This window comes from Undibacterium sp. FW305-107 (assembly GCF_058788535.1).
In genome coordinates this window covers 342,174-388,952 of record NZ_JBYTAV010000008.1, presented here as the reverse complement: position 1 = coordinate 388,952, position 46,779 = coordinate 342,174, and the positions used below count along the sequence as shown (strand labels likewise).

General features: G+C 48.1%; 47 protein-coding genes and 1 tRNA gene. 26 read left to right on the top strand and 22 right to left on the bottom strand.

Annotation, left to right across the window (positions count from 1 at the left end):
* Window positions 1-263, top strand: a 263-nt coding sequence (locus tag AC3WQT_RS19740; RefSeq protein WP_492706269.1) for a phage virion morphogenesis family protein, incomplete at its 5' end; no start/stop codon positions are given.
* A 42-nt stretch (window positions 264-305) separates the two neighbouring features.
* Here AC3WQT_RS19740 and AC3WQT_RS19735 read toward each other — a convergent pair.
* Both AC3WQT_RS19735 and AC3WQT_RS19730 read right to left on the bottom strand, forming a co-directional pair.
* A complete protein-coding gene (locus AC3WQT_RS19735; RefSeq protein ID WP_492706267.1) occupies window positions 306-863 on the bottom strand; it encodes a hypothetical protein in 558 nt (185 codons plus the stop codon).
* Between the two features lie 71 nt (window positions 864-934).
* Entirely contained in the window at window positions 935-2,017 is a 1,083-nt protein-coding gene (locus tag AC3WQT_RS19730; protein WP_492706266.1) for a hypothetical protein, read from the bottom strand.
* A gap of 198 nt (window positions 2,018-2,215) precedes the next feature.
* Here AC3WQT_RS19730 and AC3WQT_RS19725 point away from each other — a divergent pair, with 198 nt between their 5' ends.
* Both AC3WQT_RS19725 and AC3WQT_RS19720 read left to right on the top strand, forming a co-directional pair.
* On the top strand, window positions 2,216-2,365 hold the full coding sequence (locus AC3WQT_RS19725) for a hypothetical protein (RefSeq protein ID WP_492706264.1): 150 nt from the start codon (window positions 2,216-2,218) through the stop codon (window positions 2,363-2,365).
* 119 nt (window positions 2,366-2,484) lie between these two features.
* On the top strand, window positions 2,485-2,637 hold the full coding sequence (locus AC3WQT_RS19720; protein ID WP_492706263.1) for a hypothetical protein: 153 nt from the start codon (window positions 2,485-2,487) through the stop codon (window positions 2,635-2,637).
* Between the two features lies 1 nt (window position 2,638).
* On the opposite strand, the gene AC3WQT_RS19715 is transcribed toward AC3WQT_RS19720, so the two are convergent.
* Window positions 2,639-2,815 carry a hypothetical protein gene (locus AC3WQT_RS19715; protein WP_492706262.1) on the bottom strand — a complete coding sequence of 59 codons (177 nt, stop codon included), beginning with the start codon at window positions 2,813-2,815 and terminating at the stop codon, window positions 2,639-2,641.
* Window positions 2,816-3,173: 358 nt separating this feature from the next.
* On the opposite strand from AC3WQT_RS19715, the gene AC3WQT_RS19710 reads away from it, so the two are divergent.
* From AC3WQT_RS19710 to AC3WQT_RS19700, 3 genes are all read left to right on the top strand, one after another.
* Window positions 3,174-4,469: a hypothetical protein gene (locus tag AC3WQT_RS19710; protein WP_492706261.1), complete on the top strand. Its 1,296-nt coding sequence runs from the start codon at window positions 3,174-3,176 to the stop codon at window positions 4,467-4,469.
* An 87-nt stretch (window positions 4,470-4,556) separates the two neighbouring features.
* The gene (locus AC3WQT_RS19705; RefSeq protein ID WP_492706259.1) at window positions 4,557-5,372 is read left to right on the top strand and encodes a DUF6602 domain-containing protein; all 816 of its coding nucleotides are present in this window, start codon (window positions 4,557-4,559) and stop codon (window positions 5,370-5,372) included.
* 158 nt (window positions 5,373-5,530) lie between these two features.
* Window positions 5,531-5,977, top strand: a complete 447-nt coding sequence (locus AC3WQT_RS19700; RefSeq protein ID WP_492706258.1) for a phage baseplate assembly protein V — start codon at window positions 5,531-5,533, stop codon at window positions 5,975-5,977.
* A gap of 209 nt (window positions 5,978-6,186) precedes the next feature.
* Here the strand turns inward: AC3WQT_RS19700 and AC3WQT_RS19695 are convergent.
* The 8 genes from AC3WQT_RS19695 to AC3WQT_RS19660 form a co-directional block, all read right to left on the bottom strand.
* Window positions 6,187-6,276 (bottom strand) — tRNA-Ser (locus AC3WQT_RS19695).
* Window positions 6,277-6,317: 41 nt separating this feature from the next.
* Window positions 6,318-8,336 carry a putative bifunctional diguanylate cyclase/phosphodiesterase gene (locus tag AC3WQT_RS19690; protein ID WP_492706257.1) on the bottom strand — a complete coding sequence of 673 codons (2,019 nt, stop codon included), beginning with the start codon at window positions 8,334-8,336 and terminating at the stop codon, window positions 6,318-6,320.
* Window positions 8,337-9,527 (bottom strand): EAL and HDOD domain-containing protein, encoded by a 1,191-nt coding sequence (locus AC3WQT_RS19685; protein ID WP_492706256.1) that lies wholly within the window; start codon window positions 9,525-9,527, stop codon window positions 8,337-8,339.
* Window positions 9,528-9,807: 280 nt separating this feature from the next.
* Window positions 9,808-11,067 carry a radical SAM family heme chaperone HemW gene (hemW, locus tag AC3WQT_RS19680; RefSeq protein ID WP_492706254.1) on the bottom strand — a complete coding sequence of 420 codons (1,260 nt, stop codon included), beginning with the start codon at window positions 11,065-11,067 and terminating at the stop codon, window positions 9,808-9,810.
* Window positions 11,064-11,654 (bottom strand): RdgB/HAM1 family non-canonical purine NTP pyrophosphatase, encoded by a 591-nt coding sequence (gene rdgB, locus AC3WQT_RS19675; RefSeq protein ID WP_492706291.1) that lies wholly within the window; start codon window positions 11,652-11,654, stop codon window positions 11,064-11,066. Before rdgB ends, hemW begins: the two co-directional genes overlap by 4 nt.
* Window positions 11,655-11,676: 22 nt before the next feature.
* Window positions 11,677-12,414, bottom strand: a complete 738-nt coding sequence (gene rph / locus AC3WQT_RS19670; RefSeq protein ID WP_492706252.1) for a ribonuclease PH — start codon at window positions 12,412-12,414, stop codon at window positions 11,677-11,679.
* Between the two features lie 5 nt (window positions 12,415-12,419).
* Window positions 12,420-13,355, bottom strand: a complete 936-nt coding sequence (locus tag AC3WQT_RS19665) for a PP2C family protein-serine/threonine phosphatase (RefSeq protein WP_162041117.1) — start codon at window positions 13,353-13,355, stop codon at window positions 12,420-12,422.
* A 96-nt stretch (window positions 13,356-13,451) separates the two neighbouring features.
* A complete protein-coding gene (locus AC3WQT_RS19660; RefSeq protein WP_423010887.1) occupies window positions 13,452-14,465 on the bottom strand; it encodes a serine/threonine protein kinase in 1,014 nt (337 codons plus the stop codon).
* Between the two features lie 142 nt (window positions 14,466-14,607).
* On the opposite strand from AC3WQT_RS19660, the gene AC3WQT_RS19655 reads away from it, so the two are divergent.
* The 4 genes from AC3WQT_RS19655 to AC3WQT_RS19640 all read left to right on the top strand — a co-directional run bounded on the left by AC3WQT_RS19655 (window position 14,608) and on the right by AC3WQT_RS19640 (window position 18,898).
* The gene (locus AC3WQT_RS19655) at window positions 14,608-15,510 is read left to right on the top strand and encodes a YicC/YloC family endoribonuclease (RefSeq protein ID WP_492706290.1); all 903 of its coding nucleotides are present in this window, start codon (window positions 14,608-14,610) and stop codon (window positions 15,508-15,510) included.
* 128 nt (window positions 15,511-15,638) lie between these two features.
* Window positions 15,639-16,283, top strand: a complete 645-nt coding sequence (gene gmk / locus AC3WQT_RS19650; RefSeq protein WP_492706250.1) for a guanylate kinase — start codon at window positions 15,639-15,641, stop codon at window positions 16,281-16,283.
* Window positions 16,284-16,327: 44 nt separating this feature from the next.
* Window positions 16,328-16,531 carry a DNA-directed RNA polymerase subunit omega gene (gene rpoZ / locus AC3WQT_RS19645; RefSeq protein ID WP_186946559.1) on the top strand — a complete coding sequence of 68 codons (204 nt, stop codon included), beginning with the start codon at window positions 16,328-16,330 and terminating at the stop codon, window positions 16,529-16,531.
* Between the two features lie 63 nt (window positions 16,532-16,594).
* A complete protein-coding gene (locus AC3WQT_RS19640; protein WP_492706248.1) occupies window positions 16,595-18,898 on the top strand; it encodes a RelA/SpoT family protein in 2,304 nt (767 codons plus the stop codon).
* A 9-nt stretch (window positions 18,899-18,907) separates the two neighbouring features.
* Here AC3WQT_RS19640 and AC3WQT_RS19635 read toward each other — a convergent pair whose 3' ends face one another.
* Together AC3WQT_RS19635 and greB are read right to left on the bottom strand one after the other, a co-directional pair.
* Window positions 18,908-20,260: a DUF3422 family protein gene (locus tag AC3WQT_RS19635; protein ID WP_492706246.1), complete on the bottom strand. Its 1,353-nt coding sequence runs from the start codon at window positions 20,258-20,260 to the stop codon at window positions 18,908-18,910.
* Between the two features lie 26 nt (window positions 20,261-20,286).
* A complete protein-coding gene (greB, locus tag AC3WQT_RS19630) occupies window positions 20,287-20,835 on the bottom strand; it encodes a transcription elongation factor GreB (RefSeq protein ID WP_492706244.1) in 549 nt (182 codons plus the stop codon).
* A gap of 166 nt (window positions 20,836-21,001) precedes the next feature.
* On the opposite strand from greB, the gene AC3WQT_RS19625 reads away from it, so the two are divergent.
* Together AC3WQT_RS19625 and AC3WQT_RS19620 are read left to right on the top strand one after the other, a co-directional pair.
* Window positions 21,002-21,649 (top strand): response regulator, encoded by a 648-nt coding sequence (locus AC3WQT_RS19625; RefSeq protein ID WP_492706242.1) that lies wholly within the window; start codon window positions 21,002-21,004, stop codon window positions 21,647-21,649.
* Window positions 21,650-21,707: 58 nt separating this feature from the next.
* On the top strand, window positions 21,708-23,360 hold the full coding sequence (locus AC3WQT_RS19620; RefSeq protein WP_492706240.1) for a GGDEF domain-containing protein: 1,653 nt from the start codon (window positions 21,708-21,710) through the stop codon (window positions 23,358-23,360).
* 73 nt (window positions 23,361-23,433) lie between these two features.
* Here the strand turns inward: AC3WQT_RS19620 and AC3WQT_RS19615 are convergent, their stop codons facing one another.
* Genes AC3WQT_RS19615 through AC3WQT_RS19580 form a run of 8 tightly spaced genes read right to left on the bottom strand, consistent with a single transcriptional unit; the run spans window position 23,434 to window position 31,333 of the window.
* Window positions 23,434-24,183, bottom strand: a complete 750-nt coding sequence (locus AC3WQT_RS19615; RefSeq protein WP_492706238.1) for a cephalosporin hydroxylase family protein — start codon at window positions 24,181-24,183, stop codon at window positions 23,434-23,436.
* Window positions 24,180-24,995: an NAD-dependent epimerase/dehydratase family protein gene (locus AC3WQT_RS19610; RefSeq protein WP_492706237.1), complete on the bottom strand. Its 816-nt coding sequence runs from the start codon at window positions 24,993-24,995 to the stop codon at window positions 24,180-24,182. Before AC3WQT_RS19610 ends, AC3WQT_RS19615 begins: the two co-directional genes overlap by 4 nt.
* Entirely contained in the window at window positions 24,992-25,480 is a 489-nt protein-coding gene (locus AC3WQT_RS19605; RefSeq protein ID WP_492706235.1) for an acyltransferase, read from the bottom strand. The genes AC3WQT_RS19610 and AC3WQT_RS19605 overlap by 4 nt, the downstream gene beginning before the upstream one ends.
* Before the next feature lie 10 nt (window positions 25,481-25,490).
* The gene (locus AC3WQT_RS19600; RefSeq protein WP_492706233.1) at window positions 25,491-26,717 is read right to left on the bottom strand and encodes a methyltransferase domain-containing protein; all 1,227 of its coding nucleotides are present in this window, start codon (window positions 26,715-26,717) and stop codon (window positions 25,491-25,493) included.
* On the bottom strand, window positions 26,714-27,292 hold the full coding sequence (locus AC3WQT_RS19595; protein WP_492706231.1) for a dTDP-4-dehydrorhamnose 3,5-epimerase family protein: 579 nt from the start codon (window positions 27,290-27,292) through the stop codon (window positions 26,714-26,716). The genes AC3WQT_RS19600 and AC3WQT_RS19595 overlap by 4 nt, the downstream gene beginning before the upstream one ends.
* Window positions 27,289-28,398, bottom strand: a complete 1,110-nt coding sequence (gene rfbG / locus AC3WQT_RS19590) for a CDP-glucose 4,6-dehydratase (RefSeq protein ID WP_492706229.1) — start codon at window positions 28,396-28,398, stop codon at window positions 27,289-27,291. Before rfbG ends, AC3WQT_RS19595 begins: the two co-directional genes overlap by 4 nt.
* Complete coding sequence (rfbF, locus tag AC3WQT_RS19585; RefSeq protein WP_492706227.1) at window positions 28,362-29,132, bottom strand: glucose-1-phosphate cytidylyltransferase; 771 nt, start codon at window positions 29,130-29,132, stop codon at window positions 28,362-28,364. Before rfbF ends, rfbG begins: the two co-directional genes overlap by 37 nt.
* The gene (locus AC3WQT_RS19580; protein ID WP_492706225.1) at window positions 29,129-31,333 is read right to left on the bottom strand and encodes an O-linked N-acetylglucosamine transferase, SPINDLY family protein; all 2,205 of its coding nucleotides are present in this window, start codon (window positions 31,331-31,333) and stop codon (window positions 29,129-29,131) included. The genes rfbF and AC3WQT_RS19580 overlap by 4 nt, the downstream gene beginning before the upstream one ends.
* 406 nt (window positions 31,334-31,739) lie before the next feature.
* Here AC3WQT_RS19580 and AC3WQT_RS19575 point away from each other — a divergent pair, with 406 nt between their 5' ends.
* The 8 genes from AC3WQT_RS19575 to AC3WQT_RS19540 all read left to right on the top strand — a co-directional run bounded on the left by AC3WQT_RS19575 (window position 31,740) and on the right by AC3WQT_RS19540 (window position 39,128).
* On the top strand, window positions 31,740-33,227 hold the full coding sequence (locus tag AC3WQT_RS19575; protein ID WP_492706223.1) for a flagellin N-terminal helical domain-containing protein: 1,488 nt from the start codon (window positions 31,740-31,742) through the stop codon (window positions 33,225-33,227).
* Window positions 33,228-33,326: 99 nt separating this feature from the next.
* Complete coding sequence (locus AC3WQT_RS19570) at window positions 33,327-33,710, top strand: flagellar protein FlaG (protein ID WP_492706221.1); 384 nt, start codon at window positions 33,327-33,329, stop codon at window positions 33,708-33,710.
* 116 nt (window positions 33,711-33,826) lie between these two features.
* Window positions 33,827-35,839 (top strand): flagellar filament capping protein FliD, encoded by a 2,013-nt coding sequence (gene fliD, locus AC3WQT_RS19565; protein ID WP_492706219.1) that lies wholly within the window; start codon window positions 33,827-33,829, stop codon window positions 35,837-35,839.
* Between the two features lie 42 nt (window positions 35,840-35,881).
* A complete protein-coding gene (fliS, locus tag AC3WQT_RS19560) occupies window positions 35,882-36,352 on the top strand; it encodes a flagellar export chaperone FliS (protein WP_492706218.1) in 471 nt (156 codons plus the stop codon).
* Window positions 36,353-36,358: 6 nt separating this feature from the next.
* Window positions 36,359-36,694: a flagellar protein FliT gene (locus AC3WQT_RS19555; protein ID WP_492706216.1), complete on the top strand. Its 336-nt coding sequence runs from the start codon at window positions 36,359-36,361 to the stop codon at window positions 36,692-36,694.
* Window positions 36,695-36,699: 5 nt separating this feature from the next.
* A complete protein-coding gene (gene fliK / locus AC3WQT_RS19550; protein WP_492706214.1) occupies window positions 36,700-38,031 on the top strand; it encodes a flagellar hook-length control protein FliK in 1,332 nt (443 codons plus the stop codon).
* Entirely contained in the window at window positions 38,018-38,350 is a 333-nt protein-coding gene (locus AC3WQT_RS19545; protein WP_492706212.1) for an EscU/YscU/HrcU family type III secretion system export apparatus switch protein, read from the top strand. Before fliK ends, AC3WQT_RS19545 begins: the two co-directional genes overlap by 14 nt.
* A gap of 16 nt (window positions 38,351-38,366) precedes the next feature.
* The gene (locus AC3WQT_RS19540; protein WP_492706210.1) at window positions 38,367-39,128 is read left to right on the top strand and encodes a flagellar brake protein; all 762 of its coding nucleotides are present in this window, start codon (window positions 38,367-38,369) and stop codon (window positions 39,126-39,128) included.
* A gap of 94 nt (window positions 39,129-39,222) precedes the next feature.
* Here AC3WQT_RS19540 and fliE read toward each other — a convergent pair whose 3' ends face one another.
* On the bottom strand, window positions 39,223-39,576 hold the full coding sequence (gene fliE, locus AC3WQT_RS19535; RefSeq protein WP_492706208.1) for a flagellar hook-basal body complex protein FliE: 354 nt from the start codon (window positions 39,574-39,576) through the stop codon (window positions 39,223-39,225).
* A 201-nt stretch (window positions 39,577-39,777) separates the two neighbouring features.
* Between fliE and fliF the strand changes: the two genes are divergently transcribed.
* From fliF to AC3WQT_RS19505, 6 genes are read left to right on the top strand one after another with little or no spacing between them, the layout of a single operon-like run.
* Window positions 39,778-41,469, top strand: a complete 1,692-nt coding sequence (gene fliF, locus AC3WQT_RS19530) for a flagellar basal-body MS-ring/collar protein FliF (protein ID WP_492706206.1) — start codon at window positions 39,778-39,780, stop codon at window positions 41,467-41,469.
* Window positions 41,462-42,457, top strand: a complete 996-nt coding sequence (gene fliG / locus AC3WQT_RS19525; protein ID WP_492706204.1) for a flagellar motor switch protein FliG — start codon at window positions 41,462-41,464, stop codon at window positions 42,455-42,457. The genes fliF and fliG overlap by 8 nt, the downstream gene beginning before the upstream one ends.
* Window positions 42,450-43,133, top strand: coding sequence for a flagellar assembly protein FliH (locus AC3WQT_RS19520; protein ID WP_492706202.1), 684 nt, complete (start codon window positions 42,450-42,452; stop codon window positions 43,131-43,133). The genes fliG and AC3WQT_RS19520 overlap by 8 nt, the downstream gene beginning before the upstream one ends.
* A gap of 5 nt (window positions 43,134-43,138) precedes the next feature.
* A complete protein-coding gene (fliI, locus tag AC3WQT_RS19515) occupies window positions 43,139-44,527 on the top strand; it encodes a flagellar protein export ATPase FliI (protein ID WP_492706201.1) in 1,389 nt (462 codons plus the stop codon).
* A 32-nt stretch (window positions 44,528-44,559) separates the two neighbouring features.
* Window positions 44,560-45,000 (top strand): flagellar export protein FliJ, encoded by a 441-nt coding sequence (gene fliJ / locus AC3WQT_RS19510; protein ID WP_492706199.1) that lies wholly within the window; start codon window positions 44,560-44,562, stop codon window positions 44,998-45,000.
* 20 nt (window positions 45,001-45,020) lie between these two features.
* Window positions 45,021-46,595 (top strand): flagellar hook-length control protein FliK, encoded by a 1,575-nt coding sequence (locus AC3WQT_RS19505; RefSeq protein WP_492706197.1) that lies wholly within the window; start codon window positions 45,021-45,023, stop codon window positions 46,593-46,595.
* Window positions 46,596-46,779 lie beyond the last annotated feature (184 nt).

Below are 46,779 nucleotides of genomic sequence, written 5' to 3'. Positions count from 1 at the left end.
TTATCTCCCTCTGTCTTCGAACGTCATTACGCCGTAAAAACTCCTATTTCTTTGTCCTGATTTACTTGACCACTACAGGCAACGGGCTGGAAGTGGGTTTCTATGGCCGCGTAGCCCGTACTGCGCGGGTGCATCAATTCGGGCTGCGGGATAGGGTTGTGGCGGGCGGGGGTGATACTGAGTATGAGGAAAGGAGGGTTTTAGGATTGATTTTATCGGATCGAGATTTAATCAATCATTGGGTAAATTTGGTATTAATTTAACAAACTTGCATTTCTTTTTATTGCACCGACTAACTAACAGGTCTACTTTCTATAGGAATTGTTTTTAAATGTATCGCTCCAATATCCCTTGTCTTCGTCTGCATCCTTCTGCCAATTTAATGCCTCATGGAAAAACATTGATGTGCGTCCATTTAGTTCCTGAAGAATAAATTCTTTTTTAATGCCTGGTACCGTCTTTTTGTATTCCTTCAATGAAGCAATTACGGCGGCTATCTGACAAGCATCAGCAATTTCTGAAAATGAAATCTGGTCATCACTAAAATCGTCACTTGCAAGTATTAAATACGCCATCCTTTCAATTTTTGAGACGATCGGTTCTGTCAATGGGCGTTGAGCGCGAACACGGGTACAAAGCTCTATGAATTCAATTGGAACTGGCGCACGGCGAAACTCGTTAAAAATGTAGTCACTAGCTGCGTTGATTTCCAAAGCTGAGAAACGATTTAGCACTGGTCCCCAAGATTTTACAAACGCGGATTTATCCTGCCGCATATCCCACTTAAGGACAAATTTTTCATACGCAGCCGCCATTGCTAATTTCACTTCTTCATGCAGCGCTTCATCATCATATTCAAACATTTTTTCCCTGATTAATTATTTGATTTTCTATAAAGAGTCACGAACAACGCAACGGTCGTATCGTACCTAATTTAAACATCGCTTGCCGCACGGGCCAAGCGGTCATAAATTATTTTCTGGTATAACCCCTCAGCAAATGCAATTGTGTTGGAAGAATAAACCGTTGAATGAATATCTTCCAGATGTAAACGAGCGCTAACAGATTGCCCCCAATATGTGTTGATTAATTTGCGATCCTCTTCTGGCAATGTTGACATCTCTGAAGACTCAAAAATTGCAATCCTTGTTCCACTCGCCGAAATCTCAGACTTGTTTTCAAAATCCTTCAAGGTAAGCTTTAGATCAATGTAATTACCTTCCCCAACCGATACTCTTAGCAAAGCCGGAACTTTTACGGCTGTATTTGATCTGCCAGAATTTATGAGCGATGCAGAGACCGTAAAGAAAGAACGATTATCAACCAACTCCTTCCGAAGAATTTCCATTCGACGTTCCATTGCAGGAATATTTGTTTGAAGATCCGCATACCGTTTTTCCATATCTTCCAGACGCTTTTGATACCCAACTCTTAAATTTGAAAGAGTGATTTGTACATCAGTTGAATCAAAATCTACTTCCGGTGTGAGTGGCCTATTTAATCGATCACATTCATATTTACTAATTGTTGTAATCGACTTTACGTTATCAAGATCTTTTTTTCTCTCTTCAATTAGAGCTGGTAAATCTATCAGTCTTCGCTTCGCGTCTACCAATAGTTCCTCAGTTTGAGATAGCGTATAACCTCGCTTATTGATTCTTTGATTTGGACTTATCCAGTCGGGAAGCTCATCTGAAACTAAAAAACTTGGAGTTGAGGTCGGTTTTAAAGACCGCAATTCAGTTTCGTCGTCAATTGAAATCAGCGCCAAATCGCTAACAGTTCTTTTAATTGCAGTTAATTCGACAGACAATTTTGGAATATTTACCGCTCTTACTTGCCAAAAAGGGATGAATAGGGCGACCAACAACCCAACAATAGAGGATATAAGAGGTACGTAAGATGGTTGGATTGCAGAAAGTAACGCTATTAAATATCCTATCCCAGTTCCTATTACAAAACTAAATGGAATTAAAACCAAAAAATAACGCCCACGATAATATTTGGTATTCTGCATAAAAACCTCGATTACTTACTTGATAAACATACCTCGCAAAACAAGTGTTTTTTATTGCACTCTGATCTGAAGTACAAAATACTGTAGCTGTACGCGAGCAGGGTGTATATCATTAACGAATTTATATTTAAATTTGGCAAATGAATTATGTGTACTAATGGTTAATTGTTGTTAATTACTTACTACTACGAAACTTTAGTGTTCATAACCATACACATTGCCAAACCACCCATACCTGAGCTGTGCTTGCGCCAGGTGCTGAACACACCTAATACCGTCAGCGGCCAACCACCCGCGCCCGAAAGTCGTGGTTTTTTTACGTCCATAGGTTTCCCTATGGCCGGGTAGCGCGTAACGATACAAGACCCGCAAGGGGAAAGTTGCGGGCCGTCTGATGGCGGTGTTGAAGTACCTGGCCACCCTCTCAACAGGGGTGAAATTCAACGAAAAACCATCAGGAGGCCATCATGGCTGCTCATACCCCTATTGCGTCTGCAATAGCTGCATCATCACAACCCTCTTTTGCCTTTTCCAAACTCCAAGACCTGCGCGCCAGCTTTGAACGCCTGCGCGGCCTGCAAATCGACGCCCTCAAAGCCATGGGCTTTGCATCCTGCTAGATTACCCCAGCCTGGTCACCGTCGGCAGCACAGAGCCAGACGAACCCACCATCATCACAGAATTCTGGGACGCCATCGAAGAACTCAACAACCTCGGCATAAAAACCAACCATGCCCGCGACACCACCACCATCGCCATCAACATCAACGAAGTGGCACGCCTCGTCCAAGAAAACAAAATCCCCCTCCCCAACCACCAGGAGATCCGCCGCAACATCCCCTTAAGCAAATACAACCCCTACCAAAAAAAACACCGTCGTCAACAGCGCCATCGCTGGCAAGTCAATGAAGTGCTACATCTTCAAAGCCCGGGGAAATGGAATGATTGAGGCTACGGCAAGATGATATGCCAATGCGGTTCTAAAGTTGGCAGTGTTGATTTCTTAATCGGCACGGCCAATCTCATCAAAAGCACTTCTTATTGTTAGACAAAAATATTGCCGTCCTGTTATTGGATGGCTATATTAGGTAAAAGGGAACCTGAGCACATCTGACAGCAGCAAGCTAAATAGAAATTTAACGTTTAAGGAATCAATATGGCGCATGAGATGTTTATCCCAAAACTTGAAGATAAAGTATTGTTTCAGTGTTTAAAAGATGCTGCCAATCTCTTTGGAACCCAAAATGTGTCGGTAACTTATAAATGTATCGGCGACGTCAGCCCAACACTTGACCCTCGTGATTATGCCGAGAACGCAGAACTTAGTTACATTGAGACTCAGAACAGCCATTTAGTCCGGCTTTTCACTTTCACAGTCCAAAATTTTACAATTCATTTCGAACGTGGTGGCTTTCACGTGCCACGATCGCCATTTTTTGACATGTTACGATTTACAAGGGAACAAAACTCACCCCAATCTATTGAAATACTCAAATTAGTATCGTTAATAATTTCCAAACTCAAAGCATTTGAACCCGGAAGAGTTCCATCTGAAGGCAGTCCTTCGGCGCAATTTGAGCTTCAAGCAATACATGCGTCAACACTAGATAAACTAGAGAATGTCAACACGGAGCTCATCCAAACTACACACCAATATCGGGAAAAGATCGACAATCAATTTATTGAAAAAGAAAAGTTACTTAGAGATGAAGTGAATTCTGAACGACTTGCATTAGAACAATTACGTCAAAAACAAAACGATGATTTAGCAAAAAAAGAGCTTGAACTTGAACATCAAAAGACCATTCTTGATGACAAAAGCAATACCCACGCACGGAGACAAATCAGAAAAGACATCATCGCAGAAATTAAAAGTAGACAAGAAAAATTTCAATTAACAACGGGAACAAATGGCCTCCGAAAACCCGTTGCCGTATCGATGATACTACTGGCAGTATTCTTTATAGGTATGTTAAGTTTCGCTGTTATGGATTTCATGCGCGATCTAAACGTTGAGCAAAGCCCTTATGTATTTCTATTGCAGATTTCAAAACAGATTCTGTATTCCATTGGTTTCGTGGGCACTATTCTTTACTATATACGCTGGCAAAATCGATGGTTTGAGCAACACGCACAGACAGAATTTCAACTAAAACAGTTTGAACTTGACATGGAAAGAGGTAGTTGGATTGTTGAAACCAGTCTGGAATGGAAAGATGCAAAAGGCACTACGATGCCTAAAGAGTTGTTAGATAGCTTGAGCAGTAATTTGTTTCGTGACTCAAGAGAGAAAAGCGAACCATTGTCCCATCCACTCGATCAACTTGCATCCGCAATCCTTGGAACAGCATCTGCCGCGAAAATAAAAATTGGCGATTCTGAAATACAGATTGACCCCAAGAAATTGGCAAAAGCAAAACCGATTCCAGATGACTCAGAAAAATCCGTGTAAGAATCATTACGCTTCACAAGTCGCGAATGCAAACGGACTGTTTTCAGTTGCAGCCCATAAATCAGATACGTCACTCGGAAAATACAAATGACTGGATATGGCGGCTACATTGATCGACTATCAAGAAAAGTCGAAGCAAGACTTTCTTACATTGAAGCTATATATAACTTCGATTTAGGTACTGAATTTGAAATCGCAATGTGCCTGCTTTTAGAGGATATACTTCCAGAAAAATATGGCGTATGTAGAGGCTTCATCATAACGGAAGACGGAAGAAGTGCCGGGGACGACATTATCATCTACGACAAGATGAGCTGCCCAACATTGAGATCTTCGAAAAAATCACAATATTCTTTGAAAGAGCAAATTCCCGTTGAGGCTGTATACGCATATATAGAGTGCAAGCATTCGATAGACGATGAAGTTGTCTTAACCAAAGCAACCGAACAAATACAAACTATCAAAAACCATATTCTATCGCGTAAAAGCAAAATTAATTCAGAGTATGAAGAAAATGGTCCCTCCTACAATGGAAAAGTTAGAGATTGGCCCAGAACGTATCCGCCAAGAAAAAACCAACCATACTGCGCAATAATTGCGAAACACTCAAATGGATTGCAATCCAAAACGACGTTTTCCGGTGACTACACTCCTGACCTAATAATCCTTGGAAGCGATTACATCGCCACCCAATCAGCTAAACTTGGCCCAGACGGTATTAAAGGTGCGATTTTTTTCGATCCGAAGTTCTATTCAGGCCTCCAAGTTGAGCATGTGAAAGGACAAGCCTTTGGACTTGGGCTAGTTTTGCTTTTGCAAGCGTTGAATTGGATAGAGTTGATTCCAATAGATTGGCAGAACACGCTAAATATTTCGTTTTCTGATATTGTTTTTGGCAAATAGTTTTTAATGCTTGCTCTTTCTGAATTAGCTTACTCAACGGGTGGCTTCCACAGTAAGAAAGACTTCCTCGCGCACGCGTAAACGCGACTGAGTTACTAAGCCCCATAGCAACCCCTCCCCGCGTGACTGGCTAGCCCGGTCACATCACCATAGTCGGCATGGAATTCACCCTTGCCGACCTCTCCCGCCGCCTGCAAAATCTCGTCCGCTTTGGCACCATTGCCGAAGTAAAACACGGCCGCGTACCACAAGTGCGCCTGCAAATTGGCGATATCAAAACCGGCTTTTTGCCCATGGCAACGGCACGCGCTGGCAAAACAAAGACATGGAACCCGCCAACGGTGGGCGAGCAATGCGTTTTACTTTCACCCTCTGGTGAATTCGCGGGCGGTGTGGTCTTGCCAGGCATTGGCAGCAACCATAACCCCGCACCTGACACCAACCCAGACAACACCCGCACCGAATACCCAGACGGCGTGACGGCTGATTACAATCACGCCGAGCATCACTACATCATCGCTTTACCTGCAGAGGACAAATTTAGCTTTGTAGTTGGCAATACCACGCTGGAACTGCGTAACGACTGCGGCGGCAGGTGTAGATGAAAGTAGCCCGGTGTACTCACACACTAAAATAGAAAATGCAAATTTGCGTGCAAACTTGTGCAAAGTTTTGTGCCGCTTTTCAAGTTGCAGACGGCAGTCTCCGTAACCATGCCCGCTTTTTGCTATTTTCATTGATTTCTTATAATGAAATTAATAAAAATGCACAAAAAAAGCCCTTGATTATTCATCAAGGGCTTTTTCGTATTCGTTGGCGGAAGCTGTGAGATTCGAACTCACGAAGGCTATAACACCTCGCCAGTTTTCAAGACTGGTGCATTCAACCGCTCTGCCAAGCTTCCGAGCCGCATAGTATAACCTTTGTGCGATGCTTGGGCAAGGGTCAAATCTCGAAATGGAAATTTTTATCCAGCAAAGTGAGCAATTGCTGGGGGCTGACGGGTCTGGAGTAGAGGTAGCCCTGCACTTCGTCGCAACCGGCGTTGATGAGGAAGGCCAGTTGTTCGCGGGTTTCTACGCCTTCTGCGATGACTTTGTGCTTGAGTTGCTTGGCCATCATGATAATGGCGCTGGCAATGGCGCAGTCGTTCTGGTCTGTGGGGATGTTGAGGATGAATGAGCGGTCTATCTTAAGCGTGTCTATCGGGAAACGTTTGAGGTATGAGAGGCTGGAGTAGCCGGTACCAAAATCATCAAGAGCCAGCACGACGTCCTGGGCGGTGATTTGCTCCATGATGGCGATCACGCTTTCTGTGCTGTGCATGAGCATGCTTTCGGTGATTTCCAGTTCCAGCCATTGCGGGGAAATCTGATAGCGATGCAGGGCCTCTTTAACGCGCAGTGGCAGGCTGTTGGTGAATTCTCTCGCCGTGACATTGACTGCGATGCGAAACGGCGCTATGCCGCTGTCTTGCCACTCTCTGGCTTGGGCGCAGGCGGTTTCCAGTACCCAGGCGTCGATTTGCAGGATCAAGCCGGTTTCTTCGGCGATGGGGATGAATTCTGCCGGTGAGATCAGGCCTTTTACTGGATGCTGCCAACGCAGCAAGGCTTCTGCACCGATGATCTTGCCGCTTTGTATGTCGACCTTGGGTTGGTACTGTAAATAGAATTCCTGGTTTTCCAGGGCCTTGCGCATGCTGGATTCTAAATACAGCCTTCCAGCGATGCTCTGATTCATGCTGTCGCTGTAAAAAACAAAGCTGCCGGACACATTGCCAGCGCTGCGTTTGGCCTTGTACATGGCGATGTCGGCTTTTTGCAGCAAGGCATTGGCGTCATTGCCGTCTTGCGGGAAAACGCTGATGCCTATGCTGGCACCAACACGCAATTCATGGCCGGAGACAATGAAAGCATCGTTCAATGCCTGCAAGAGTTTTTGCACCACCAGGCTGGCATGAAAATGCTGGTTGATGTCGAGTACTGCTATAGCGAATTCGTCACTACCCAGGCGGGCAACGATGTCGTTTTCGCGCAGGGTCAGCAAGAACCGGGCTGCCACCTGGCGTAGCAGTTCATTGCCTACTTCGTGCCCCAAGGTGTCATTGATGAGCTTGAAACGGTTCAGGTCAAGAAAGATGATGGCGGCGCTGGTGTTATTTCTTTGCGAATGCAGCAGTGCATTATCAACGAGTTGGCGGAACAGGCTGCGGTTGGGCAGATTGGTCAGGCCATCGTAATAAGCAAGGTGATTGATTTTTTGTTCTGCTTCCTTACGGTCAGTAATGTCACTGAGGTAGCCGATGATGCCTATGGGCAGGCCATGGGCATCACACAGAGGTGACAGGCTGAGGCTGGCCCAGAAGACGTCGCCGGATTTTTTTTTGCGGCGGACTTCCATCTCACGGCCGCCGTGTTCCAAAAAACTGTCATACAGATGTACGCCCGACTCATCTTCATCGTCATACAGAAACAGGATATTGGTGCCGATGACTTCTTGCGCTGTATAGCCAAAGAGTTTCTCTGCACCACGGTTCCAGCTAAGGATGAAACCAGCCAAGTCCATGGTAACAACTGATTCATGTATCTGGTCTATGATCTGGGTTTGTTGCCACTGCGCCTGGGCAGAGGCCTGCAATTCCTGATCAAGTTTTGCGCGTTTGGAAAACAGTTTGGCCGTGAGGCTGGCGAGGGTATTTAATTTGCTCAGATCGGCTTCGTTGATCTGCCCTTTTTTGCCGGATAAGATGTAATAAGTTTCAGGTGAAGCCATGCACAGCACATCGGTTTGCGTCTTTTGTTCATCCAGCTTGCCGCGTTTGAATGCTGCATTGGCATCATGAAAAACTTCTTTGACGATGCGATTTAAAGCGGCATCCAGCTCCTCACCTTGCAGGCATAGCACTGCTTCACCAAGACTGGCACCGACTTCAAGTTCATCTATCGCATGCAAAGAAGTCATCTACATGTCCTGGCAAACCTGATTCACCCAGGCATAAGCAGTGATCATGCAGTCATAATAATCATCCGCGGTCAGACCAAGTTCTTCTATCAAGCCTGGATCGAAGTCCTTGAGAGGCCGGTCTGCTCTTTCGACCAGATCCAGGCTTTTACCCAGTGCGCCGGACTTGTGTAGCAAGGCATCCAGCACCTCTGTATTCAGATTGAGGGGCTGCAAGACTTCAACCAGAGGATTACCGAACAGTTTATCGAGTAATGAAAACATGCCGACCATGAAGGCGCAGTCAAGCTCATCCTTGTTGCCACCACGCTTGAGGTAAATTGCCTCCATCAGGCTGGCGCGGAAAGCGGCACGTGGCATCAGTGGATTCAAGCCACCATGATGATCTTGTTGACGTGCATACAGCAATAATTGCAACCATCTCTGCAACTGCCGGCGGCCCAGCAAATTGATGGCCTGGCCAAAGCTGGAGACACGCACGGTTTGTGCAAAGGCAGCAGAACTGACAAGCTTGAACAGCATGAAAGACAGTGTCGCATCCTGTTTAAATAATTCTTCCAGCTCACGCGATTCGGCATCACGTGCAACCAGGCCCAGCAGCTTCAATAGCCGCGTTCTGGCTGTCGCATCGGCGGCCTTGTTACTGACGGGTGGGTGAAATGCATAATCGCCAGAGAACCATTTAAAACCGGCTTCATTGGCCTGCTCTTGCAAGGCTGCATGTGGCAGGTGTTGCGCCAGATGGTTGCCGCCATGCAGGCGCAGCAGCAAGGGTTTGACGTGTGCGGGAATATCCTTGCTGCAGTCAACGCTGATTTTTTTTGCGCCTTCCCAGATGGCATGGTCGTGCGTTTGCAAATCATCGACAACAATCCGGGCACCATGCGAACTGAAATATTTAAGCCTGGTTTGCACTTCTTTATCTTCGGCAGCTTTTACTGGCACACACAAAAGTATGCGTGCTAGTGGCAGGCGAGTATCGATGTCTGCCGGGATCAAGAGTGGGTCTGTGATTTTAACCAGAACAGAAATACCAGAAAGCCTGGAAAAGATTTCTTTTTCATGCAAAAACTGTAGCAAAGCAATGACATCACTGACTGGCAAAGCACCAAAATCAGTTTGCAAGGCAAGCAACTGCTGCTTGCTATTCATCACGGGCAAAAAAGTGCCAATTCCACGAGCAAGAGTCATAAAGAAAGACTTCAAATGTTACAAAAATTGGTAGAGATATTAGTTTGGGACTTAACCAATTGCAACACAATTTAAAGCGACAGGTGAGGTATTTTGATACTTGGTGAGCCTAATCTGACACAATTGCCAGAAAACAAGCGCAAAATCGCCGAATTGTTGATTTTGCAGCAGCTGTTGTGAATACTGCCATGCAGCTATCAGGATAGGAGATATTTTAGATTTCACCAATAAAGCATGTGGTAAAAATACCATGCTTTATTGCGTGAACTATGCAGGTGAATTAGTCGCCGCCCAGAAAAATCTGCTGCAGATCATTCAAAAATTGTTTGCCCAGCGGCGTTGGGCAAATGATTTCATGGTCGCGGTAGAGCAGGCCCTTATTCTCAGCAATCAGCAATTCTTTTTCTATGGTGTTGAGCAACATGCCTGTGCGCTCCTGGAACAGGTTGACCTTGAAGCCCTGCTGCAAGCGCAATGCATTCAACATGAATTCAAAACCCATTTCATCCACAGGAATTTCATGCGACTCTTGTACGCAGTTGCCAGCAGCCATGGCATCCATATAAGCCTTTGGTTGCTTGTAGCGTGCCTGACGTATTACGCGGTGCGGGAAGGATATTTTTGAATGCGCACCGGCACCTATGCCGAGGTAATCACCAAAATTCCAATAGTTCAAATTGTGTTTGGATGCCCTGCCCGCTTGCGCATAGGCAGAGACTTCATAATTGCCATAGCCTGCTGCAGCCATGCGACCATGGATGATGTCTTGCATTTCTGCGCTGAGGTCATCATCAGGTATGGCCGGCGGGAACTTGGCGAAGTAAGTATTTGGCTCCAGCGTCAGGTGATACAAGGACAGGTGCGGTGGCGCAAAAGAGATAGCAGTCTCCACATCCTCCCTTACTTCATCCAGCGTCTGGCCTGGCAAGGCAAACATCAGATCGAGATTGAAGTTATCAAAATTCGCCTGCGCGATTTCTATTGCGCGACGGGCCTCGTCGCCATCATGGATACGGCCCAAAGCAGCCAGGTGTTTGGAGTTAAAGCTTTGTATGCCTATCGATAAACGGTTGATGCCGCTCTGGCGATAAGAGCGAAATTTTTCTGCTTCAAAGGTGCCGGGATTAGCTTCCATGGTGATTTCTGCATTGCCATCCAGTGGCAATAGCGTACGCACGTCAGAAAGCAATCTGTCCAGACCTGCTGCCGACATCAGGCTGGGCGTACCCCCGCCGATGAAGATGGTGTAGATCTTGCGACCCCAGATCAGTGGTAAAGCGGCTTCGAGGTCGGCGCGCATGGCATCCAGGTAGGCTGACTCGTCGAAACTGCCTTTGACTTCATGCGAATTGAAATCGCAATAAGGACATTTGCGCACACACCAGGGGAAATGGATGTACAGCGATAGCGGCGGCAATTGCGTGAGGTTCAAACTACCTGGCGCAAGATACTGGCTGGCCACGTCACCGGGTATATTCGACAGGTCCGGTGATTTTTTTTGTACAGGCTGGCTTACCGCTATGGGCTTGATGGGTATCATTTCAGTTTTTCAACAAGGGCGCGCAAGGCTTGCCCACGATGCGACAATTGATTCTTTTCTGCTGCTGCGAGTTCGGCGACAGACTTGTTCAAACTAGGGATGAAAAAGTGTGGATCATAACCAAAGCCATTTTCACCACGGGCATCTGCAATAATTTCACCTGCCCAGACACCGTCAGCAATCACAGGCTGGGGATCAAATTCTGAACGGACGAAAACCAGTACACAGTAATAATAGGCTGACTTGTCTGCTATGCCAGCCAAATCTATAATGAGTTTTTGGTTGTTACGAAAATCAGACTTGGGCTCACCGGCAAAACGGGCAGACAAAACACCAGGCGCGCCTTGCAAGGCATTGACGCAGATACCGGAATCATCGGCCAGTGCTGGCAAGCCTGTCAGGCGGGATGCATGCCTGGCCTTGGTCAGGGCATTTTCTACAAAGCTGGGATATGGTTCCTCAGCCTCAGGCACCTCAAACTCAGATTGCGCCCTGAGGTCTATGCCCAGCGGTGACAGTATCTGGTAAAACTCTTTGAGTTTGCCCTGATTATTCGAGGCCAGGACTATTTTCTGGTTTTTGCTCATACTCATATACTTGTGATTCCAATCAGCTTACCTGCAAACCCAATACTTCTTTTTGCAAGGCGATCAAATCGGCGATGCCGTCATGCGCCAGGTTCAGCAGGGTGTTCATGGTCATACGGTCAAACGCTTCGCCCTCTGCAGTGCCCTGCACTTCAACGAAGTGACCATGTTCTGTCATGACGACATTCATGTCTGTGTCACATTGAGAATCTTCAGGATAATCAAGATCCAGCACAGGATGTGATTGGTAGACACCCACCGAGATCGCCGCAACAAAATGCCTGAGTGGTACGCGAGGAATGACTTCACGCTCTACCAGTTTGGAAAACGCATCATAGGCAGCAACCATGGCACCAGTGATGGATGCAGTACGGGTTCCGCCATCAGCCTGGATCACATCGCAATCGATATGCAGGGTACGTTCACCAAAGGCTTCCAGATCAAAGGCAGAACGCAAGGAGCGGCCTATCAGGCGCTGGATTTCTTGCGTGCGGCCAGATTGCTTGCCCTTGGCTGCTTCCCTGTCCATACGGGTATGGGTGGAGCGTGGCAGCATGCCATATTCTGCGGTCATCCAGCCCTGCCCTTTGCCTTTTAAAAAGCCAGGGACCTTGTCTTCTATGCTGGCAGTGCAGATAACGCGGGTATCACCAAATTCGATGAGAACAGAACCTTCTGCATGCTTGGTGAAATGGCGGCTGATAACCACCGGGCGCAGTGCGTCCGGTGCGCGCCCGCTAGGGCGAAATGAATTTGACATGATGTTTAGTTCTTGGAGGTGATGCGTGATGATTTGTGGATCGCGTTGCGAATTTCTGCTATGGCTTTTTCAATTTCAGCGTCGTTGAATACATCACCATCGGTGGTTTCAATTTCTGCGTCGACTGGTGCCTGTATGGTAGTAGTGACCGAGCCTATCGGCAAGGTGTTGGTCGAGATGATGGTTGAATTATCCATACGGTCATCGCCTTCCCACATCATGGCCAGGGCTGTGACATTGTCACTTTGCTTGCCAGCGATATCGACCGCTGAGCGTATCAACTCAGGTACGGCACGTACGATCGTGTGGTCGTGCAGGCGCTGCGCCAGCATATGATCTGGCAAGACTGACCATAAACCGTCCGAACACAGCAACAGCAAATCGCCGGGCTGCAACACCGCACGGCGTGATAATTCAACGATAGGTGCATTGGGTGCACCCAGGCAGTTAAACAGTTTGTTGCGGTCGGGATGGGTATGTCTTTCTGCCGGATCAACCTTACCCTGAGCGATCAGGGTTTCCAGACGGGAGTGATCTTTGGTACGCAATAAAATCTGCCCCTGACGCATCCAGTACAGACGTGAATCACCACAGTGTGCCCAGTAGGCATAGCCATTTTGTATCAGGCAGGCAACGATGGTAGTGCGTGGTGTTTCTGGCAAATTATTAATGGCACGATAGCGATGTATCTCCTGATGCGCAGCCAGAAAGCTGTCTTCCATGAAACGTTCAGGCCGCCCTATCATGGGGTGGGCTTGCTGCTGGAACAAATTACCTATGGTTTGCATGGCGATGGCAGCAGCCATTTCGCCCATGATGTGACCACCCATGCCATCCGCCAGCAAAAGCAAAATCGAATCGCGGGTAAAGCTGTAGCCCATTCGATCCTGGTTAACCTTGCGGCCACCAATATGACTTTCTTGATAAACGGAAAAACGCATGAGATTTTTAAAACTTTATATTGATTATTTATAAAAACAGACCTGAGAATAAACTACTTTAGCTCCAGGCTGACCAGCGGCGAATACGCAACATATTCAATTCAGGGTACTTTCCTGTATGGTTGTATGATCGCTTTCGACTTTTTTTCTTTTTGCACTGCCTATCAGGGTCTTGAACTTCAGTGTCACTTTTTCCATAAAGGTCAATTCACGCTGCGGCTGTGCCTGGATAGCCAGGGCTTTTTGCAGGGCAAACACGCTTTGCGGACGCTCCAGCGGGTCTAGTTGCAGACACCAGCGGACCACCTCTATCAATTCTGTAGAGTATAAACCCTCCAGCTTACGGTAGTGCCCTTCCATCTTGTCGCTGGTCTTGCGTTGGTCTGACGGTTGTGGTGGCGCGCCTACCATGCAGGCAAAAATCGAAGCACCGATACTGTAAATATCAGTCCATGGCCCCAGATTGCCATTCTTTAAATACAACTCTGGCGCAGCAAAACCCGGAGTATACATTGGGTAGAGCTTGGGTATGTCAGTTTTAAGGGTTTGGCGGGCAGCGCCAAAGTCCAGCAAAATGGGCGTACCATCCAGGCGCAGGTAAATGTTGGCCGGTTTTAAATCCAGATGCAACAACTTATTGGTATGCACTTCACGCAAGCCATTCATGACCTGATTGAACATGCGGCGGATAAAACGCTCTGACACCAGCGGTTTTTCACCTTTGTCGCGACGACGCAGGATGTGCTCTTGCAATGAGCGGCCTGATTCATAGGCCATGACCATGTACACAGTCTCATTGGCGCGGAAGAAATTGATAACGCTGACCACATTCGGATGTGAGATACGTGCCAGGGCACGACCCTCTTCAAAAAAGCACTTTAATCCTATGCGGTAAATTGGCAAGTTCTCATTCGAGATTGCCGGCACCAGTTCGCCTTGCTGGCGTAAAGCCAGAGAGCTGGGCAAATACTCTTTAATTGCAACTGCGTTGCCATCTTCGTCAGAAGCCAGATATACAATACTAAAGCCACCGGACGCAATTTTCTTTACAATGCGGTATCCGGCAATTTCCAGTCCATCTGGCAGAGGTGCGTTATTTTGTGCGGCCATCAATCGTCCAATTCACTATACAAAACGGATTGTGTTGATTATTGCGGTATTTGTAAAGAATATCCTAGTGTCTAATGCGCAATTTTGCCAATCCAGTACACAGTTCACGCTTTTTTAAGGAATTACCTTGAGCATTTTCAGCATGACAGGTTATGCCACCAGCACCAATGAAACCGATGCTGGCACCATTACCATAGAGATCAAAAGCGTTAATTCTCGCTTTTTGGACCTGCAATTTCGTATTAATGATGAGTTTCGCTCGGTTGAATCGCAGTTTCGCGAAGCACTGACGCGCAAGCTGGCGCGCGGCAAAGTGGAATGCCGTTTCAGTTTTGGTAAAAAACTGACAGAAACGCATAATAAAAGCCTCAATACCAACTTACTTGAGCAGCTTGCGAGTTTCCAGGTCAATCTGAAGCAGCAGTTCCCTGATGCGACGCCTTTGAGCACCAATGAAATCCTGCGCTGGCCCGGCGTCATAGAAGAAAGCGAAATCAATGCTGAATTCTTGCAGACTGCCATCAATGACACCATCAACAAGACGCTGGAAGCATTCGTCGTCAGCCGTGAACGCGAAGGCGCAGCGCTGGAACAGGTATTACTGAGCCGCATCGCGGCCATGGAAGAAATCGTTACCCGCATCACGCCCCTGATGCCGCAAATAGTCCAGCAATTCCAGCAAAAAGCCACTACCCGACTGGAAGAGGCTTTAGGACTGGCTTTACAGTCCAGCGGCAACAATGCTGGCCAGACCATCACCCGAGAAGAAGCACTGGACCGCATCCGTCAGGAAGTGACCATGTACGGCATACGTGTAGATGTGGCAGAAGAACTGGCGCGCCTGTCGGCCCACCTGACAGAAACCAGACATATACTGAAAAAAGGCGGCCAGGTTGGCAAGCGACTGGATTTCATGATGCAGGAATTGAACCGCGAAGCGAATACTTTGGGCTCCAAAGCAGCCTCCAAGGAATTGTCAGATGCATCCATGGAATTGAAGTTATTCATAGAACAAATGCGCGAACAAGTGCAAAACCTTGAATAAACAGGCGCATTTGCTTATACTCCCGCACTCTTTTTCTCTGGGCATATGTCGAGATAAAGGACTGGCTGGAGTATGCAGCCCAATTTTGTCTTGTTGATGACCTGAATTAACCCTACCGGAGGAACGCCATGAAAACCAATAATACGACTGCTGGCAGTCTTTTTGTGGTCGCCGCCCCCTCTGGTGCGGGTAAGTCTTCGTTGGTAAATGCTTTGCTGGCACAGGAACCGGCCATCAAACTGTCGATTTCTTACACTACCCGCACGCCGCGCCCGGGAGAGCAAGATGGCCGGGAATATCATTTCACCACACCGGAAGATTTTCTGGCGCGCAAGGCGCAAGGTGAATTTCTGGAGTCAGCAGAAGTATTTGGCAATTACTATGGCACTTCACGCATTATCATAGAAGACCAGATGCGCTCAGGCACCGATGTTTTGCTGGAAATAGACTGGCAAGGCGCGCAGCAAGTCAGAAAGCAGTTCCCTGGTGCTGTTGGCATTTTCATCTTGCCGCCATCCATTCCCGCACTTGAAGAGCGCCTGAAAAAACGCGGCCAGGATGAACCGCATGTCATTACCAAGCGGATTTTGGCTGCTGGCGGTGAAATGGCGCACTCCCCAGAGTTCGAATATGTTATTATTAATCAAGACTTTGCAACAGCCTTGTCAGAATTGAATGCAATCGTGAAAGCCACGCGCTGCCGATTTGCACAACAGGCAACACGCCACTACGAGCTGTTTACCCAACTTGGCATTCACGCCAACGCGAATTAATTCGCAAACCCAATTTAGTGAATTTTTAGTATTGAGGAAAAAATATGGCACGTATTACCATTGAAGATGCATTGAAACAAATCCCTAATCGCTTCCAGTTGACACTGTGCGCTACTTACCGCGCGCGCCAATTGCTGCAAGGTCACACACCTAAGGTTGACTCTAAAGACAAACCTACGGTCATCGCCCTGCGTGAAATCGCTGAAGGTAAAATCGGTATAGAAATGTTGAAAAAAGTGCCGGTGTAAACCGCCGCACCTGCATTCTTAGCCGCCCCTTCTTTAAGCCTTTATCCGGCCGGGAATCACAGAATGAACCTCAATGACAGTCATTCATCTCTGGAAAGCAAACCGGCCGATTCAGCTTCAGTCGCGCTGGCTGCCATGCGCAGCCCCGCCAGTAGCATCAATAAGCACAGCTCCCCTTTGGATGAGATAGATAGTATCCGTGCATCATCGACGAATACCGGTGTCGCTTCCATTACTGCATTAACCAACCGCATCAGTGAATACATGTCGGCCAGCGAATTGAAGCTGGTCAAGGAAGCCTATCGCTTCTCTGATGAAATGCATCTGGGCCAGGTACGCAAGTCTGGCGAACCCTATATCTCTCACCCCATTGCTGTGGCAGAAATTTGTGCCGAGTGGAAGCTGGATGTGCAAGCCATCATGGCTGCTCTGCTGCATGACGTCATGGAAGACCAGGACGTCAAGAAAGACGAGCTGATTGAGCGCTTTGGCGCGCCAGTCGCTACCCTGGTTGACGGCCTTTCCAAACTGGAAAAAATAGAATTCCAGAGCCAGATAGAGGCCCAGGCAGAAAACTTCCGCAAGATGCTGCTCGCCATGGCGAGAGACGTGCGCGTGATTCTGGTAAAACTGGCAGACCGTTTGCACAATATGCGCACCCTGGACTTCATGTCTGCGGAAAAGAAGCGCCGCATCTCACGCGAGACCATGGATGTGTATGTGCCTATTGCGCACAGACTGGGCCTGAATAATATTTACCGTGAGTTACAGGATCTGGCGTTTTCGCATCTCTACCCCATGCGCTATCGCACCCTGTCAAAAGCGGTCAAAGCTGCCCGTGGCAACCGTCGCGAAGTCGTCAACAAGATCATGGATGCGGTTAAAACAGCCCTTTTCGAAGCTGGCCTCAAGGCAGAAGTTTATGGTCGCGAAAAAACCCTGTATGGCATTTATCGCAAGATGCATGACAAGCACCTGAGTTTCTCCCAGGTTCTGGATGTGTATGGTTTCCGTATTGTCGTCAGCGATTTCCGTGACAGTTATTATGCGCTTGGCAGCTTGCACGCCTTGTACAAGCCCATGCCGGGCAAGTTCAAGGACTATATTGCCATCCCCAAGACCAATGGCTATCAATCCCTGCACACCACCTTGATTGGCCCTTACGGTACGCCAGTCGAATTCCAGATACGCACACGTGATATGCATCATGTGGCTGAATCTGGCGTGGCTGCGCACTGGTTGTACAAGAATGAAGAAGGCAGCCTGACTGACTTGCAGCAACGCACCCACGCGTGGCTACAATCTTTGCTGGACATACAAAAACAGACTGGCGATTCTGCCGAGTTTTTGGAACACGTCAAAATCGACTTGTTCCCTGACTCTGTCTATGTCTTCACACCAAAATCCAAAATTATTGCCCTGCCACGCGGAGCAACAGCTTTGGACTTTGCTTACACCATCCACACCGATATTGGTGACCAGGCGATAGCCACCCGCATCAATCACGAGCCGGTGCCGCTGCGTTCTGAATTGAAGAATGGCGATATCGTCGAGATCATCACTTCGCCCAATTCGCGCCCTACACCAAACTGGCTGACTTATGTACGCACAGGCAAGGCCAGGTCGGCGATACGCCACTATCTGCGCACGATCAACCTGAATGAGTCGACAGAACTAGGCAAGCAATTGCTGGCGCAGGCCCTGGTGTCAGTGAATTTGAATCCAGACTTGCCAACGTCCTTGGTAGATAAACTGCTCAATGAATCCAGTGCAAAATCGCTGGATGAAATTCATACCGACATAGGTATAGGCAAACGCATGGCAGCGCTGGTAGCGAGACACATACTGGATCTGGTGGAAGATGATTCACCGTCCATTCCCTTCCAGCAATTTGGTGACAAGATCAATAATAAACGTGACCCTGTCATTATTTATGGCAGCGAAGGTTTGTCGGTACAACTGGCAGCATGCTGCCTGCCGATACCTGGCGATGGCATCGTCGGCCAGCTCAAGCGCGACCAGGGTCTGGTGGTGCATACAGATGATTGCGAACACGCCAAGCGCCTGCATATCAAAGAGCCAGACCGCTGGATAGACGTGAACTGGGGTGAGGACCTGAACCGCCGCTTTGATTGTCGCATTGCGGTCACTGTGACGAATGAACGCGGTGCCCTTGCCCGCATCGCTGCAGAAATTGGTGAGTCAGATGCGAATATCAGCCATGTCAACATGGAAGATGGCGACGCCAATGACATGACCAATATTCACTTCACGATACAGATAGAAGACCGCACCCATCTCGCAAAGATCATGCGTAACATCAAACATCTGACTGGTGTAACGCGCATCATCAGGGAACACGGCTAACACTGATTGTCAGTGTATGGTCTTGTGCATTTTGCGCAACCCCCACCAGACCACACCAGCAATCACAGGTAGTGATAAGCCAGCCAGAATATCTGGATTGATGGGCAGACCCATTGCCTTGAGACCCTTGCCCGCATAATAGACCAGGCCAGTCATGTAATAGCTGATCGCCACAACAGACAAGCCCTCGACAGCCTGCTGCAAACGTAATTGCTGACCGGCGCGGGCGTTCATACTTTGTAGTATCTTGCGGTTTTGCTGTTCCTGGACGATACCTACCCTGGTGCGCAGCAAATCATTGGTATTCGCAATACGCTCTGCCAGCGTTTCCTGGCGGCGAACAATTGCTTCACAGGTATTCATGGCAGGTGCCAGGCGCCTGTCCATAAACTCACCGATAGTAGGCACACCCTCTATCCTGAACTCACGCAGCTCGGCTATGCGCGATTGCACAAGTTTGAAATAAGCCTTGGAAGCAGCAAAACGATAACTGTTTTCCAGGGCCAGTTTTTCTGTGCGGGCGGCCAGGTCTATGATTTGACGCAGCAAGCTTTGCTCTGCATCAGTAGAACTTGCTTCACCGTGACCATTGCCCGCCATGGTCATGGCTGCTGTCAGGGTAACCAGTTCACTTTCTATGTCATTCAACACAAAAGAAGCATTTTGCGCATGTGGCAAACCCAGCAAAGCCATCATTCTGTATGTTTCTATCTCCAGCAATCGCTGCACGGTACGACCTGCCTGCTGGTCCAGAAAGCCATTGTCCTTGACGACAAAGCGGCTGAAACCGTCAGCCTGGATCAGAAAATCTGTCCACACTTCGCCACGGCTCAAGACTTCACTACCAACCACCACTCCGCCCTCAAATATCTGCTTTACCGGTAAAGGGGGATGAAATTCCTGTGCGGCAGGAATAAGTGCCACATGGGTCGCCACCATGACTTTTTCTTGCAATTCAAACAACCACTGTTGTGGCAAATGGCGAATCGGTGCATTCGCAAATACCTGCGCCAACTCCGCCTCTGGCGGGGTTTCGTCTTGCTGCTCGGCCTGGTTTTCTACAAAGGTATAGGTGGCAAATTCTGTATGGCATTCCCATTTAAGGCGGAAACGACCAAAATCATGGAAGAAATACTTGGCGTCGCCTGATGGACTGGCGACTGCAAAGTGCCGGCAAAAATCACCCAGTATGACTTGCTGGGTCAGCAAGTTATCGCCACCGAGATGAGCGTCGCTCCTGGCAAAAATGGCCAGGTGTGTCAACGTCTCAGGTGCATGCAGACGCAACGAGGGGCGGGAATGAACTTCGGCGGCCAGTGGCACGCGCAAGGGATGGTTGAGTTTGGAATAAGCAATAGACATGTGGATTAATCAGGAAATTAGAAATCTTATGCCGGGTAATTGACCTCAAGTATGGTCAACTCCTCTATTCCTCCTGGCGTACGCAATGTCACTGTATCGTCAACCCTGGCCTTGATAAGTGCTCTGGCCACTGGGGAAATCCAGCTGATCTTGCCTTGCAGGGGGTCAAATTCATCAACACCGACAATGGTGACAGTATGCGCTTCACCATGCTGGTTTTCATAGGTGACCGTGGCCCCAAAATAAATTTGATCAGAACCATGATGAATTCGGGGATCAAATACTTCCGCAATATCGAGGCGCTTGGTCAAAAAGCGTATGCGCCTGTCGATTTCGCGCAAGCGCTTCTTGCCGTAGATATAATCGCCATTTTCTGAACGGTCGCCATTCGAGGCGGCCCAGTGCACGATATTGACAATCTCGGGGCGTTCCACGTCCATGAGATGTAAAAACTCATCCTTCATGCGCTGATGCCCTTGCGGCGTCATGTAATTTTTCACACCCGCAGGAATGGCTGGCGCGCCGAATTCTTCTTCGTCGTCCGGATCAGATTCTTTGATAAATGCTTTGCTCATCTGTACATTGTAATTGAGTTGATCAAAATAATTTTCTTTGTGGCACCGAAAGCCCACACTTAGCTTATAAAATAGACGAATACTCTGCTTGCCATTAGCATTCAATATCACTACCGATAGCTTGCCAGCTAATGTCAGGTCGCCTGAACAAGAAAATGGATTTTGCATGACAGAAAAAGCAGCAATTAATGTACTCATCGTCGATGATCATGCCGTGGTCAGGGAAGGGATAAAAAGCATTATCTCGACCACAACAGATATCGCGGTTATTGCAGAGGCAGAAGCCGGGCTGGAGGCGATACGTCTGAGCCGCCAGCTGGATTTTGAAGTCATGCTGCTCGACATTGCCCTGCCGGACAAGAATGGTATTGAGGTTTTGAAGCAAATCAAGTCAGAAAAGCCCTCTATTGCCGTGCTGATGTTCTCCATACATAGGGAGGACCAGTATGCCGTGCGTGCGCTGAAGGCTGGCGCTTCAGGCTTCCTGAACAAGCAATGCAGTAGTACTCAGATTCTGGAGGCTATACGCCAGGTGGCCCGTGGTTTGAAATACATCAGCACGCAACTGGCGCAGGAACTGGCCAATAATCTGAATCAGGAGCATGAAGATGCGCTGCACAAAACCTTGTCGGATCGTGAGTTTCAAACCATGACTTTGATCGCCTCCGGAAAGTCGGTCAGTGATATCGCGAAAGAATTGTCACTTTCTGTAAAAACCATTAGCGAATACCGGTCCAGAATTCTATTGAAGATGAAATTGCGGCACAATGCTGAATTAACGCACTATGCCATTAAAAATCAGCTTGTAGATTAAACGGCAATGTTGATGTCGTCAGCAATACTCCTGTTAGCAAGGTCATTGGCAAAGCAAAATGTCAAAAACTCCAAATAATTCGCAATTCAAAAGCCCTACTGATATTGCGCGCGAGACATTCAGGCAATTGGCGATACAGCGAATTGCGCCAACACCAGAAGCCTATCGCAAACTTTATAATGACATCGCAGGTATCCCCGATGTTCCGGTAGAGGTTACGCCTCCACCAGAAACAACACCCCAAATTTCAGAAGCGGAAATTTTACTGGCCAATTTTGCCAACAACCTGCAGCTTTCGACTGGTGACATGTCCAGCTTTGGTCAGCGCTTCAGCCGTGCGATCAAGACTGGCAACTGGCAAGACTATGGCCGCGGCCTGACGCAACTGGCAGAGCGCATTACTGCGCCGCCTGCACCAGCTAACAATATCAGCCTGGTTGATGATCCGGTACCCGCGCCTGCTGTCAGCAAAAATATCTCTCTGGTCGATGATGGTCCGGTTGAAGACCCACGCCTGCGCATACTCAAGGATTTGCTATACCGGACCTTGACACTCGCCCTCACCTCACTGCTGAAACCCACGCCGCAACTGGCTGGCGAATCAGAAAGTCTGGGCATGTCGGTCAAAACAGCTGTCAATGAAGGGGAACTGAATCAAATTGCTGGCCGCTTGAAGCAGTTGTGCTTTCAAATTGAATTGCAAAGTGGGGATAGCGCAGAACAACAGGAATTGTTATTGCGCCTGTTTGATTTATTGCTGACCAATATCCATGATCTGCTGGATAACGACAACTGGTTGCGTGGTCAAATCGAAGTTGTACAAAATCTCATTGCCGGCCCTATCGATCACCGTGCATTGCAAGAAGCTACGCGCAGTCTCAAGGATGTCATCTACAAGCAAGGCGTACTGAAAAACAGTATTGCCGAGTCGAAAACCTCAGTCAAAAACATGATGACGGCGTTTATCGACAGATTGAATGCCATGGCTGACAGCACAGGTGCATATCAGCATAAGATGGGTGCATATTCGCAGCAACTGAGTTCAGCCAAGGATGTCGCCGAAGTCAGTGATCTGATACGCAATATCCTCAATGAAACCAAGGAAGTACAATCCGAAACCTTGCGCTCACGTGACATGATCGTCGCTGCACAAAAAGAAGTCAGCGAAGCTGAAGCACGTATCAAGGAACTGGAAAACAAGCTTGCTCACATGAGTGAACTGGTCAGGGAAGATCAGCTCACCGGCAGCTTGAACCGCCGTGGCATGGATGACGTATTTGAACGCGAGGCCGACAGAGCCGACCGCCGCAATACTCCCCTATGTGTAGCTTTGCTGGATCTCGATAATTTCAAGAAACTCAATGACACCCATGGCCACGCTGCAGGTGATGAAGCGCTGGTTCATCTGGTACGCATTGTCAAGCAAACCCTGCGATCAATTGACGTCGTGGCACGCTACGGTGGCGAGGAATTTGTCATCATTATGCCAGAGACGCAACTGGAAGAAGCGGCGCAGGCGATGATGCGAGTACAGAGGGAGTTAACCAAGCACTTCTTCACCGCCAACGATCAGCGCCTATTTATCACCTTTAGTGCCGGCGTTGCCTTGCGCAATTCACGCGAACCACAGGAAGAAACCATCAAGCGTGCTGACAAGGCGATGTATGAAGCAAAACAATCTGGAAAAAACCGGGTAATAAAAGCAGCCTGATACAGATAAGATCAAAGTTCATTTCCAGCCAGCATGCCTGGCAGACCAGGCATGTTTTACCAGATATCCCCTTCTAGCTAACCCGCTTCAGAAAACCGTCAGGTGCTACGGTAATCTGCAATTTATAGTCCATGCTCTTATCGATCACGAATTCTGGATGGGTTTTCAGGTATTCAAAAACTGCAGTCTTGGGACTATTTCCTGGTTCCCATGGGCGATTGTCAAAAACGTCCGCAGGCACATCTTCTACAAAAGTATCAAAAACCACGCAATAGCTGTCTTTCGCTACCAAAGGTGCATAGGCCTGCAATTCTGCCAGCACGTGTTCATGGGTATGATTGGAGTCAAGGAAAACCAGGACTTTCTGCTTGCCTTGCGCAATCGCCTTCACTTGATCCACGATTTCCGGAGCGACACTGGAGCCTTGCAACATCTGGATGCGGCGGGACATGGGGTGCTGCAAAATCGCTTCCTTGTTATGCTCACGAATATCAATATCGATACCAATGACTTTAGCATCAGGATTGCCACCGCAAGCAGCATTTAACTCCAGCAGTGAAGCAGAGTAAATAATAGAGCCGCCATGAGCGATACCTGTTTCTATGATCAGATCTGGCTGTACCGTCCAGATCAGTTCTTGCATCGCCATCATGTCGATAGGATTTTGTATGATGGGGCGCCCTAACCATGAAAAATTATAAACATACTGACGACGCATGCTTTGCTCCAGCCAATTGCGAGATTGCGCCTGGAATTCAAGGTCTTTGCCCAATTCTTCTATGCGGGCATCGCGTTCTGCTTCAAATTGTTTAATGGGATTCATGGTTTTTTAGTGTAATAATTAAAAAGTGCTGGTAATTCATTCTCTATATCCAAACCCGGCTGCCCGAACGAAGACTCCAGCTTTATTGTACAAATAGGCGGAAAACTGATACATGGCGCGTGACTTTCAAACTCACAGCTGACACCTGATTGTTCCAGCAATGCGGCCAGACTGGCATGCGTAGTATTTCGGCCCCTGGCTAAATTGTATATGCCAATTTCACCTTGTGTGGCAATAATGGGTAAAAAACGAACGACATCTGCTATGGAAATATAATCTTTTTCTGAGTCAGGGCTACTGCGAAATATTACTTTTTTTGTTTTTGCTGCAGTATTCAAGATATCCGCCAAAAAATTCTGTTCCGGCATACCTAGTCCATATACGTTCGACAAACGGACAACACGCACATTGCGGCCGCCATGCAAACACAAGCTTTCGCCCATGAGTTTGGAAATATTATATAAATCGCCAGACAAATGGGCGCGGACGGTTAAAGCTGCATTTTCGCTCGTATTCAATGCGTCTGCATACACACGGGTGCTGGACAGATAAGTCAGGCTAGCAAATTGGCTGTGCTGCAAAATTGTCGATAATAAGTGTACATGTGCATCTACCGTGGCGTATGGGCGTTGACGAAAATCAGCAGTCAGACCTGCACAATAAAAAACATGGCCCAGATCATCTGTCATCAGGCGCGGATCATCTCTTTCTGCAACATAGCTATTCCACCCACCTAGCTGCAAAGCCTGATGCAGGTGATGCCCGACAAAACCTTTGCCGCCGATCAGCGTTGCGCGCAAAGCCTGACTCATTTACGCATCCCGATTTGTTGCAAAGGATTCCCGACATTGATGGAATACGCAGCAACTTCAGAACGGACAATAGAACCAGCACCTATGACGCAACCTTGTCTTAAGATAGCGCCATCAAGTATCACGCAATTTGCCCCTATCCAGACATCATCCTCAATCACAATGCCACCCTTGCCTGGCAAAAAACCTTGCTGATTGATACGTCGGTTTTTGTCGTGGTAGGCATGATTGACTGGGGCAAACGTACAATTGGCAGCAATCGCGACATCATTTCCTATCACGATACCGTTTCCCGTATAGAGTACGCAGCCAGAGTTGACAACGCTGCGCTCACCAATGACAACATCGGCCACACCTCCGGCAGGTTTGAATTTTACAAAACTGTCTATGCTGGAAAAAGCACCGATGATGATGCGCGTACCCCGGACTGAATCTTCAATATCGGCCAGTTTCGAAACACGCGCATCCGGATGAATTTCTATCATACTGCGTCTCTTACAACACGGTTAATTGAGGGATGGCGACAACGAATTGCCCACCCCAGGTTGTTACCTGCGCCAGATCCCGCATGATTTCAGCCTGTAAATTCCATGGCAAAATAAGGACAAAATCGGGCTTATCTGCCAGTAAATGATGGATGTCGACAATAGGTATATGGCTGCCTGGCATGAATTTACCCTGCTTATGAGTGTTGATATCCACCACATAAGGCAAGAGGTCAGGCCGGACGCCAGAAAAGTTCAGCAAAGTATTGCCTTTGGCAGCTGCACCATAAGCGGCGACACGTTTCCCGCCACGCTTTGCATTGAGCAAAAATTCCAGTAGTGCAAATTTGGCTGACTCTGCCTTTCCTTGCGCCATCTCATAAAAATCCACGCTCAGAATACCGGCAGCTTGTTCGGCTAGCAGTATCTGCTCAACGCTTGCTTTTTCTTCGCGATATCTGATGTCCATTCTCTGTGCAAGAACACGCAAGCTACCACCATGCGTTGGCCACTCTTGCACATCAAAAACATGCAAACCATTTTTTGCAAAAACAGTCTTTACAGCATGCAACGACAGATAAGAATAATGTTCATGGTATGCCGTATCAAACTGGTTTTGCTTTACCATATTCAGCAAATGCGGAAATTCAAAACTGGCAACACCTTGTTCACTTAAGACCAGGCTAAAGCCCGCAACAAAATCATTGATGTCAGGCACATGCGCCAATACATTATTTGCTACCGACAAATCGACACGTTGGCCACGCCCCACTATTTCCTGGGCCAACTCTACACCGAAGAAGCGCTCTATAATGTGGATGCCTTTTGCTCTGGCAGCTGCAGCAGTGCTGGCAGTTGGTTCCACACCGAAACAGGGAATACCTGCGTCCTGAACATACTGCAATAAATATCCATCATTCGCTGCAACTTCCATCACCAGGCTTTGCGAACCTAAGGCGAAATCCTGGCGCATCGCATCAACAAATTTCTGCGCATGGGCCAACCAGCTTGAAGAGCAGGAACTGAAATAGGCATAGTCAGCGTCAAATAGATTTTCACGTCCTGTAAAATCCAGTGTTTGCGCCAGCCAACAAGCGTCACAAACCATCAATTTCAAAGGCAACCAAGTTTCAGCCTGGCTTAGCGCTTCGGGTTTTAAATAGGCATTCGATGGCGGGGCTGAGCCCAGATCGAGAAAGGTTTGCGTCAATTCATGAGCGCAATGCCGGCACTTCATACAATAACTCCTTGAAATTCTTTGCTTAACATGGGCCAGTTGCGATCCTTATCCGATATCCCGGTCAAGCCCAAAGGCCACTCTATTGCCAACCGGGCATCAAAGGGATTTAATCCCATTTCACTCACAGGTGCATAGGATTTACTATGACAATATAGCATCTCAACGTCATCCGACATGGTTTGAAACCCATGGGCAAAACCGGCAGGTATTAAAAACGAACGCTGATTCGCTTGCGATAGCAATACGGCGTGCCACTTTAAAAAAGTGGCCGATGCAGCGCGCAAATCAATTGCAACATCCCATACCTCGCCTTTCATACAGGTGATTAACTTCATTTCTGCACTGGGAGGTAATTGCAAGTGCATGCCGCGAATTGATCCTTTTAATGATGTATACGTATGATTAATTTGCGCGATTGGCTCATGCCAACCCAATTCAGCCAAATCCTCTGCACAAAACATGCGCTGAAAATAACCTCGCTGATCACCCAAGACTTTTCTTTGCAACAAATACAAGCCATCGACAGGCGTGGGTAAAAAATCAAATCGACCAGAAGCGGAACTTTGTATCATGCATTACCTGTCATGAAAGATGCAATATCGTGATCGCACAATATCTCAGCTTGCTGTCCCAGCGCAAAATCACGGTACCAGTGCATGCTGCGACTGACCGCCTGTTCCAGATTCCAGCGTGGTGCTATTCCTAAGGTCTGCTTCAATTTGCTGGCATCCAAAGCCAATAACCCTGCTTCATGTGGACCTGTAATATCAGTGGCAAACTCAGTCAGCCCGCGACCGTAGGCCGCCTGTGCAAGTTCAACAACGGTTCTGACACTGGCAGCATCATCGGGGCCGATATTCCACGCGTGGCTGGCCTGAGGATTGACATATGCATATTGTGCAAGGCAAAGATATGCTGAAAGCGGTTCCAGCACGTGTTGCCATGGTCTGACAGAATCAGGACGGCGAATCTGCAAAGTTTGCCCACTATGCCATGCCCTTACTGCGTCGGGCAATAAGCGATCCTCTGACCAGTCACCGCCACCAATCACATTACCGGCTCTGGCAGCCAGTACTGCAGTACCCTGCCCGGCTAAAAATGAAGCACGATAGCTTGCCAATACCAATTCTGCTGCAGCTTTGCTGGCACTGTAGGGATCATGTCCGCCCAATTCAGCCGTTTCTGGATAGGGTGCCATCTGTTCGAGATTGCGATAGACTTTATCTGTCGTCACAATCAGTGCAATCTTTACGTCACTACGACCGCGAATTGCCTCCAGCACATTTGCTGTGCCCATGATATTGCTGGCAAACGTCGTCAGGGGTTCACGATAACTTGCGCGTACCAATGCCTGTGCTGCCAAATGGAATACAAACTCTGGCTGACATGCATCCACCGCTGCCGCGACGGCATGAAAGTCACGTATGTCCCCAATGTGGCTGTGAATCTTGTCTTTAATATTCAACAAATCAAACAGGCTGGGTTGGGTTGTCGGCGCTAAAGCCAAGCCGTGTACAGTGGCGCCTATACCGGCCAGCCAATGTGCCAACCAGGCCCCCTTGAAACCGGTATGCCCTGTCAGCAAGACACGCCTCCCGCGCCAGAACGCGGTGTCGACCATGCCTATTTTTGGAGTGTGATTCACCATACTCGCCACGGTGCATTCCCGGATTGCCACAAATCTTCCAGCAGATTTTTCTCGCGCAAAGTATCCATGGGTTGCCAGAATCCTCCATGCTCAAAGGCCATTAACTCCTGACGTTGTGCCAATTCAGCAAGAGGAGCAGCTTCCCAACTAATACTATCATTCTCGATGAAATCCAGTACTTTGGGAGAGAGCACAAAATATCCGCCATTGATCCAACCACCATCACCACGAGGTTTTTCGATAAACCCCGCCACCTGGTTACCATCACGCTCAAGTGCACCATAACGCCCAGGCGGGAGGACCGCTGTAACTGTAGCCAGCTTTCCATGCTGCTTATGAAAAGCGATAGAGGCAGCAATATCCAGATCCGCAACCCCGTCGCCATAGGTAAAACAAAATGCCTCCTCCCCCTGCAAGTAACGGGCGACGCGCTTCAGGCGCCCCCCTGTCATGGTGTCTTCTCCGGTGTCTACCAGAGTAACTTTCCAGGGTTCGGCATGGTGTTCGTGTACTTCCATACTATTATTTTGCATATCGAAGGTTACATCCGACATGTGCAAGAAATAATTGGCAAAATACTCTTTGATCAAATAGCCCTTGTAGCCACAACAAATAACGAATTCATTCACGCCATGCGCCGAATACGACTTCATGATGTGCCAGAGTATGGGATGCCCTCCAATCTCTATCATTGGTTTAGGCTTGAGGTGGGTTTCCTCAGAAATACGGGTACCCAGGCCACCAGCTAAAATAACTGCCTTCACTCTTGATGTCCTTCACAATAAATTTGCCACATCTGGCGGTAAGCTTTTTCTACTGAACGGGCAAAAGCGGGTTCGTTCATGAGTAATGACTGTTCCATTTCCTGACGCAAACCAGCCCTTAAACTACGCAAGCCATCCAGATCATGCGCAAGAATGATCGCTTTTTGCGCATATTCATCTTCAGTATAAGCCTGCCACTCTTCATGCCCGATTGCAGTCAGAATACTCGCACCTATACGGCCAACTGAGGGCCTGTCCGCCAGCGAGATAAAGGGAATGCCCATATACAAAGACTCCAGCAGGGTCGTTCCCGAATTATGCGGGAAGCAATCCAGGCTAATATCCACATGTTTCAGCACCTCCCAGGATGGCGTACTGAACCCTATATGCAAACGCGACCTGTCTATGCCATAGCGCATGAACCGTGATGCCATTTCTTCTTGTACTTGCGGATCTTTAAAGTCACCACTATTAATCATTAATTGCGAATTTGGCATTGCGTCCAGTATCGTCGCCCAGACACGTACAACACGATGATTTATCCTGGTAGAACGTGACAAACTGCCAAAGGTGATCAAACCGGTTGTTTCGAAAGGTGACGGTGTCAGCTCTGCCCTTCGTGTATCTGGTCTGTAAACATAGGCAGGGCCATCCAGGCACCAGACTTTCTCAGAAAATAAATGTGCGCAATTGTCCGTAATTGTAGGCTTGTCAGTCAAGTAATAATCAATAGCACTCAAGCCGGTTGTGTAGCCGTATTCCAGCCAGTGTAAAGAAACCGGCGCAGGTTTGCGTGCGAATACCGGCAAGCGATTACCGTTGGTATGCCCTGCCACATCCACCAGAACATCGATGCCATCGGCACGAATGCGCTCTGCAAGCACGTCATCGGTCATATCCCGGGTCGGAACCCAATGGTCTACCTGCTTTTTATAATAGCTAGTAACCTCGTCCTCGAAAGGTGGATTTGCATAGGCATATATTTCAACCTGCTCTTTGTCATGCCCCTCTATCAATGGCAGAAGGAAATACTTGCAAACATGATTATAAAAAGCTTGTGTCACATACCCCACTTTGAGTCGCTTGCCTGGCAAACGGGCATTTTCAAATTTCCTCCATGTCGTTTTGAGTGGTGCCGTAAAACGCAAATCAAACTCATGGTAGGCGTTATAAATCACTTCCGGTGTCAAATCAGGGTGGTAATTCAGGCAAAATAACAGGTTAGTGTAAATTTTCCGGTTGAACGATGATTGCGCATCCTGCTTGAAGGAAAGAGCCTTGATATAGGCTTCAATGGCTGCATCCAAATGATTCGCTTCGCGCAAGGTATCGCCATAGGCACCCCATATTTCAGGTATATCCTGAGTAATCGTCAGGGCATGCTGGCCACATTCTATGGATTCCTGCACCTGTCCGTTCTGACGCAGTGCATCAATCAGGTTAGGATAGACCTGTGCCAAGTCAGGCTGTAGCTGCAATGCATGTCTGTATTGTTCAATGGCGACGCTGTACATGCCATGCTCGCGATAAGCCAGACCAAGATTATTAAACAGGTAAGGCAAGCCCGGATTCAATTGAACTGCTTTCGATATACTCGCTATCGCCTCTTCTGTTTTACCAATAAAGCGCAGTGCATTACCCAGATTATTAAGCCCCACCACCATATCTGGCTGTATTAACAATGCTTTTTCAAGATAAACAATAGCGTCAGCGCAGCGTTCAAGAGAAATCAACGCATTCCCCATATTCACAAGAATATGGGGGTTATTTGGTAACAGGGTAACTGCCTTGCTTAAGGCTTCAAAAGCCAGGGGGAATTTAGTTTGTTCTATTCTGGCGACACCAAGATAATCCCAAACAATGCCATCGCGTGGCAAATAAGACGACAACCACAAACTAGCTTCTTCCAATTGAGCATACTGCTTCGCCAATAAGTACTTATTAAATATGCCGAAAGCAATCTTCCTGTTGTCGGGGAAATGTGGCATGACGTCGAAGGCCAGTTTTAGATAGCCCATTGCTTCGTCACACTCATTTGTGTCACCAGCAATTCTGGCCAACGCATACAAAGCTTCAGCATGTCGTGGAAAATGCCTGACGATATTCAGGCAAACCTGTTTTGCATCAAGCAGGGCGCCGGAATCAAAAAGTTTATGAACTTCGCGCATTGCTTTTCGCACATCAAAACCTGTTTTTGCCATGACCAGTCCCTGGGTAAGATTTTTTTATCATTAATTATTTTTACAATTACTTCATTTGGCTTACAAATTAACCAAGCAAAATGAATAAAACTGCATGCTTAAATCGGAAAATACCAGAAACCATCATGCTCAGGCTTATTTTATAACTAATGATTTTGTTTCCATGTGTTAAATAAAGCCTGAAAACTAAATCAAATTAGACCCTAAAGTATTTAAAAAAAGCGCCGACAAGCGGAAAGAGTAAAAAAACTTGAGCAGAAAAAATAAGATTTATTTTCAGAAACACGCTAAAACTTTTTTAGTCTCTACCGATACCCTTTACAACGGCGGTCCAATAGTCAGCACGAAAGACCAAAGTTTCAGGCTACTACGCCAAAATTGTATAACTTAGGTAAGGAGAATCACCATGGCTGTCATTAATACCAATATTGCTTCGCTGAATGCGCAACGCAATTTGAGCACATCTCAATCCGCTCTGAATACGTCCCTCCAACGTTTGTCTTCTGGCTTGCGTATCAATAGCGCAAAAGACGATGCTGCTGGCCTGGCGATTTCCGAACGTCTTTCCTCACAAATCGGCGGCTTGAATCAAGCTGCTCGTAATGCAAACGACGGTATCTCTCTGGCGCAAACCGCTGAGGGCGCACTGCAACAAATCGGTGCCAACTTGCAACGTATCCGTGATCTGGCCGTACAATCTGCCAACGGCTCCAACAGCGTTTCTGATCGTGCAGCTCTGAACAACGAAGCAAGTCAGTTGATCTCTGAAATTAACCGCGTTGCCAGCAACACTAACTTCAACGGCGTGAACCTGCTTGACGGTAGCTTCACAGCACAAACTTTCCAAGTTGGTGCTAACGGTACAGCAAACGACCAAATCAGTATCGCTTCCATCTCCAGCGCAAAATCTAGCGCCTTGGGTGTTGGTGCATCTTCCAGCTACGCTACTACAGTAGCCGGTGCCGGTGCAGTTACTACAACAGCTCTGGCTGCTGGTGACCTGTCCATCAACGGCTTCCAGGTTGGCGCATCTGCTGCTGACGGCGTATCTTTCTCCAACTCCACAGGCAGCGGTATCGCAAAAGCAGCAGCAATCAATGCGATCAGCGGTAGCACAGGCGTTACAGCGACTGTAGGTTCCACAACAGTTGCAGGTACAGCCAGCACATCTGCAACAGCGATTGCTTCCGGCGACATCACTATTAACGGCGTGAATCTGGGTGCCTTGAGCGCTTCGACTTCCGGTGCTCAACGTGGTGCTCAAGTTGCTGCAGCGGTTAATGCAATCAGTACACAAACAGGTGTTACAGCTACATTCAATACAACAACTGGTGCAGTTGCACTGGCTGCTGCTGATGGCCGCAACGTTACTGTAACAGCCAGCACAAATGCTGCTGCTGCCGCCGCCAACACAGGTATTACTGTATCGGCAACTGGCGCAACTGATGTCAGCACATCGACACTGTCCCTGACTTCTACCAGCTCTGCAGGTATCACTCTGGCTAACGGTACTGGCACTGGTTTGACAGCAGCCAATCTGACAGGTGGCTTCACTTCTGCCACAGTAACAGTCGGTGCTGGTGTATCCTCACTGAATCTGGGTACTGCTGCCGGGGCCACCGCCGCGCTGACGACCATTGATGCGGCCTTGCAATCGATCAATAGCTCCCGCGCTTCTCTGGGTGCTTATCAGAATCGTTTCTCTTCTGCGATCGAAAGCCTGAACACTAACTCTGAAAACTTGACAGCATCCCGCAGCCGTATCCGTGATGCAGACTTCGCTCAGGAAACTGCTACACTGACACGTGGTCAGGTTCTGCAACAAGCCGGTACTGCGATTCTGGCTCAAGCAAATGCCTTGCCTAACGGTGTTCTGGCCCTGTTGCGTGGTTAATAACAGTAGGCTTATGTAAATTAGGTCTATACTTAAGCTTAAAGCATGTCCCCCTGACCAAATTTTTGGTCAGGGGTATTTTTCTTGAAGGAAAAGATCATGGACATCCGATCGATAGGGAGTGCTTCTCAATCAGGACAACTGATCAATGACCGCATACCTGCTTCAGATGCTGGCGCTACGGTACACAAGTCATCTGCTGCTGTAACCCAAACCATTGATGCTGTCAAAGCGACTTCGTCCGCTACTTCCCCACCCGAAGTAGAGAAAGTGACGAAAGCAGTCAACGATATCAACAAAACGATCCAAGCACTGTCCCAGAACCTGGAATTTAGTGTTGAAGAGCACAGCAATCGTGTCGTGGTCAAAGTTGTTGACCAGCAAACCAAAGAAGTATTGCGTCAGATTCCCTCAGAAGAAGCTCTTGAAATTTCTCGCTCACTCGATAAATTGCAGGGACTATTAATTAAACAGCAAGCATAATTCACAAATATGGCCTTTTTGGGCTAAATTTTAAATTGGCAGGTAAATTCCCCTCTAAAGTCTAGTTTGCCTTAGCCGATAATTTAGTACAGTACGGTCTGACAAGGGGGAATAACGTGGGCATACAATCAACAGGCATAGGCGCAAATCTTGACGTTAATGGCCTGATTACAAAGTTAATGCAGGTTGAAAGCCAACCCCTGACTACATTAGCCAAAAAAGAAGCCAGCTTTCAAGCAAAGCTGTCCGCTTACGGCTCACTCAATAGTGCGCTTGGCATTTTTCAATCGAATGTGACCGGCCTGAGCAATCTCGGGACTTTCCAGACACTGACTGCCAGTTCTGGAGATAGTTCGATAGTCTCGGCAACTACGACCAGTGTTAGCACACAGGGCAGCTACAATATCAACGTCAGCAAGCTTGCCCAGGCGCAAACTATTTCAAGTGCAGGTCAACTCAGTACCACAGCCAGCATCGGTAGCGGAACCAGCACGACCATCAGCTTCCAGTTTGGCACCATTACCGGCGGTAGCGCCACCAATGGCGTCTATAGTGGCTCTACATTTACCCAGGACGCTGGTCAGGCAACCGGCACGGTAACTATTGATGGCGCCAATAATTCACTGCAAGGTATACGTGATGCGATCAATGCCGCCAATGTGGGTGTCAATGCGACTATCGTTGGCGATGGCAGCGCAACACCTTACCATCTGGTGCTTAATTCCAGTAAAACAGGGGCTGCATCCAGCCTGAAAATCAGTGCTACCGGTGATGCAGCGATTCAAAACCTGCTAAATTACGACCCTGCCGGTACACAAAACCTGACGGAAACAACGACTGCGCAAAATGCCGCACTGACCGTCAATGGCATTTCCATTTCCAGTGCCTCCAATGCAGTCACTGGTGCGATTCAGGGCACCACCCTCAATGTTGGCAAGGTTGGCACAACCTCACTGACACTTACCACCAATACCAGTGGCATCCAGTCCGCGATCAATGGCTTTGTCAAAGGCTATAACGATCTGCAGTCCACATTAAAGAACCTGACTGGCTATGATGCAAATACCAAAAAAGGCGGCATCCTGATTGGTGATTCGACTGCCCGCAATGTACAAAGCCAGATTCGCTCTACCCTGACCGCAGGTGTGAATGGCCTGGGTGGTAATATCACGACGCTTGCCAGCATAGGTATCAATTTTCAAAAAGACGGCACCCTGGCGATAGATTCAAGTAAATTACAGAGTGCGTTAAACACTAATTACAGTGAAATCAGCGGTTTGTTTGCCTCTGTTGGTAAAGCCACAGACAGCCTGATCAGCTACAGCAGCTCAACCAGCGCTTCGCAACAAGGTTCTTATGCTGTTGAAGTCTCCGCGATTGCCACACAAGGTGGTCTGCTGGGAAATCTTGACCTGACTACCGGCAATACAACGATTGCAGCCAGCACAACAGTCAATGTCACACTGGATGGTAAAACCGCATCGGTATCCCTGGCTGCCGGCTCATATACCTCATCCGCACTCGCCACTTTGATACAGACGTCGATCAATGGCAATTCAATATTCAAAGATAATGGTTCGACCGTAGTTGCAACCATCAATGGCAGTGGTTTTCTGCAATTGCAATCCACTCGCTACGGCAGTGCATCCAACGTCACGCTGGCCGATGGCACAGGAACAGGCGCAGCTTCATTGACTGGCACCTCGCTGGCCGGAACGGCTGGCGTTGATGTTGCAGGTAAAATTAATGGCGTCACTGCATCTGGAGTTGGTCAATATCTGACAGGTGCGGCCAGTACGCCAACTGAAGGGCTGAAGATATTGGTTAGCGGCGGTGCCATTGGTGCTCGCGGGACATTGAATTTCTCCAAAGGCTATGCAACACAGATATCTTCCCTGCTCTCTACCGTTGTCGGTACTTCAGGCTCGATATCCAGCGCTAGTGATGGCATTAACAGAAGTATCAAAGATATCGGCAAACAACGCGATACTTTGAATAGTCGTTTATTCGATGTAGAAGCGCGTTATCGTGCGCAATTTACTGCTTTGGATAGAATTGTAAGCAACCTCAATAATACGAGTTCGTTTCTTACTCAGCAATTAGCAGCATTAACTGCAAGTACGAAATAAATTCAGTAAGCAATCAGAAAATACCAGAGAGGATAAATCGCTATGTTTGGCTCATCTCAAGTGCGCGGCGCAAATGCCTATGCAAAAGTTGGCATTGAGACTGGCGTTGTTGCTGCCAGTCCCCACAAATTAATAGTCATGCTGTTTGATGGAGCCATAGTTGCCATTTCAAATGCCGTGCATCATTTGAGTACAGGAGATGTCGCCTCCAAAGGTCAGGCTATTTCAAAAGCAATAGCGATTATTGAAAACGGCTTGCGTGCCAGCCTGGATAAAAAAGCCGGTGGTGAAATTGCTGTCAGTCTGGACTCATTGTACGAGTACATGACGGCCAGGCTATTGCAAGCCAATCTGGAAAATAACGACCATATGCTCACTGAAGTTCAGAATTTATTGCGTGACCTGAAAACTTCCTGGGAAGCCATTGCCCCCACTAAAGAGGTCATTACTGAAGCCCCGAAAATGAATGTTGACCCATTGTCACCTCGTCCTGCCAACTTTGTTGAGGCTTGAATCAAGATGAATAGTCTGGAACTGATCTCATTGTATGAAAATGTTGCTTCGATTACAGGCAACATGCTGGAAGCTGCACGCTCAGGAAATTGGGAATTGCTGGAACAACTGGAAAGTGATTGCTCCAGTCGCGTACAAACCATACGTGAAAGCGAGATTCCTTTTGATCTGCCTGCAGATATGCGTGACAAGAAAGTCCGCATCATCAAAAAAATTCTTGCTGACGACAAGGAAATCCGTGACATTACTGAACCATGGATGGCGCAGTTGTCAGATATGATGAAAAATTCCAGTACCAACAGAAAATTATCCAATGCTTATGGTGCAGGTAATACAGCCTGATTTTTATGGCTACCCGACTCGATATCCTGTCCAAACCAGTTGCCAATATCGAGGCACCAGCAGCTGCACTATCAATTAGCGAAACCAAGCAGGACATCACCCCGAAACTGGCACAGCTTGTTACCGGGCAATTGCTCAAGGGCGAGATCCTGTCAAAATTGATGGACGGCAGCTTTACCGTCAGAGTAGCTGGTATTACTGCCAAAATGATGTTACCCGAAGGTAGCAAGACGGGTGACCAAATTCCATTGCGCCTTATTGCTACCGAGCCTCGCCCCACATTCCTGCTGGAACATGACGGCGACGCTCACTTCCCGACCCCACTACCGCAAAATTACGCCACAGGTGCAGAGAAACGCCAGCAACTGCCTGCCAGTAATTATCTGGGCGTTGTTGCTGACGAAGTTGAGACACCCAGCTCTCAAACTACCGCCAGGACAGGTATTCCAGAGTCTGGCGTCAAAGCCGATACTTCCAGCATAGTCAATCTGTCCGTCAACGAAGCTGGCAAAAAAATCAGCAATGATGCCAGCATCAATTCACCTAAAGTCAGTACTCAGGAAGTTGCAACGACTAAATCGACTGAAGTCAGTAACAAGGCAAACCTCAACAATGCCGTTGCAATTGATACGATGCCGGATCGCCTGAGTAGCGCACCGACATCCCTGAGCAGTACAGGTAAATTTATTACCCAAATTTTGCAGACTGCCCCAAATCAGGGCGAAAAACTGAGTATTGCCAGTCAGACGCCTGTAGTGGCGACAGTTGCAGAATTAAAGGACACTAGTGCAACAGCAAACAAACTCCAGCATCAGATCAACACCAGCGGCTTGTTTTATGAATCGCATGTTGCAGAATGGGCACAGGGTAAACGTCCTATCAATGACATCAAGGCAGAGCCTCAATCCCAAATTAGCTCGTCTGACATGGCTGTCAGCAACTCTGCTACCGCTTTAAACCCGGTGAATAAAGAAATGGGACAAATAATTCACCAGCAATTAAATGTTCTTGAGCAAAATATTGTACGATGGCAAGGAGAGCTTTTCCCCGGGCAAAAAATTGAGTGGGAGATAAAAAAAGAAAGCCCGGGCAATCGCAATCCACAAGAAGTTGAGGATGCAAACTGGCAATCGGTGGTTCGCTTTGATTTGCCCAACCTGGGGCCAGTCACGGCTATCATCAATCTGCAATCGAGTAATCTGGGCCTGTCCTTACGGGCTGAGCAAAGCACCACTGTCTCCGCTCTGAAGGATCATGCAAGTGAACTGGCAACTGCGATGCAGATGGCCGGCTCACCACTGATGTCTTTTGTGGTGAATAAAAATGAGCGCAGCTAATCCACCTGTCAAACCAATACAAAATGCCGTTGCGCTGGCTTACCAGAATGGCGATGCAGCGCCTAAAGTAGTTGCCAAAGGCAAGGGCTTGATCGCAGAAGAAATTATTGCCAGAGCCAAAGAGCATGGAGTACATGTACATCAGTCCAAGGAGTTGGTTTCCTTGCTGATGAAAGTCGATCTTGACCGGGATATTCCTCCCGCCTTGTATCGCGCAGTTGCAGAACTGCTCGCTTGGCTTTACCATATTGATACGGAAAAGTCTGAGACAATTTCGGAGACTTCAGGGCCACAAAAAATTAAACAGCCCCTTCTTTAAATGTTATTATAAAAATATGCCATCGACACCTCCGAGTCTGGGTACAGAAAATCAAAGCCCGTTTCAAGTTGATTCCCGCCGGGAAATCATCGGTCTTTTGCGCGGCTTGAAAGAAAGCAAGCAATTGATCAGCATGCTGATCAATAATGGTTCAGAAGTTTTCATCACTTCTATACTTGATGTTGATGACGACACCAACCTCGTGATTATCGACAGTGCACCCGGTCAATTGGCAAATCAGCGCATTATTGAAGCCTCCAGAGTGTCGTTTGAAGGTTTGCTGGACAGAATCAGCATACAATTTTCAGCTTCCAATCTTGAACGCATCGATTTCGAAGACCGCCCTGCACTGCAGTTTGAGATACCGACGAATATGATACGTCTGCAAAGGCGCGAATATTATCGTATCAATACCCCGCTCTCCAACCCTATCCGTGCGCTAATACCCGTGCAACTGGAAGACAGACAGGAAACACTGAAGCTTGCTTTGGTAGATATCAGCTGCGGCGGCATTGCCATACTGGATGAAAGAAAAGTTCTCGATAGCACAATCGGTGTGATCTATGAGCATTGCAAACTGGATTTACCAACCATAGGTCTGGTGGACGTGATACTGCAAATACGCAATTCACAGGATCTGGTTTTGCTCAATGGAAAATCAAACCGCCGGCTCGGCTGCCAGTTCATCAATATGTCCAATAGCGTGTTAGCCAGTATTCAGCGCTACATCATGAAACTGGAACGAGAACGCAATGCCAAACTGACTGGCATACGCTAAAAGCAAAGCCCGGTTTCAAATAACCGGGCTTTGTTTTTTTGCTGTCGCAAAATGCGAATTTCTGGCATTTACCAGCACACCAGGACTGCGCAACTTATATCTGCATATTCATGATGTCATGGTAAGCGGATACCAGCTTGTTCCTGACCTGTACCGTAGTCTGGAATGAAATATTGGCTTTTTGCATGGAAATCATCACATCAGACAAACTGACTTTGTCATCACCCATGGCAAATTTTTGCCCCAATTGTTGCGAACTCACCTGTGACTGATTCACACTTTCCAGTGAAGCCTTCAAGGCCTCAGCAAAGTCCAGTCTGCCAGGGGGCGCAGTATTTTCTGTCGGACTCACGCCCAGACCAGAGCTGGCCTCCATTCTGGCGGCAGTCGCTTTTAATTGCGCAACCATGGCCTCAATGCGGCTTGCGTCTATGCCACCCACTTTCATTTGATCACCTCTAATGTCGACTTTCACATTTGCTACATTAACAGTCAAAAATCAAATGGGAGCTTGGAAAAGAACAGGAAAGACATCGTTTTTCCCGCGTTTGATTTTAGTATTTAAGTGGACAATCGCTATCAAGGAAAAAACCATATCTGGAATAGCAAGCATGCAATCCACTGACACATTAATCGGACAAGGTGAACTATGGCAACCGCAGACAATATAGCAATTGCCCCGCCTGGACCTGCCCTGCCAGGCATATTTGGCTTGCCGCAAACCCCGGCCATACGCAACATCATGTTGGCAGTAGGTGCAGCAATTACCCTTGCCATCATGGTTGGCGTATGGCTATGGAGCCAGGCACCTGACTACAAAGTCCTGTTTTCCAATTTTAATGACAGGGATGGCGGCGCCATCGTTGCCTCATTGCAACAATTAAACATTCCTTACAAATATTCTGACGGTGGAAATGCCATTCTCGTACCGGCTAATCAGGTGCATGACGCACGCCTGAAACTGGCGTCCCAAGGCTTGCCTAAGGGTGGCAATGTGGGCTTTGAGCTGATGGAAAACCAAAAACTTGGCATCTCCCAGTTTTTGGAACAAGTGAATTTTCAGCGCGCGCTGGAAGGTGAATTGGCACGCTCTATTCAGGCAGTGTCAGCAGTCCAGACTGCCCGTGTGCATCTGGCCATACCGAAATCGCAAGTCTTTATCCGAGACCAACAAAAACCAACTGCCTCAGTTTTATTGAATCTTTATCCTAGCCGCGTACTGGATCAGCAACAGGTCAGCGCCATCATCCATCTCGTGGCTAGCAGCGTACCCGAGTTGTCCGCCAAAAATGTCACCATCGTCGATCAGCAAGGTAATTTGCTGTCAGATCCTAGCAAGCAAATGGCGAATAACACGCTTGACCCTTCACAGCTTAAATATGTGCAGGAATATCAGCAAAACATCATCAAGCGCATAGAGTCGATTATTTCGCCTATCGTCGGGGCCAATAACGTCCGCGCTGAAGCTACTGCGGATATCGATTTTTCCCGCTCTGAACAGGCTGCAGAAACCTACAAACCAAATTCACCGCCAGAAGCATCTGCGATACGCAGCCAGCAAACCAGCGAGTCTTACAATAAAGGGGTTAATCCATCCGGAATACCAGGCGCACTGAGCAACCAGCCCCCTGTCCCGGCGACCGCGCCTATCGTCGCCAGCGGTGCAGCAAATACGCAAAGCGCAGCATCCAATGCCGGTCTGATGCAAAAAGATTCCACCATGAATTTTGAAGTGGACAAAACCATACGCTACACCCAGCAGCCTATGGGCGGCGTAAAACGTCTTTCTGTTGCGGTTGTCATCAACTACAAAACAGAAACAGACAAAAATGGCAAAACCACGACACGTCCTTTGACAGACATAGAAAAAACCCAGATCACCGACCTGACCAGAGAAGCCATGGGCTTCAACAAAGACCGGGGTGACACATTGAATGTCGTCAACAGCCCCTTTGCCAGCCCTGAAAAAGAGCCTATAGTGGACTTACCACTGTGGAAACAGCCCGATGTATTGCAAATGGCTAAGGAAATCGCCAAATACATAGGCGCTGCCATTGTGCTTGCCTACTTGTTTTTTGGCTTCCTGAAACCCATGTTACTTAAAATGATGGGTAAAGACAAAGAAACCCTCGAAGCAATCGAAGCTGAAAAACTAGCGCAGGAAGAGGCTGAAAAAGAGGAAGAAGAAGCTGCCATTGTGAACCTGTCGAAAGAAGCCGAGTTGCAAAATACAAGACATGGTTCCACCTACGAAATGAATCTGGAAATGGCAAAACAATTGGCAAAAGACGATCCGCGTATTGTCGCTAACGTAGTAAAGGCATGGGTCAGCAATGAGTGAAGACGGAGTGCAAAAAGCCGCCACCCTGATGTTGGCACTGGGTGAAGATGCGGCCGCAGAGGTCATGAAATATCTTGGACCACGCGAAGTGCAAAAGATAGGTGCAGCCATGGCTGCGATCGGCCCTATCCCGCATGAAGCCATTGCTAAGGTGCTGGATGACTTCAAGGCTGCGGCTGATCTGAGTTCGTCTGTTGGTCTGGATTCAGATGAGTACATACGCAATGTGCTGACCAAGGCCCTGGGGGATGACAAGGCTGCATCGCTATTGAACCGTATTCTGGGTGGCAAGGACGCCAGCGGTATCGAGAGCCTGAAATGGATGGATTCTCCCTCAGTCGCAGAACTGATTAAGAATGAGCATCCACAAATTATTGCCACCATTCTGGTCCATCTGGAAAGTGACCAGGCCTGCGAAATTCTGAATCAGTTTACCGAGCGCCTGCGCAACGATATCGTCCTCCGTATCGCCACACTGGACGGTATCCAGCCTACCGCATTGCGCGAATTGAATGATGTCTTGACCAAACTCCTGACCGGCAATGAAAGTCTGAAGAAAAAATCCATAGGTGGCGTGCGTGCTGCAGCAGAAATCCTGAATTTCATGAGTGGAGAGAATGAAGCTTCAGTCATGGATAACCTGCGCAAATATGATGGCGACATGGCCGAAAAAATCATGGATGAGATGTTTGTCTTCGATAACATCCTTGAAATTGATGACAAGGGCATACAGTTGCTGTTGCGCGAAGTACAGTCTGATTCACTGATTGTTGCCCTGAAAGGTGCGAATCAGGATATGCGCGAGAAAATTTTCAAGAATATGTCGCAACGTGCAGCAGAAATGATGCGCGAAGATCTGGAATCCAAAGGCCCGGTACGCCTTTCCGAAGTTGAAGCACAACAAAAACAAATACTGCTCATCGTCAGACGTCTCGCCGACGAAGGCCAGATCATGTTAGGTGCCAAAGGCGAAGATGCTTATGTCTAATAATGCCACACGCAGCGGCGACATGACTGCTTTCCAGCGCTGGGAAATGGCTTCGTTTGGTGATAACAGGCCTGCCCAGGTAGAAGAAGTCAGAGCAGCCAACGCCCAGGTCGCTGCCCAGCAGCGTGTGGAAACAGAAAATGCCCGTGAAGCTGCCAAACAGGAAGGATTTGCCGCTGGTTATAAGGAGGCCTATGAACGTGGTCTGAAAGATGGCCAGGAAACTGCCTATGCGGAAACCATGGAACAGGTACAAGTGGAAATCCACTCCCTGCAGCAAATGGCGCAGGCATTTTCCGAACAATTGCACACCGCGTCCCAGCAAATGGGTAATGAATTAATGCATCTGGCAGTGGACATGGCACAGGCCATGCTGAAGTCCAAGCTCGATGCTGACCCTACCGTCATCCTGCCCATCGTTGAAGATGCGATTGCACAGTTAGCCAGCGTACAACAGCCAGCACAAATCTTGCTGAATCCTGAAGATGTGGCGATGGTGAAAAATCAATTGGGTGAGACCCTGGCTGCGGATGGCTGGCGTATCGTGCCCGATAGCCATATGGAACGCGGCGGCTGCAAGCTGGTGACCCAACACAATCTGGTCGATGCCAGCTACTCTACCCGCTGGAAAAAACTCTTGGACAGCATGCAAATCAGTGACTATAAAGCAGGTTGAGATTCATGCAGGATACCTTTATCAATGACTGGAAATCCAAGCTCAACTTAAGCCGGGAGCAGATTTCACATGTCCAGACCACGACCATGTCCGGCAGAGTCACCCGGGTCACCGGTCTGGTCATGGAAGCTGTAGGCCTGCAATTACCCGTAGGTAGTGCCTGTAGCATACATTTACAAAGTGGTGCAAAAATAGATGCCGAGGTCGTTGGCTTCGATGGTGACAGGTTGTTTTTGATGCCACACAGCGATCTTGATGGCGTCACGCCAGGGGCACCGGTGTTCCCGGCAGAGCCGGAAGCACATGAAGTCGTCAATCACCCACGCAGGCGTCCCAGCGACAGAAGCCGTCATCTGCCTGTCGGGTATGAATTATTGGGACGTGTGCTGGATGGCAATGGCCGCCCCCTTGATACACTGGGCCCTCTTGGCACCCATGAATCCGCCCCCTTGGGCGCACGCATATATAACCCGCTGGAGCGTGCCCCTATCGTTGAAACTCTGGATGTGGGTGTCCGTGCCATCAACAGCATGCTGAGCGTAGGCAAAGGCCAGCGTCTGGGTTTGTTTGCCGGTTCAGGCGTAGGTAAGAGTGTCTTGCTGGGCATGATGGCACGCTATACCGCTGCCGACATTATTGTGGTTGGCCTGATTGGCGAGCGGGGACGTGAGGTTAAAGAATTTATTGAGCAAATTCTTGGCACCGAAGGCCTTGCACGTTCTGTCGTGGTAGCAGCACCTGCCGATGCTCCACCTCTGATGCGCCTGCAAGGTGCTGCCTATGCGACCACCATTGCTGAATATTTCAGGGATCAGGGTCGTAGTGTATTGCTGATCATGGATTCTCTGACACGCTATGCCATGGCGCAAAGGGAAATCGCCCTTGCCATAGGCGAGCCGCCAGCAACCAAGGGCTACCCGCCATCTGTATTTGCCAAGTTGCCAGTACTGGTGGAGAGAGCCGGTAACGGCAAATCTGGTGGTGGTTCAATTACTGCCTTTTATACCGTCCTGACTGAGGGTGATGATCAACAGGATCCGATTGCGGATGCCGCCAGGGCTATTCTGGATGGCCATATCGTCTTGAACCGGACTTTGGCAGAAAGCGGTCATTATCCTGCCATTGATATAGAACAATCAATCAGCCGCGCCATGCATAGCATTACATCACCAGAACATCAGGCTCTTTCCAGAAAACTGAAACAGCTGTATTCCCGCTATGAACGCAGCCGTGATTTGATCAGCGTAGGTGCCTATTCACCGGGATCGGACCCACTACTGGATGAGGCAATCCGGTTGCATGGAAGAATAGTTTCATTTTTGCAACAAGATATTACTGAAAAATGCAGCATTCCTGAAAGCTTGGGGCAACTTCAGGCTCTATTCAACGGATAGAAAATCCTGCCAGCGACTATACTTAAATCACCATGGCGTTGAAATCACCAATTAGCACACTGATAGAAATTACAGAAAAAGAAGTTGACGATGCCGCCAAACTTCTGGGTAAAGCCATACGTGCGCATGAAGATACTGAGAAAAAGCTGAATTTATTACAGCAATACCGCGATGATTACGCGCAAAGATTACAGGATGGTGCGGCAAAAGGTCTGACTGTGTCGCAATATACGAATTTTTTGTCTTTCCTGGCCAAGCTTGACTCTGCCATCGATGGGCAAAAGCAGGTCGTCATGGATGCAGAGCATCGTATCGTGATGGCAAAAACAGAATGGCAAGCCACTGAGAAAAAACGACTTTCTTATGACACTTTGCAAAACCGTGCACAAACGGTGTTGCAAAAAAAGGAAGCGAAACGAGATCAGAAGCAAACCGATGAAATGGCTGCTCGCGCCCTCTTCTATAAGCGCTAATTTATTTACAGGTACCGCAAATGCAAGCTAATCCCATACTGACAGCGATAGACAAACCAGGTGCGGCTACCAAGCCAGGCAAAAACAGCACATCTGGCAATCCTGAAATCAGCTTTAACCAAATGCTGAACAAAGAAATCTCCGGTACAAAAAAACCGGAAATGGATGTTGCACGCCCTGTCAATAAGCCTGCCCCGCCCGCCAAGAATAATAACAACGTCAACACAAACAATAATAACGCAGCCAATTCCGGCAACAAGCTGGCAAATAATGAAAATGCTGCGCCTGCACCATCAAATGCCACAAAAGTAGATGACTCGAATACTGATGGCACTGTAGCCAAAGAAGATGAAACTGATGTCAAAAAAGAAGATGATATCAGCGAACAAATTCTGGCTCTGGTAGGTAATCTCAATGCGGCAGCAGTTACTACAGAGATAGTAAGAAAACCTGTAGCAGACGACATTGATACGAGCAAGAGTGATAATCTTGCTGCCATTTCCAGTACTGATACTGCCGCCACAGCCGACTTGGTCGATAACAATGCAGTCGCAGCACTGACAAAGTCAGCGGTAGAAAATCAGAATAAGATTGCAGCACAATTTGATAGTTCTACCGCGGGCAAGGAACAAATTAAACCTGAAGCCCCTGCGACTCAGGCAGATATAGCAGCAATTGCAGCACAAATGATCGCCAGCAAGGCAGATGCTAAAACCACTGCTAAACTGGCTGAAAACAGCTCAAATGCAGCCACCTCATCTCTTGATAAAGATGTTGGAAAATTGACCGAGGCCGTTACCAGTGCCGCCGAACTCACAGCCCTTGCTCCAAAAGATGCTCTGGCAGTGAAGAGTACGGCTACGACTGGCACAGAGAAGCCTGCAGAAACCGCCGTTAGCGAAACTAAAGTTGATGATCTGAGTTTGAATAAAACGGCAAATGACAAGACTGGTGATACACGGCTTGCAGTAGCGGCAGAGACGCCCAGATCGTTCGCCAGCGACATTGCGCAGGCAAAAGATGCCTTGGCAGAACGTATATCCGACATCAAATCCGGCTCAGCCGCGAAAGATAGTCAACAAGTGATTGCTCCACCAGCAATTGCAGCAAATGCTGTCAGCAGCACGCAATTCAATGCTGCCGTTCTGGCAGCAGAGCAAATCGCACCACGTGTTGGCAGTAATGGCTGGGATAAGGCAGTGGGTCAAAAAGTCGTCTGGATGGTCGGCGAAGGCATGCAATCGGCTGAACTGACATTGAATCCGCCAGATCTGGGGCCCTTGCAGGTCGTGCTGAAGCTCAGCAATGAACAAGCCAGTGCCAGTTTTTCTTCAGCTCAGCCAGAAGTCAGGGAAGCGCTGGAAGCCGCCTTGCCACGTTTAAAACAAATGCTCAATGATGCTGGTGTCCAACTGACAGGGTTCTCTGTGAATTCACAGGCAGCCGGTCAGGGGCAAAATTTCACACAACAACAGCCACGCAGCATTAATTCATCAAGAATTGGCACAGATGTGCCAGACAATACTATTAGCACCGCAAACACGACACCCACCAGAATACAGACAAATAACGGCCTGGTAGATACCTTTGCCTGAGATAAGCTTACTCAGGTCGGCTTGAAACAATTACGCCACTACGCAATGATCAGCAATGCCGCCTGCCTATACGCCAGGGGCGTTGCTGTACGCGCTTATTTCACTTTCTGACACACAAGAATTGCTCATACGCATCGTGATCAAGCCCTACTCTCTGGAAAAAAGCCTGCACATGCATGTAGAA

Bases quoted from the DNA above. Each gene is read 5' to 3' on its own strand.
- AC3WQT_RS19735 (WP_492706267.1), bottom strand. From the start codon at position 863: ATGTTTGAATATGATGATGAAGCGCTGCATGAAGAAGTGAAATTAGCA.
- AC3WQT_RS19730 (WP_492706266.1), bottom strand. From the start codon at position 2,017: ATGCAGAATACCAAATATTATCGTGGGCGTTATTTTTTGGTTTTAATT.
- AC3WQT_RS19720 (WP_492706263.1), top strand. From the start codon at position 2,485: ATGGCTGCTCATACCCCTATTGCGTCTGCAATAGCTGCATCATCACAA.
- AC3WQT_RS19710 (WP_492706261.1), top strand. From the start codon at position 3,174: ATGGCGCATGAGATGTTTATCCCAAAACTTGAAGATAAAGTATTGTTT.
- AC3WQT_RS19705 (WP_492706259.1), top strand. From the start codon at position 4,557: ATGACTGGATATGGCGGCTACATTGATCGACTATCAAGAAAAGTCGAA.
- AC3WQT_RS19700 (WP_492706258.1), top strand. From the start codon at position 5,531: ATGGAATTCACCCTTGCCGACCTCTCCCGCCGCCTGCAAAATCTCGTC.
- AC3WQT_RS19690 (WP_492706257.1), bottom strand. From the start codon at position 8,336: ATGACTTCTTTGCATGCGATAGATGAACTTGAAGTCGGTGCCAGTCTT.
- AC3WQT_RS19685 (WP_492706256.1), bottom strand. From the start codon at position 9,527: ATGACTCTTGCTCGTGGAATTGGCACTTTTTTGCCCGTGATGAATAGC.
- hemW (WP_492706254.1), bottom strand. From the start codon at position 11,067: ATGATACCCATCAAGCCCATAGCGGTAAGCCAGCCTGTACAAAAAAAA.
- rdgB (WP_492706291.1), bottom strand. From the start codon at position 11,654: ATGAGCAAAAACCAGAAAATAGTCCTGGCCTCGAATAATCAGGGCAAA.
- rph (WP_492706252.1), bottom strand. From the start codon at position 12,414: ATGTCAAATTCATTTCGCCCTAGCGGGCGCGCACCGGACGCACTGCGC.
- AC3WQT_RS19665 (WP_162041117.1), bottom strand. From the start codon at position 13,355: ATGCGTTTTTCCGTTTATCAAGAAAGTCATATTGGTGGCCGCAAGGTT.
- AC3WQT_RS19660 (WP_423010887.1), bottom strand. From the start codon at position 14,465: ATGGCCGCACAAAATAACGCACCTCTGCCAGATGGACTGGAAATTGCC.
- AC3WQT_RS19655 (WP_492706290.1), top strand. From the start codon at position 14,608: ATGACAGGTTATGCCACCAGCACCAATGAAACCGATGCTGGCACCATT.
- gmk (WP_492706250.1), top strand. From the start codon at position 15,639: ATGAAAACCAATAATACGACTGCTGGCAGTCTTTTTGTGGTCGCCGCC.
- rpoZ (WP_186946559.1), top strand. From the start codon at position 16,328: ATGGCACGTATTACCATTGAAGATGCATTGAAACAAATCCCTAATCGC.
- AC3WQT_RS19640 (WP_492706248.1), top strand. From the start codon at position 16,595: ATGAACCTCAATGACAGTCATTCATCTCTGGAAAGCAAACCGGCCGAT.
- AC3WQT_RS19635 (WP_492706246.1), bottom strand. From the start codon at position 20,260: ATGTCTATTGCTTATTCCAAACTCAACCATCCCTTGCGCGTGCCACTG.
- greB (WP_492706244.1), bottom strand. From the start codon at position 20,835: ATGAGCAAAGCATTTATCAAAGAATCTGATCCGGACGACGAAGAAGAA.
- AC3WQT_RS19625 (WP_492706242.1), top strand. From the start codon at position 21,002: ATGACAGAAAAAGCAGCAATTAATGTACTCATCGTCGATGATCATGCC.
- AC3WQT_RS19620 (WP_492706240.1), top strand. From the start codon at position 21,708: ATGTCAAAAACTCCAAATAATTCGCAATTCAAAAGCCCTACTGATATT.
- AC3WQT_RS19615 (WP_492706238.1), bottom strand. From the start codon at position 24,183: ATGAATCCCATTAAACAATTTGAAGCAGAACGCGATGCCCGCATAGAA.
- AC3WQT_RS19610 (WP_492706237.1), bottom strand. From the start codon at position 24,995: ATGAGTCAGGCTTTGCGCGCAACGCTGATCGGCGGCAAAGGTTTTGTC.
- AC3WQT_RS19605 (WP_492706235.1), bottom strand. From the start codon at position 25,480: ATGATAGAAATTCATCCGGATGCGCGTGTTTCGAAACTGGCCGATATT.
- AC3WQT_RS19600 (WP_492706233.1), bottom strand. From the start codon at position 26,717: ATGAAGTGCCGGCATTGCGCTCATGAATTGACGCAAACCTTTCTCGAT.
- AC3WQT_RS19595 (WP_492706231.1), bottom strand. From the start codon at position 27,292: ATGATACAAAGTTCCGCTTCTGGTCGATTTGATTTTTTACCCACGCCT.
- AC3WQT_RS19580 (WP_492706225.1), bottom strand. From the start codon at position 31,333: ATGGCAAAAACAGGTTTTGATGTGCGAAAAGCAATGCGCGAAGTTCAT.
- AC3WQT_RS19575 (WP_492706223.1), top strand. From the start codon at position 31,740: ATGGCTGTCATTAATACCAATATTGCTTCGCTGAATGCGCAACGCAAT.
- AC3WQT_RS19570 (WP_492706221.1), top strand. From the start codon at position 33,327: ATGGACATCCGATCGATAGGGAGTGCTTCTCAATCAGGACAACTGATC.
- fliS (WP_492706218.1), top strand. From the start codon at position 35,882: ATGTTTGGCTCATCTCAAGTGCGCGGCGCAAATGCCTATGCAAAAGTT.
- AC3WQT_RS19555 (WP_492706216.1), top strand. From the start codon at position 36,359: ATGAATAGTCTGGAACTGATCTCATTGTATGAAAATGTTGCTTCGATT.
- fliK (WP_492706214.1), top strand. From the start codon at position 36,700: ATGGCTACCCGACTCGATATCCTGTCCAAACCAGTTGCCAATATCGAG.
- AC3WQT_RS19545 (WP_492706212.1), top strand. From the start codon at position 38,018: ATGAGCGCAGCTAATCCACCTGTCAAACCAATACAAAATGCCGTTGCG.
- AC3WQT_RS19540 (WP_492706210.1), top strand. From the start codon at position 38,367: ATGCCATCGACACCTCCGAGTCTGGGTACAGAAAATCAAAGCCCGTTT.
- fliE (WP_492706208.1), bottom strand. From the start codon at position 39,576: ATGAAAGTGGGTGGCATAGACGCAAGCCGCATTGAGGCCATGGTTGCG.
- fliF (WP_492706206.1), top strand. From the start codon at position 39,778: ATGGCAACCGCAGACAATATAGCAATTGCCCCGCCTGGACCTGCCCTG.
- fliG (WP_492706204.1), top strand. From the start codon at position 41,462: ATGAGTGAAGACGGAGTGCAAAAAGCCGCCACCCTGATGTTGGCACTG.
- AC3WQT_RS19520 (WP_492706202.1), top strand. From the start codon at position 42,450: ATGTCTAATAATGCCACACGCAGCGGCGACATGACTGCTTTCCAGCGC.
- fliI (WP_492706201.1), top strand. From the start codon at position 43,139: ATGCAGGATACCTTTATCAATGACTGGAAATCCAAGCTCAACTTAAGC.
- fliJ (WP_492706199.1), top strand. From the start codon at position 44,560: ATGGCGTTGAAATCACCAATTAGCACACTGATAGAAATTACAGAAAAA.
- AC3WQT_RS19505 (WP_492706197.1), top strand. From the start codon at position 45,021: ATGCAAGCTAATCCCATACTGACAGCGATAGACAAACCAGGTGCGGCT.